The following is a 57,671-nucleotide window of genomic DNA, read 5'->3' as shown; positions in this document are numbered from 1 at the left end:
TAACCGACAAGCTTAGGTCGTAGCACTTTTTGCTTTATACCTTCTAACTTGTTCTCTGTGGTATAACTGATAAGTCCTTTCTCGTAACCCATACGATCCATGGTTTGGTCGCAGGCATCGATACAAGCGCCGCAGTTAATACACTCATATTGCAGACCGTTACGAATGTCGATTCCGGTAGGACATACCTGCACACACAAGTCACAGTCGATACAATCGCCAAGCCCTAACTCTTTAGGGTCATCTTTGCGTGAGCGCGGACCACGGGTTTCACCACGTTTAGTATCGTAACCCACAATAAAAGTATTCTTATCGAACATGGCCGCTTGGAAACGCGCATAAGGGCACATGTGGATACACATGATTTCACGCATCCAACCCGCATTGCCGTATGTGGCAAGTGTAAAGAACACGACCCAGAAGTAGATACCGCCAGAAGCATTAAGCGTAAAGACGTCAACATAGACTTCACGGCTCGGCACGAAATAGGACACAAAGGTCATCGCCGTCATCAGTGAGAGCAATAGCCAAGCCGTATGTTTTGCCGTTTTACGCCAGAGTTTGTCAAAGCTCCATGGCATTTGATCTAACTTAATGCGTTTATTGCGCGCACCTTCAAGTTTTTCCTCGAACCAGATGAACATAAAGGTCCATACTGTTTGGGGGCAAGTGTATCCACACCAAACACGGCCAAGATAGGTAGTCACAAAAAACAGCGCAAAGGCAGCGATCATAAACAACGCTGCGAGCAAGGTGAGATCCTGCGGCCAAATCGTTAAACCGAAGACGTGAAACTTTTGTTCGCCTAAGTTAAACCATACAGCTTGACGGTCGCCCCAAGGGATCCAAGGTAAAAGCAGGAAAAATAACATGGCAATCCAGCCCATGCGGCGACGTAAGCTACTCCACAAACCGTCGATTGCTCGGACATAAATCCGATTACGAGGGTTAAAGCGATCCGCTTTACTCGCATCTGGCTGGTGAATCTTAATTCGATTGGTTTTCGAATAGTCCTTGTTGTTAGATTCTGAGTTCATCGTTACAGCCTTTTACTGCTTTAATATTGGACGAAAACTAGCTTATTATACCCATATTCTTAATGGTTATTCACTTATGTTGGACTAAAAGATGAAAGGTTGGCTCATATTGGCGCTACTCGCGGGTGCTTTGTATTACTTATACACAGAAACAGATAAATTAGATGCTCCTATTGCAAAGACTGAGGCTATGGTCAAAAAAATAGAGAATAAAGTTGACTCTATGATGGGAACAAAGATCATAAAAATTGACCATCAATTGGCTAAGGTAAGAACCGACATCCTTGAGCGTTTATCAACATTAGAACTCGAAGCCTTTAATCAGATACCCATGACACCCGAGTCTATTGCCGACTTTAAAGCTAATTATTGCGGCACTAGGGCGCCTCAACATCCAGTGTTTAGCAAAGATAATCAGCTTTATCTCTGTGATCACCTCTAACCATCACCGACTCATAGGCAAACGGGATTTTGCTATATAGCGCTAAGCTTTAGGCTTAGATGATTGACCTTATATATGATTCCGCCTAGCCTTTGAGGCATTACAGCACAAAGGCCTATGAATCATGACCCAACAAGTATCAGACATTTTTGATCCCACCCTATGGGATGAAGTCAGTGGATTTCAATTCGACGACATCACCTACCACAGAGCTAAAGCCCACGGCACTGTTCGCATTGCCATTAACCGACCTGAGTGCCGCAACGCCTTCAGACCTAAAACTGTTGATGAGTTATTTATCGCACTCGATCATGCACGCCAATGGTCTGATGTAGGTTGTGTACTGCTAACGGGTAACGGTCCTTCGGCAAAAGATGGTGGCTGGGCGTTCTGTTCGGGTGGCGATCAACGTATTCGCGGCAAAGATGGCTATAAATATGAAGGCGCTGAAGAAGGCAAAGCCGATCAAGCCAGAATGGGCCGCTTACATATATTAGAAGTGCAACGCTTGATCCGCTTTATGCCTAAAGTGGTCATCGCCGTTGTGCCGGGTTGGGCGGTAGGTGGCGGCCATAGCTTACACGTAGTGTGCGACTTAACCTTAGCCTCAAAAGAACACGCGATATTTAAGCAGACTGATCCCGACGTAGCGAGCTTCGACTCAGGTTATGGCAGTGCGTATCTTGCCAAGATGATAGGTCAAAAACGTGCCCGCGAAATCTTCTTCTGTGGTTTTAACTACAGCGCCGATGAAGCCTTCGACATGGGGATGGTCAATAAATCCGTTCCCCATGCAGAGCTAGAAACCGAAGCATTAATGTGGGCCAAAGAGATTAACTCTAAGTCGCCTACGGCTATGCGTATGCTTAAATACGGTTTCAACATGACTGACGATGGTATGGTCGGTCAGCAATTATTCGCCGGTGAAGCGACGCGTTTAGCCTATGCGAGTGCCGAAGCGCAGGAAGGGCGCGATGCCTTCCTCGAGAAACGCGATCAAGATTTCTCCGCCTTCCCTTGGCATTACTAGTTTATTAGCAGCGCTTTAATTTACTGCTAGCAGCACAAAGCCCTCCAGAGTGCGGGCTTTATGTTTTTTACAACGGATAAATAGATAAAACCGTTTAAACTAATCTGAAAACACGGCTTTTAATTTTAATGAGAATTGTTATCATCTAAGTATTCCCGCTGGGAGCCTATTTAGAGGACAAGATCATGACTAAGACACTCACTTTTGCTGTACTACATTTTAGCGTCGCTTTTACCGTAACCTATTTATTAACTGGCAGTGTGGTCGTCGGTGGCGCAGTAGCCTTAGTAGAACCCGCGATTAACACTGTAGTGTTTTACTTCCATGACAAAGTGTGGAAACGCATTGAGGCAAAAAAGCAGCACGAGCTAGATGCCATTCCAGCATAGAAAGCTAAGCCACCAGCATTTGCGATTGCCGTAAGCTAATCGTCGTTTTGTCGTGAATCTAAATGAAAAAACCGCCAATAAAGGCGGTTTTTATTTAAATACTTATTTTTATTCTACTGTTACAGATTTTGCTAAGTTGCGTGGTTGATCCACGTCGGTACCTTTGATCAACGCAACATGGTACGACAATAGCTGTAGCGGAATAGTGTAGATCAGCGGCGCCATAAAGATATCGCAGTGTGGCACAGGGATCACTTTCATCGTGTCGTCGGACTCGAACTCGGCATCCACATCGGCAAACACATACATTAAGCCGCCACGGGCACGCACTTCTTCTACGTTCGATTTCAGTTTTTCGAGCAATTCATTGTTTGGCGCAACGACGATAACAGGCATATCGGCATCGATAAGCGCTAATGGGCCGTGTTTTAATTCGCCAGAGGCATAGGCCTCAGCATGAATGTAAGAAATCTCTTTCAGCTTTAGCGCGCCTTCCATCGCAATCGGGTATTGATCGCCACGGCCAAGGAATAACGCATGGTGTTTATCGGCAAAATCTTCCGCCAATTCAGCAATCGCAGCATCTAGCCCTAAAGCTTGTTCCACTTTAGCTGGCATAGATTGTAGGCTTTGAGTGATGTCGGCCTGCATTTGCTCAGACATACCATTGTGGCGACCGATCACCGCAGTCAACATTAACAAGCCAGCAAGCTGTACTGTGAAAGCTTTAGTGGATGCCACGCCAATCTCAGCGCCCGCTTTCATCATGTAAGCCATGTCAGATTCGCGAACCAGTGATGAACCAGGTGCATTACAAATCGTCAATGTGGCTTTGTAACCCATTTCTTTCGCTAAGCGCATGGCCGCTAAAGTATCTGCAGTTTCACCAGATTGTGAAATCGTCACCAACAGGCTATTCGGGAATAAGTGCGACTTGCGGTAACGGAACTCAGAGGCAATTTCGACGTTACACGATACGCCAGCCCAATCTTCTAACCAGTAACGCGCCGCCATGCCCGCATGGTAGCTAGTACCACAGGCGATGATTTGCACGTGTTTGATATCTTTTAAGAACTCAGCCGCGTTATCACCAAAGGCAGTATCTAATACTTGCTTGTTTGCGATACGGCCTTCGATAGTGCGCGTCAGTGCCAATGGCTGCTCGTAAATCTCTTTAAGCATATAGTGGCGATATTCGCCCTTATCACCGGCATCGTGGGTAATTTCAGATTCTTTGACTTCGCGCTCAACGGCATTACCGTTTAAGTCGAAAATGCTCACGCTGCGACGGGTTACTTCGGCCACATCACCTTCTTCTAAGAAGGCGAATGAACGAGTCACAGGTAAGAGTGCCAGTTGATCTGAGGCGACAAAGTTTTCACCTAGACCAAAACCAATCACTAAAGGACTACCAGATCGAGCAACAACCAAGCGCTCGCTATCGCGGCGGTCGATAACAACAGTGCCATAGGCGCCTTCGAGTTGTTTAACTGTGGCTTGCACGGCAGAAAGCAAATTGCTGTTAGTTTTCAGCTCATGGTGTACTAAGTGACAAATCACTTCAGTATCGGTATCTGAGCTAAATTTATAGCCTAAACCTTTTAGCATCTCGCGCAGTTTATTGTGGTTTTCGATAATGCCGTTGTGCACCACCGCGATATCACCTTCCGATAAATGCGGGTGAGCATTACGCTCACTCGGTTCACCGTGGGTCGCCCAGCGAGTGTGCGCGATACCGGTTCCGCCCGCTAATGGGTCAGTTTCAAGCGCTGCTGAAAGCTCTTGTACTTTGCCAACGCGGCGCGTTCGATTGAGTTCACCATTGTGAATAACGGCAACGCCTGCGGAGTCATATCCGCGATATTCTAAGCGGCGTAAGCCTTCTACTAGAATTTCAGCCACATCCCTTTGCGCCACAGCGCCTACGATTCCACACATAGTCTTTACCTATAAATTAAAAATGAAGTTGTTAAGCTTTTTTGCGCTCACTATTGAGCGTATGGCGCTAGCATGACTCGCACGCCCTGATCTGAAATTTTTTTTAGCGCGCTCTCGTCGATACGGGAGTCGGTAACCAGCACACTCACCTTGGCCCACGGCAACTCTAAGTTAGGGATCCGCTTGCCGATTTTGTCTGAATCCACCATAACGATCACTTCACGGGACACTTCGGCCATGACTTTGCTTAGGCCAGTTAACTCGTTAAAGGTGGTAGTGCCGCGTTCAAGATCGATACCATCGGCACCGATAAATAGTTGATCGAAGTTATATGAGCGCAATACTTGCTCGGCGACTTGGCCTTGAAAGGATTCAGAATGCGGGTCCCAAGTTCCACCTGTCATCAATAAGGTTGGCTCGTTTTCGAGTTCATGGATGGCATTAGCAAGGTGCAATGCATTGGTCATGACCACCAGCCCGCGCTTATCGTTCAGCTGTTCAATCAAGCCAGAAGTCGTAGTGCCGCTATCGATAATGATGCGATTGTGATCTTTGATCAGCTGCGCGGCGGTTTTCGCAATAGACAGTTTATTAGGCGCGATTTTGGCAGAAAATTGTTGGGTCACTTCGTCAGGAATCGCTACGGCGCCACCGTAACGGCGCAGCAGCAGGCCTGTTTTCTCAAGCGCAGCCAGATCTTTGCGAATCGTCACTTCTGAGGTTTCAAAACGTAACGACAGTTCATCAACACTCACTTCACCCAGTTCGTTCAATATGGTGATTATGCAGTGGCGACGCTGCTGTGTGTTTCGTTTGTTCATAAAACCTTTCACATAAGTTTCGATTCGAAAGCAGCATTATAGTGAAACGAAACTTTTTTGCTAGTATTCGAAACACGCTTTCGCATGATCCTGCGTAATTTTCTATCCTTCTGTAATAGTGATTTTATAAATCAGCCAATAAAAAAAGCAGCTTACCCCTAGGGATAAACTGCTTTATTAAAGATAAAACTTGAGGAAATATTAGAACTTAGCTTCGACAGCAACACTGAAGTTACGGTCTTGGCCGATAGTCACCATCTGGTTGTTACCACCATCTAAGTATTCAGTATCAAAGAGATTTCTGACGTTAGCGCGGATACCGATTTCATTGCCACTGATATTGAAGGTGTAGGCAGCCCCCATATCAAAGCGAACATAACCGTCTTTGGTGATGGTATTTTGAGTATTGGCAAAACGCTCACCTACGTATACAGCACCAAAATTAAGCGCCAATTCATCAGTCACTTGATAACGGCTCCAAATGTTAGCAGACCATTCTGGCGCATCGATAGGTGTTTTGCCATTGAGGGCATCAGCAGTCTTGTAGCCAGCATCCAGATACATCATAGAAGACGTCACAAACCAGCTGTCACTTATCTGCCCTTGAGCCCCTAATTCAAATCCCTTATGGTGCTGAGCACCATCCTGATGGGTGACCTTAGTTATATCGCCAATCGGCACGTCCAGAGTATGCACTACTTTTCGGTTATCGATTTCAATGTCGAACACAGCACCTGTAAGCAATAGGCCGTCGTTCATTAGCTCCCACTTGGCACCCAGTTCATACTGAGTTCCATACTCAGGATCAAGTTCATTGTCATAGCTCAGATCCTCTTTGTCGGTAACCTTACCCTGAGGAACGAAACTCTTGGAGTAATTGGCATAAAGACTGAGATCCTGCTGTGGCTGCCAGATCACCCCAAATTTGGGTGATACTGCATTATCATTGCCAGATTCTTCTTTTTGCTCATCAAAGCGAACGCCTGCAAGCAGCTTCCACTGGTCGTTCAAGCTGATAAGATCTTGCAGGTATACACCATAGAACTCACTATCACTGGTATATACGCCGTCCTCATCATCACGATAGTCAATATCTGGGCGTGGCACAGCAGCCCCAGGCATCACGGTTTGGCTTTTGCCTTTTTTCAACAACTGTGCATAACCATAATCCAGCTTATTGGCGCCTAGCAGCAGTTGGTGTTCCATTCCCGCGAGTTCAAACTCCCCAGTTAAATCCACGTAAGCGCTTTTGTGACTCCAATCATCAAAACGGTCGAAGGGACTTATCTGATAGCCATTAGTCATGGCTTCGGCATTGTATCTCGGCGCAGAATCAAAACGCTGACGATTGAACTGTTGGTCATTGTAACCAAATTTCAAATTCCAGTTATCACTGATTTGCCAAGCAATATCAGCACCGAGGTTAGTAATACTGTTATCGGTAAAGGCCCATGGCATGTCCCAAATTTGCTTACGTCCACCAATCAGGTTGCCATTTTTATCAAGCCAACCTCCCACATCGATGCCGGTTTTATCTTCAGTACGATCATAACGCACCGACAACAGCAAATTATCGGTTACATCATAATCTAGAGCCACAGAGCCCAGCCAACGGTCACGCTCTTGCTGCTCGGCCTGTTCGCCCGGCAGTGGCGAATAGCTGCGCCAGTATTCTGTATCTTGTTTTACGCCAACAGCGCGATATCTTAAGGTTTCAGCCTTGTTGATAGCACCACCAGCATCAAGTTGAAAGCGAGTTGAACCCTGTTCATCTGTATCAAAACCTAGTTCAAACAAATGCTCATAGGTCGGCTTTTTGGTAACCATATTTACCAAACCACCAGGCCCAGATTGACCATAAAGCATGGAAGAAGGCCCTTTAAGTACTTCGACCTGGCTTAAGATTTCAATCGGCAATACGTAGTGAGCAAAAAGCTGGTGGCCGTTAGCCAGGTAGCCTGAGCCTGAATCAAGTTCAAAACCACGTAGAGAGAAAACTTGACGGTTCCAACGCTGGGTTCCTGCAGTGATAGAGGAATCATTAACTAATACTTCCGCTAAATTGGTTGCCAGCTGTTCGTCAGTCACAAAATCGGGGATCACATTAACTGATTGTGGAGTATCCATTAAGTCGATATCACCGCGCATGGCGCCTGATGCTGTACCCACTTTATAATCGTTAAAAGTGCGGCCAGTGACATTAATGCGCTCGATATTTGCGTCGCTAGCCACCTCTGCCAACACAGGCATAGCCATTAATGCCGAACCTACGGCCAAACCTAAAACTGAATATTTAAATAACATTGCCAACACCTCAATTAGACCTTTCGTCTTAGAATTGCAGGCAATATAAATGAGAAGTGTTTTTATTTAATCTTCTTTACACGAATTTACAATTAGCTGTGATATAGATCTAAATCTGTTTAAAACCAATAAATTACGAATACCACAACAGAATTAACTCAACCTTAATTACGTGACTTTTATTGTTTTCCATCTGAATTAAACGAATCTAATTTCCAACAATCTGACTAAATATAAAAGCGGCACATGGCCGCTTTATAGATACTCAGTTGAGTTAAATAAACTTACTTTTTAATTTTGACTGGACGTTGCCAACCCGTCAGGTGCTTTTGTTTAACACGGGTAATGACTAACTCATTTTCACCCACATCGCGGGTAATGGTTGAGCCAGCGCCTAAGGTTGCGCCTTTACCAATAGTGACAGGTGCCACCAGCTGGGTGTCTGAGCCAACAAAGACATTATCTTCGATAACGGTAAGATGCTTATTCGCGCCATCATAATTACAAGTAATAGTGCCAGCGCCGATATTAACGCCATCACCTATAATAGCATCACCTAAATAGGCTAAGTGTCCAGCCTTAGAACCCACACCGATAACCGCTTTTTTCACTTCAACAAAATTGCCTATGTGCGCATCTTGCTTAAGCTCTGCGCCGGGACGTAAGCGGGCAAATGGACCAGCACTGGCAGAAACACCAAGCTTAGCGCCTTCGATGATAGAGTAAGGTTTGATCTCAGCGTTATCGGCAATCTCACAATCGATTAAAATCGCACCTGCACCAATAGTGACATTATTACCTAAGGTCACTTTGCCTTCGAATATCACGTTGATATCGATCATCACATCCATACCGACGGTGACATCACCACGGATATCGATACGGCTTGGGTCACGCAGGTTCGCTCCCGCCAACATCAGTTTTTCGGCTTCACGGGCTTGGTAAGCGCGTTCAAGTTGCGCCAGTTGCACGCGATTATTGGCGCCTTCCACTTCAATCGTAGATTGTGGCTGGGCAGTATCAATAGCAACGCCATCAGCGTGCGCCATAGCAATAATATCCGTTAGATAATATTCGCCTTGGGCATTGTTGTTGGATAAACGGCTCAACCAAGCTTTAAGTTGTTTACCTGGAACGGCCATGATGCCGGTATTGATTTCGTTGATCAGTAGCTGCTCTGCTGTAGCATCTTTCTGCTCAATAATACCAACGACTTTTCCTTGTTCTTGACCTTCACAAGGAGTACGGACAATACGGCCATAACCCATAGGATCCGCTAAATTCACCGTTAATATGGCCACGCCATTTTCAGGACGGGCAGCGAGTAAAGCTTCAAGGGTTGATTGTTGAATCAGTGGCACATCGCCGTAAAGAATGAGCACAGTATCATTGTCAGCAATATGCGGGCTCGCTTGCGCAACCGCATGACCCGTGCCTAATTGCTCAGCTTGCAATACCCAGTTAAGTTGTTGCTCACCTAAGCTGGCTTGTAGCTTGTCAGCACCATAACCGTAGACTAACTGAATCGCGTCACTACCCACTTTATGGGCGGTATCGATGACATGTTGCACCATGCTCTTGTGGGCGATGGGATGTAATACCTTAGGAAGATCAGAACGCATCCGTGTTCCCTTGCCAGCCGCTAAGATCACTACATTTAATGCCATTGCCATATCCTTGAACAAATACCCAAAAGGGTGAAAAAAATTACGGTCGATTTTGTGGCGCAATTTTAACGGAAAGCACATCGAAAAGCGAAGCGGATAGCGATAGGAATAGCTCAAAAACACGCTTACCCAAATTTCAGCCACAAAAAAGGCGACCTTATGGTCGCCTTTTTTCACAAACAATAACCTTTATCTGGCAATGTTTTTCTTGATGGTTTCAACAACACGTAATTGAGCCATAGCCTTAGCTAACTCAACCATAGCCGCGTCATAATTAAAGTCAGCGCCAGCAGTTGCCATATGGGCTTCTGCACGACGCTTAGCTTCTAATGCCGCTTGCTCATCAATATCTTTGGCACGCATAACCACATCAGCCAATACGGAGACAGAAGAAGGTTGCACTTCCAGAATACCACCTGAAAGGTAAAACACTTCTTCACTGCCGTCTTGCTTGACGATGCGCGCCATGCCAGGTTTGATATAACTCAGCAAAGGAGCATGGCCATGCATTATGCCTAACTCACCTTCAGAACCAGTCACTTGTAGACTCGCTACACGACCAGAGAAGATGTTGCTCTCTGCACTTACTATATCAAGATGTACTGTCATGGCTGCCATCCCGTTCTCCTTAAAAAACTAAGTATGACTACTTAGTTATTTCTTTTTGTTCGCTTTCTCGATGACTTCATCGATTGAGCCAACCATGTAGAACGCTTGTTCTGGCAGGTGATCAAACTCACCGCTCAAAATACCCTTAAAGCCACGGATAGTGTCTTTCAGAGAAACGTACTTACCAGGAGATCCAGTAAAGACTTCTGCTACGAAGAAAGGCTGAGACAAGAAACGCTCAATCTTACGAGCACGGAATACAGTTGTTTTGTCTTCATCAGACAATTCGTCCATACCCAGAATCGCAATAATGTCTTTCAGCTCTTTGTAACGTTGCAGTACAGTTTGTACGCCGTTAGCAACGTCATAATGCTCTTGGCCAACAACCAAAGGATCTAATTGACGTGAAGTCGAATCCAATGGGTCAACTGCTGGGTAAATACCCAGAGAAGCAATTTGACGTGACAGTACAACAGTCGCATCTAAGTGAGCGAAGGTTGTTGCTGGTGACGGATCGGTCAAGTCATCCGCAGGTACGTATACCGCTTGTACAGAGGTAATAGAACCCGTCTTAGTTGAAGTGATACGCTCTTGCAGAACGCCCATCTCTTCAGCCAATGTTGGTTGATAACCTACCGCAGAAGGCATACGACCTAACAGTGCAGATACTTCAGTACCGGCTAAGGTATAACGGTAGATGTTGTCAACGAACAACAGTACGTCACGACCTTCGTCACGGAACTTCTCTGCCATAGTCAGACCAGACAGTGCAACGCGCAAACGGTTACCTGGAGGCTCGTTCATCTGACCATAAACCATGGCCACTTTGTCGAGAACGCCAGAATCTTTCATCTCGTAGTAGAAGTCGTTACCTTCACGAGTACGTTCACCTACACCGGCGAATACAGAAAGACCCGAGTGGGCTTTAGCGATGTTGTTAATCAGTTCCATCATGTTAACTGTTTTACCAACACCCGCACCACCGAACAAACCAACTTTACCGCCCTTAGCGAATGGACAAACAAGGTCGATAACCTTGATACCCGTCTCTAATAGTTCAGTAGAGCTTGATTGATCTTCGTATGAAGGAGCTGTACGGTGAATTTCATAACGCTCTTCTTCACCGATTGGACCCGCTTCATCAATAGGCTCGCCTAATACGTTCATGATACGGCCAAGAGTGGCGGCACCAACAGGAACAGTAATAGGTGAACCTGAGTTTACTACTTCAAGCCCACGACGCAGACCGTCAGAAGAACCCATAGCGATGGTACGAACTACACCACCACCTAGCTGTTGCTGAACTTCCAGCACCAGACCATTACAGGAACCTTCACCTACGATCTTCAGAGCGTCATATACTTGAGGTACGGCATCTTGTGGAAACTCTACGTCCACAACCGCGCCAATCACTTGGACAACAGTACCTGTGCTCATGATTAATCCTCTAAAACTTGTATTCGTTACCTAACCTAAACCGCAGAGGCACCAGAAACAATTTCCGACAGTTCCTGCGTAATCGCAGCCTGACGGGCCTTGTTATAGACCAATTGCAAGTCGTTAATCAGCTCACCAGCGTTGTCAGTTGCCGACTTCATCGCCACCATACGGGCAGCTTGTTCAGAGGCAATGTTTTCAACAACACCTTGGTAAACCTGAGATTCTACATAACGAACCAATAAGGTATCCAAAAGTGCTTTTGGATCTGGCTCGTAGATATAATCCCAACGATGAGCAATTTCATCATCTTCTGATTTAGGCAAAGGTAGCAGCTGCTCGATCACAGGAGTCTGCGTCATAGTATTCACAAATTTGTTAAATACCACGTACAGACGATCCAGCTTGCCTTCGTTGTAAGCTTCTAGCATGACACCGACTGTCCCGATCAAGTCAGCGAGCTTTGGAGCATCGCCTAAACCTGAAGCGTGAGCAGACACTTGTCCACCGAAGCTTTTGAAAAACTGCACACTACGTGCGCCAATTGGGCAAAATTCAAATTCTGCACCTTGGGCTTTCCAGCTTTTCACGTCTGCGACAACCTTCTTGAAAAGGTTAACGTTCAGACCACCACAAAGGCCACGGTCGGTTGCTACAACAATGTAACCAACCCGCTTAGCCTCTCTCACCTCCAAATAGGGGTGTTTATACTCGAGAGAACCTTGCGCTACGTGACCGATCACCTTACGCATGCTTTCCGCATATGGACGGCTCGCAGCCATGCGTTCCTGCGCTCTGCGCATTTTGCTGGCTGCCACCATTTCCATGGCGGACGTGATCTTCTGAGTGTTTTTCACACTCGCGATCTTGGTTTTAATCTCTTTAGCGCCGGCCATCTCTACTCTCCAATCTGGACCTGAGGTGTCTTAAGACACCTCTATCATTGTTACCAGGTTTGGGTTGCTACGAACTTGTCGAGGCCAGCTTTTAATTCAGCTTCGATATCAGCGCTATAATCACCAGTATCATTGATAAGCTTCATTAAAGGAGCATGCTCGCTGTTCATGAACGAGAGCAGAGCGGCTTCGAAATTACCGACCTTGTTCAGCTCAACACTCTTCAGGTAACCTTTTTCAGCTGAGAAAATAGACACAGCTTGAGCGGCTACGCTCATTGGAGCATATTGCTTTTGCTTCATCAGTTCGGTAACACGCACACCATGCTCAAGTTGAGCACGTGTTGCATCGTCAAGATCAGATGCAAATTGCGAGAACGCAGCAAGCTCACGATACTGTGCTAGTGCGGTACGAATACCACCAGACAGTTTCTTGATGATCTTAGTCTGAGCCGCACCACCAACACGAGAAACAGAAATACCTGGGTTAACCGCTGGACGTAGGCCAGAGTTAAACAGATCGGTCTCAAGGAAGATCTGACCATCGGTAATAGAAATTACGTTGGTCGGTACGAATGCAGAAACGTCACCCGCTTGCGTTTCAATAATTGGCAACGCGGTTAAAGAACCGGTTTTGCCAGTTACTGCACCTTTAGTGAACTTCTCTACATAAATCGCGTTAACGCGTGATGCACGCTCTAGTAAACGTGAGTGTAGATAGAATACGTCACCTGGGTAAGCTTCACGGCCTGGTGGACGCTTGAGCAGTAACGAAATCTGACGATAAGCAACTGCTTGCTTAGACAAATCATCGTATACAATCAAAGAATCTTCACCGCGGTCACGGAAGTATTCACCCATAGAACAACCAGAATATGGCGCTAAGTATTGCAGAGCAGCAGCTTCAGAAGCAGTTGCAACAACAACGATAGTGTTAGCCAAAGCACCGTGTTCTTCTAGCTTGCGCACTACGTTAGCGATAGTAGAAGCCTTTTGGCCAATCGCAACGTACACACATTTAATGCCAGAATTTTTCTGGTTGATGATTGCGTCGATCGCCATAGCTGTTTTACCAGTTTGACGGTCGCCAATGATCAATTCACGTTGACCACGACCGATAGGGATCATGGCATCAACGGCTTTGTAACCAGTTTGAACTGGTTGATCAACAGACTGACGTTCAATAACACCTGGTGCGATAACTTCAATTGGCGAGTAACCATCGTTATCGATAGGTCCTTTTCCGTCAATTGGCTCACCTAGAGTGTTAACAACGCGGCCAAGAAGACCGCGGCCAACTGGAACTTCCAGAATACGGCCAGTCGTTTTCACTTTTACGCCTTCTGCTAAATCAGCATAAGGACCCATTACTACGGCACCGACAGAATCACGTTCAAGGTTCAACGCGATTGCAAAACGGTTACCAGGCAGTTCGATCATCTCACCTTGCATCACGTCGGCTAGGCCGTGGATGCGGATGATGCCGTCACTTACCGCAACGATAGTACCTTCGTTACGAGATTCGCTAACGACTTCGAACTGCTCGATCCGCTGCTTAATCAGATCGCTGATTTCAGTGGAATTCAGTTGCATGCTCAAACTCCCAATTACGACTGCAGCTTATCAGACAGACGCGATAATTTACCGCGGACCGAGCCATCGATGACTAGGTCTCCTGTCTTAATGATTACACCGGCGATGAGCGCGGCGTCAGTGCTGCAATTCAGCTTAACTTTGCGTGCGAGACGTTTCTCTAAAGAAATACTAATCTGCTGTTGTTGTTCAGAGCTCAGCTCAGTTGCAGAAACCACATCGGCTTCCACTTCTTTTGCCCACTCATTACGGTATTCAGTAAATAACTGAGATACAGCAGGTAGTACCTTTAAGCGACCGTTTTCAGCCATTACCTTTATCAGGTTCTGACCTTGCACATTGACTTGCTCACCACACACACTAATAAAGAGTGCTGCGAGCTTAGTGCTGGCTAAAGAGCCAGCTAACAGTGGTTGCATGGTTTCGTTTTCACTCACCAATGCGGCAAACGTAAGCATTTCTGCCCATGAATCCACTGCATCTTGTTCAATAGCAAAGTCAAAAGCTGCCTTTGCGTAAGGGCGAGCGATGGTGGTTAATTCAGCCATAACTCAACTCCCTTATCAAATTTCAGCGACTAGTTTATTAACTATGTCACTGTGGGCGGCTGGATCAATAGAACGCTCAAGGATCTTCTCAGCACCCATGATGGCAAGAGTAGCAACCTGCTTACGCAGATCCTCTTTGACGCGATTACGTTCAGCTTCAATTTCTGCTTTACCCTGAGCGATGATTTTAGCACGCTCAGCGTCTGCTTCGGTTTTGGCTTCTTCAACTATTTGAGCTTTACGCTTGTTAGCTTGCTCAATAATTTCATTAGCCGTTACCTTGGCTTCTTTTAGTTGGTCAGTCGCTTTCGCTTGTGCCAACTCCAGGTCTTTTACCGCACGATCAGCATCAGCTAGACCGTCAGCAATCCTTTTTTGGCGCTCTTCGATGGCATTCATCAAAGGGGGCCATACAAACTTCATGCAAAACCACACGAAGATGATAAAGGCGACCGTCTGACCGATTAGGGTAGCGTTGAAATTCACAACAGCCTCCTATTTAGAGTTAAGACAGAAGCGTTTTTTACAGCATTGCACCCAGTGGGTTGGTAAACAGCATGAATAATGCGATACCAACACCGATCATAGTTACGGCGTCAAGAAGACCCGCTACGATGAACATTTTAACTTGTAGCATAGGAGCCATTTCTGGTTGACGCGCAGCGCCTTCCAAGAACTTGCCGCCTAATAAGCCGAAACCGATTGCAGTACCAAGAGCACCCATACCAATCAGCAGAGCAACAGCGATAGCTGTCATGCCTAAAATCGTTTCCATCTGTATCTCCAGTATCTAAATCTGTATTAGTTGATGATTTAGTTTAAAATTTCTTCAGCAATCCTTAATGATCTTCATGCGCCATGCTTAAATAAACAATGGTCAACATCATGAAGATAAACGCTTGCAGTGTGATAACCAAAATGTGGAATATTAACCAACCCAGTTGTAGAGTCACACCTAGGGAAGATAATAACAAGTTGGTACCATACATCAGCGCAATAAGGATGAAGATCAACTCACCTGCGTACAAGTTACCAAAGAGTCGCAATGCCAATGAAATTGGCTTAGCTATCAAAGTAACTGTCTCTAATAGGAGGTTGACGGGTATCATTGCCTTATGGTTAAAGGGCTGTAGTGTCAGTTCTTTAACAAACCCAGACACACCTTTGACCTTAATGCTGTAGAAAATAATCAGCACGAACACACCAATAGCTAAGCTAAAGGTAATGTTAACGTCAGTCGTCGGAACCGCTTTTAGATAGGGAATACCCATTAAACTTGCTGCGTGAGGCAGCCAATCTACCGGGATCATATCCATGAAGTTCATCATGAATACCCATACAAAAATGGTCAGAGCTAAAGGTGCGATCAGAGCATTGCGACCATGAAAACTTTCTTTCACGCTGTTATTTACGAACTCAACGATCATCTCAACAAAACATTGCAGTTTGCCAGGAACACCGGAAGTCGCTTTTTTACCAACGCTGCGGAAAATCCACAGGAACAGAACACCAAGACCAACCGAAAAGAACAACGAATCAATGTGCCATGTCCAAAAGCCTTCACCAACACTTAAGTTGGTAAGGTGATGTTGGATATAGCCCTGCGGTGTTAACGCTTCACCAGTTGCAGCCATGATTCATCCCACTTAACTTTGCTTGAAGTATAAAGGAGCTGTCCAATGCACGATTAGCGTCAGCACATAACAAACAAAAAGCGGCATAAAAGCGACCTTAAGATTGATAAATACAAACGAAAACATTGCGATGGTTAACAGCAACTTTACCGCTTCCCCCCAGTAAAAAATCTTTATGACTTTTGCAGCTGAACTTGCTCCCGTGTGGGAGAAAGCGAGGGTTGCGAATACAAAATTAGGGAGCACAGCGATTGAACCACCTGCTAACGCAGAATAGCCAAACTGAACTCCCCACACGGCGAAAAAGAGAATTGAAGCACCCCCAGCGACCGCCGCCTGCATCATCACCAATTTATAGGCTGACCACCGGCCACGACGCGCTAAAACCTTACTCAATTCATCCTCTCCGCATTCATACTTTTTGTTTCGATGACCGGATGACAAATACCCGTATTTATGTCGATGCACAAAAAGCTTGCGAAAGTATACCTTTTCACGCCTTCATTGCAACTTTGAGATAAGGAAAAACAACACTTTTAACGTGATCTAGCGCCAAACGAGTTAAAATGTAAGATTAGCATCTGTCACAAATTTACATTAAAAACTGTTAATCTACAGACATTAATGAATTTTACTAAGAATTCCGTCTAATTCAGCCAGATTCTGATAGTTAATTACAATTTTACCTGTGCCCTTACTGCTATGAGCGATAGAAACCTTGGCACCTAATCTTTCAATTAACTGCTGCTCTAAACGACAAACATCTTGATCTTTAGTCGTAGTTTCGGCTTGTTTAGGCGGATTTAAGGTTTGATTAATTAATCGTTCAGTTTCGCGAACGGTTAATTCCTTAGCGGCCACTAATCTCGCAAGATTTGTTTGTTCTTCTCCCTCAATTGCTAACAAAGCGCGAGCATGACCCATATCGATGTCGCCATACTCGAGTAGACGTTTTACTGGCTCATTTAAGCCGTTTAAACGTAACAAGTTAGATACACTCGCTCTGGATTTTCCCACAACATCGGCAACCTGTTGGTGAGTCAGTTCAAATTCTTGCATTAAACGTTGTAATGCTATGGCTTCTTCCATGGCATTTAAATCTTCACGCTGGATGTTTTCAATCAAAGCGATAGCAACGGCGGCCTCATCGGGTACTTGTTTGACTATGCAGGGGATTTTATTCAAGCCAGCAAGTTGCGCAGCACGCCAACGACGTTCACCCGCAATGATCTCATACATGTCGTTTGCCACTTGTCTCACAACGATGGGCTGAATAATGCCTTGATTGCGGATAGAGTGCGCCAGTTCTTCCAACGCTTCGGGAGACATGTCTTTACGAGGTTGATACTTACCCGGTTGTAATAAGTCTAAATCGAGATGGATAAGCTCTTCTTTTTTATCGACAACATTAGCTTCGTCAGTGTGTTTTTTACTGGCGGCATGGCTGTTACTCAGTAGGGCATCTAACCCTTTGCCTAATCCTCTTTTCTTTAACGTCATGGTGATCCTTTACGCTTGCTTAGCCTGAGTTTGTTGTTCTGAACGACGGATCATTTCACCCGCAAGCGCGAGATACGCCTTAGCGCCGGCACTCGATTTATCGTAATACATAGCAGGCGCACCAAAACTTGGCGCCTCAGCCAGCCTCACATTACGTGGGATCACAGTACGGTATACCTTGTCACCAAAATGCTGTTTTAGCTGATCGGACACATCATTAGATAAACGATTACGCGGATCGTACATAGTGCGTAAAATGCCTTCAATGCCAAGCCCAGGGTTAACCATAGCGGCAAGCTTAGTAATGGTATCAATCAGCGCCGTTAAGCCTTCGAGGGCATAGTATTCGCACTGCATAGGCACAAGCACAGAATCGGCCGCAGACATAGCGTTCACAGTTAACATGTTCAATGAAGGAGGGCAGTCGATAAAGATATAATCATATTGATCTTTTATCGGTGCAAGCGCGTTACGCAAACGGATCTCACGCGCAAAAAACTCCATCAGTTTTATCTCTGCCGCTGTCACATCGCCATTACTGGCGATCAGATCATACTTACCCGCTGTGTTTTTAATGACGATCTCGTCGAAGGATTTTTCTTCAACCAATAATTCGTAGGCCGTATTTTCGACCTCATATTTATCGACACCACTACCCATAGTCGCATTACCTTGGGGATCGAGATCGATCAATAAGACTTTACGTTTTGTTGCTGCTAACGAAGCGGCGAGGTTAACGCAAGTAGTTGTTTTTCCTACGCCACCTTTCTGGTTAGCCACGGCAATCACTTTACCCACAATATCACCCTGTATGTAAATGCTGGTTTATTGCCCTTACCTAAAAATGATTTATTCATCACTTTTAAGCCTGTTATTCTTTGATTATTTTCAATAAATGTCTTTGTTCATCGAGTTTAGGCACCTTAAGTTCGATGACTTCTTTCACTGCAAATCCACTTGGAATATGTTGCATTTCTTCATCATTTAACTGGCCTTTAAGCGCATAAAACTGCCCATGTTCGGCGGGTAAATGATGGCACCAAGTGAGCATATCTTGGATTGAAGCAAATGCACGACTTAATACGCCGTCAAATTTTTGCTCTGGTTGATAAGCTTCTACGCGGCTTTCAACCGAACTGATGTTATGTATGCCTAGTTCAAAGGACACTTGTTTTTGAAAACGAATGCGTTTACCTAAGCTGTCCAATAACACAAATTGTTTATCGGGATTCATAATCGCTAACGGGATCCCAGGTAAACCGGGTCCAGTGCCTACATCGATAAAACGTTCACCTTGTAGATGTTTTGAAACCACTAAGCTGTCCATGATATGGCGGATCAACATGGCTTCGGGATCTCTCACCGATGTCAGGTTATAGGCTTTATTCCATTTGTTGAGCATGCCAACAAAATCAATTAGTTGTTTTTTTTGCTCGGCGGTTGCGGGCAAATTAATTTCGGCTAAATAAGCCTCTAACTGGGCAGATAACACTGAGCAACCTCAACAAAGATACGATTATGAACGCGAAGGCTATTATGAAGCCCGAAAACGATGAAGGGAAGCCTGAATGCTTCCCTTCTATGACCTAAGCAGCGATTAAGCTAGCTTTTACGCACTCTTACGTAATAAGCCACGCTTTTTAAGGTGAACCAACAAAATTGAAATAGCCGCAGGGGTAATACCAGAGATCCGTGACGCTTGGCCTATGGTTTCTGGTTTGTGGTTATTTAACTTAGCAATCACTTCGTTCGACAAGCCCGGTACTTCTTTGTAATCGAGCGTCAAAGGTAAACCGGTGTTCTCATTACGCACGGCTTTGTTGATCTCTTCCTGCTGGCGTTGAATATAACCAGAGTACTTCACTTGGATCTGAACTTGTTCAGCTGCTTGTGGATCTTCAAGTCCAGGACCAAAACCTTCAATCTGCATTAACTTGCTGTAATCCATTTCTGGACGACGTAGTAACTCTTCAAATGACGCTTCGCGCGAGATCGGCGTATTCAAGTGCGGGTTCAACGCATGGATCAAAGGCGAATTTGGATGCACCCATTGGCCACGTAGCCTTTGCAGTTCAAGTTCAATGGATTCTAACTTCTCACTAAATGCTGCCCAGCGAGCGTCGTCGACTAAACCGAGTTCGCGACCTTTTGCCGTTAAACGAATGTCGGCGTTATCTTCACGGAGTAATAAACGATATTCGGCACGGCTAGTAAACATGCGGTACGGTTCTTTGGTACCCAGAGTCGACAGATCGTCAACCAGCACCCCAAGATACGCTTCGTCACGGCGTGGACACCAAGCTTCTTTGCCTTGCACTTGCAAAGACGCATTCATGCCCGCTAATAAACCTTGAGCACCGGCTTCTTCATAACCTGTAGTACCGTTTATTTGGCCAGCGAAGAATAACCCGTTGATCGTTTTGGTTTCTAGTGAGTTTTTCAGATCCCTTGGATCGAAATAATCATATTCGATCGCATAACCTGGACGCACTATTTCGGCGTTTTCCATACCTTGGATCGAACGCACTAAATTCAACTGTACATCGAAAGGTAAACTAGTTGAGATCCCGTTAGGGTAGATCTCATTGGTATTTAAGCCTTCAGGTTCGATGAAGATCTGATGCGAAGATTTGTCCGCAAAGCGGTGGATCTTGTCTTCAATCGATGGGCAGTAACGTGGGCCTATACCCTCGATTACGCCAGAATACATTGGACTTCTGTCTAAACCACCACGAATAATTTCATGGGTTTTCTCATTGGTATGAGTGATCCAGCAAGAAATTTGCTTTGGATGGTGACTGACATCGCCCATAAACGACATCACAGGCAATGGAGAATCGCCTTTCTGTTCAGCCATTTGAGAAAAATCAATCGTGTTTGCATCGATACGTGGTGGGGTACCCGTTTTTAAACGGCCTACACGGATTGGTAATTCACGTAAACGATTAGCTAAAGCAATGGCTGGTGGATCGCCTGCACGGCCACCGCTGTAGTTCTCTAATCCTATGTGGATTTTGCCGCTTAAGAATGTACCAGTTGTTAATACAACGGCTGGAGATTCAAAAGCTAATCCCATTTGAGTCACTACGCCAACAACTTGATGATTTTCAACAATTAAGTCATCAACGGCTTGTTGGAAAATACGTAAATTAGGTTGGTTTTGTAATATGTTTTGGATCTTTTGACGATACAAGGCACGGTCAGCTTGTGCACGTGTTGCTCGTACAGCTGGGCCTTTGCTTGAATTCAAGGTTCTAAATTGGATCCCTGCATAATCGGTTGCGATCGCCATTGCACCACCTAAGGCGTCAATTTCTTTCACTAGGTGGCCTTTGCCTATGCCACCGATCGCTGGATTACATGACATTTGTCCTAACGTATCGATATTGTGCGTTAGTAATAATGTTTTTGATCCCATTCTTGCTGCAGCCAACGCGGCTTCAGTTCCGGCATGACCACCACCAACAACAATAACATCAAACCGTTCATGAAAATGCATGCCACTACCTTCAATTGCTAAGAGACTCAGTACGAGCCGAGTATTTTAGCATTTGCTTTGCGCTAGGTGAATGATCATTTTACCTTGATCGATCGAGATGATCCGGACTAATAGATCTTAAGATCTTTATATAGATCTTCTTATTATGTTTACTATTAAGATCGCATTTTTCTGTGTATAACCCAAATTAAGTATATAAATCATTAATTAGCGCGATCTTGATCCTGTGATCTGATCGCGATCTAACGCCATTAAACATGGGGATAGATCGCCTACTTATCCACAAGGCGGCTCATTAAGCAGATCGGACTGTGAATAGTACAGAGGTTGATCAGATCTAAATAATACCTTATCCACATGTTTATACTTTAAATAAGTAAATTGTGGATAAATAGGATCTAAACTGTACATAGATCTCGACCTTATCCAATAAGCGATCTTAAATATCCTGTTGCCATTGTGCTAACCATGCAAGCGCTGGGTCTTCTGGCACTGGATCAAGCTGTACATCGATCTGGATCTTATCCACAAAGGCTTTTGCATCGCAGTCTTGAATCGCTGAAATGAGTTTTTCAGGGCCTTGGCAAAAGGTGTCATAACTTGAGTCGCCAATTGCACATAAGGCAAAGTTCACTTGGCTGAGATCTGGTTTTTGTGCGGTAATTTCGTTGAAAAAGGGCTGGATATTATCTGGAAGATCACCCGCGCCGTGGGTAGATGACACGATAATCCATAGTGCATGGGTGTCGATTTCGCACAGTGTTGGAGTTAAATGTACTTGAACTTGGTGCCCTTGATCCGTTAATTGCGCCATCATTTCGTCAGCAACATACTCTGCACTGCCCAATGTTGTGCCAACTATTACTTCAATCTTTGCCATTATGATTTCTCAGTGTGTTGTTGTTTTTAAAACAAATTTCAATTAAATAGATAGCTCAATGGCTATTATTATGTTCATCATAAAGGAAATGTGGATCGGACCACAGAAGCAATACGTGATTTTTGCAGTTTTTGCATCCTTTATATAATGTTGGTTTGGCTTACATGTTACCTTTAGCTTCTTGATACAAAATTAATATATTTACCAATTTAATTTCATTTTAAATCAAATAATTATAATAGGATGTTCTATGACAACACCCGTAAATGCGCCCCAGTGGCCACGGCAAATTCCTTACATCATCGCCAGTGAAGCTTGTGAACGTTTTAGCTTTTACGGTATGCGAAATATTCTTACCCCATTCTTGATGACAGCACTTTTGTTGTCTATTCCAGAAGAACTACGTGGAACTATGGCTAAGGATGTGTTCCATTCCTTTGTCATTGGAGTGTACTTTTTCCCATTACTCGGTGGTTGGATTGCTGATCGTTTTTTCGGTAAATACAATACTATCTTATGGTTAAGCTTAATTTACTGTGTTGGTCATGCGTTTCTCGCTATTTTTGAACACAGCATTCAAGGGTTTTATACGGGATTATTTTTAATTGCGCTCGGATCGGGTGGGATTAAGCCCTTGGTTTCTTCCTTTATGGGAGATCAATTTGATCAAACCAATAAAACATTGGCGCAGAAAGCGTTTGATCTGTTTTATTTTACGATTAATTTTGGCTCCTTCTTCGCCTCGTTATCTATGCCATTACTATTGAAATATTATGGTGCTGCGGTCGCATTTGGGATCCCTGGTATCTTAATGTTTATTGCAACTGTGTTCTTCTGGTTAGGCCGCAAACGTTATGTGCATATGCCACCTGAACCAAAAAATCCCCATGGTTTTTTACCCGTTATTCGTACCGCATTGCTCACTAAAATTGCTGGTCAAGCCAACATAGGTTTAGTGTTAGCTTTAGTTGGGATAATTTCTGCAGCGTATGCTTTAGTGAATATTCCAACCTTAGGTATCGTTGCTGGTTTGTGTTGTGCGTTAGTGCTAGTGATGGGATTTGTTGGCGCAGGGGCTTCATTGCAACTCGAACGGGCTAGGGGGATCCATCCGGATATCGCCGTCGATGGGGTACGTTCAGTGCTACGGATCTTAATCTTATTTGCGTTAGTGACTCCGTTTTGGTCTTTGTTCGATCAGAAAGCGTCCACTTGGATACTGCAAGCTAATGACATGTCTAAACCGGATTGGTTTGAACCCGCCATGATGCAAGCTTTAAACCCATTATTAGTTATGTTACTTATCCCATTTAATAACTTTGTGTTATATCCGGCGATTGAGCGCATGGGTATAAAGTTAACTGCTTTGCGTAAAATGGGGGCTGGGATTGCCATCACGGGCGTGAGTTGGATAGTCGTTGGTAGCATTCAATTGGCGATGGATGGCGGCTCGGTATTATCAATATTTTGGCAGATTGTGCCCTATGCTTTGCTCACCTTTGGTGAAGTATTAGTCTCTGCCACTGGGCTAGAGTTTGCCTACAGCCAAGCGCCTAAAGCCATGAAAGGCACTATCATGAGTTTTTGGACCTTATCTGTGACCGTAGGTAACTTATGGGTGTTACTGGCGAACGTCAGTGTGAAAAGTCCGGCTGTGACTGAGCAAATTGCCCAGACGGGGATCAGCATTACCGCATTTCAGATGTTTTTCTTCGCTGGTTTTGCCATCTTGGCGGCATTGATGTTTTGATGTTTGCGCTTTATGCAAGATCCTATCAAATGCAAGATCATTACCGCCACGTAGAATCTTGAGTTAGTCGATGAGTGGAAATATTCGGTTGTAGATAAAAAATCAGCCCATATTGTATGGGCTGATTTATATGGAACTAATAAGGTTAGTTACTTCCCGATACAGAAAGAGCTGAAAATCTTGCCGAGTAGGTCGTCAGAAGTGAAGCGGCCAGTGATCTCTGATAGTGCTAATTGGCACATGCGTAGCTCTTCCGCCAGTAGTTCTCCTGCAAGGTAAACCTCTAACTGCTCTTTACCCAATCGCAGGTGTCCTGCGGCTAATTCAAGGGCTTCTAAATGACGACGACGGGCGATAAAGCCACCTTCGAGATTACTCTGATAACCCATAAGTGACTTCAAGTGTTGCTTTAATTCTTCAACACCTAAGCCTGTTTTTGCCGAGATCCGGTAGACGCTATAACCTTGTTCTTCGGTCATCATTAAGTCTTCGCCAGTAAGATCGGCTTTATTACGGATCACTGTTACACCTAAATTGGAGGGCAGGCGATCGACAAAGTCTGGCCAAATCGCATGGGGATCGACGGCTGCGGTTGTTGTGCCATCCACCATAAATAGCACGCGATCGGCGCTGTTTATTTCATTCCATGCGCGTTCAATACCAATTTGTTCTACGGTATCAGTGGTATCACGCAGGCCTGCGGTATCAATAATGTGCAGCGGCATACCATCTAAATGGATATGTTCACGTAATACGTCGCGTGTTGTGCCAGCTATTTCAGTCACAATGGCCGACTCTTTACCCGCTAACGCATTTAATAAGCTTGATTTTCCGGCATTGGGGCGACCTGCTATCACGACTTTCATTCCTTCACGAATGATAGAACCTTGTTTAGCGCTGGCTTGCACTAGGTCGAGTTTGTCGATGATTTTATAGAGAGCATTGGCAATCTTGCCGTCACTTAAAAAGTCGACTTCTTCATCGGGGAAATCAATTGCGGCTTCAACGTATAAACGCAGGTTAGTGACTTGGTCCACCAGCTCATGGACTTCCTTAGAAAACTCACCTTGTAGCGATTGTAGTGCGCTTTTAGCGGCTTGCTCACTGGTAGCGTCGATAAGGTCGGCAATGGCTTCGGCTTGGGTTAAGTCGAGTTTATCGTTCATAAAGGCTTGTTCGCTGAACTCGCCTGGTTTTGCGATACTAATGCCACCGACTTCCATTACCCGTTTGATCAGCATATCGAGGACGATTTGGCCGCCGTGGCCTTGAAGTTCCAGTACATCTTCGCCAGTAAAGGAATTAGGTCCTTTAAAGAATAGCGCTATGCCTTGGTCTATCACTTGGCCCGATGCACTTTTAAAATCGCAATAATCGGCATATCGGGTTTTAGGAAGATGACCTAATACGGCCATAGCGACATCACTGGCTTTGTCGCCTGAAATTCGAATGATGCCTACGCCGCCACGTCCGGGCGCGGTGGCTTGAGCCACAATAGTGTCAGTTGTCATGGAAATACCCACCAAACTAATATCTACTAAATTATGTAAAGGAAAAGGCGGCCAATTAAGCCGCCTTTTAGTGTCATGCGTTCACATTAATCTGTAACGATGCGCTAGAGTCTTGGAAATCTTAGGCTTATTTTAAGCCTTTTTTCTCAAGACCTGCATAAATAATCTTCTGCTGCGTGATAGCAACTATGTTACCCACTAACCAGTACAGTACTAGACCTGCTGGGAACCAGAGGAAGAATACGGTAAAGATTACTGGCATCCACTGCATCATTTTCACTTGCATAGGGTCCATAGTCGGTGCAATAGGCTGCATCTTCTGCATCACAAACATAGATACGCCCATCAATAATGGCAGTATGTAGTAAGGATCTTGTACCGATAAATCGTGGATCCACAACATAAATGGTGCGTGACGTAATTCGAAGCTTTCTAACAATACCCAGTACAAGGCAATGAAGATTGGCATCTGTAAAATAATAGGTAAACAGCCACCCATAGGGTTAACTTTTTCTTTCTTATACAGTTCCATCATGGCCTGACCCATCTTTTGACGGTCATCACCAAAGCGTTCTTTCAAGTCAGTCAGTTTAGGTTGCAGGTTACGCATTTTCGCCATTGAGGTGTACTGCGCTTTTGTTAGCGGGAACAGTAAACCACGAACGGTTAAGGTGATCAGAATAATCGCCACACCCCAGTTACCGACAAATGATTGATAGAACATCAATAACCAGTGGATTGGTACGGCTAACCACCATAGGAAGCCGTAATCGACCACTAGGTTTAAGGTATCAGAGATGGCTGACAGTGCTTTTTGATCCTTAGGACCGACATAGAACTGTGAGCTAATTTCTTGGGTCGCACCAGGTGCAATATCATATACCGCACCGCGGAAACCAATATTGGCTAAACCGCCCGCACTGACACTAGAGAAAATAGTGTTGCTGTCGGTAGCCGGTGGGATCCACGCCGAAACGAAGTAATGTTGTAGCATGGCAGCCCAACCACCCAACGTTGCTTGGTTCAGGTTGCTTTTCGCCATGTCATCAAATTTGTATTTCTCATAACGCACATCTTGCGTAGAGAATGCGCCGCCACGATAGGTAGGCATCATCATGCTGCTTTCAGACGGTTTAATCGTTTGTTTAATTTGACCGTACATTTGAACTTGCAGTGGAGCAGCTGAAGTATTGTTGATTTTATAGTCAACATCTACGTTGAACTTACCGCGATGGAATACAAACACTTTAGTGTATGTCACGCCATTATCGCCGACATAAGTTAACGGCACTTCTAAAGTGTCTTGACCTTCGGCTAAGGTATATTCAGTCGCTGCAGTGCTAAATGTGGCACGGCCTTTTGCGCTGCTGTCGATACCATCGCGACCTATAAGGCCGCTCTGGGCGATATAAGTGAAATCTTTCGTTTGCTCAAGCAACACGAAGGGTTGATCTTTATCCTGTTCCATCTTGTGCGAAACTAACGCAGCAAAAACGATGTCACCACCGATTGGATTAATTTGAACATCCAATTGGTCTGTTTTCACAGTAATCAGTTTGCTGGTTGCTGTCACTGCTGCAGGAACACCTGTATCAGCTTCTGGAACATCGGCACTGTGTGAGCTTGCCGCGTTCGCCACTAAGGACGATTCGGTTGCAACGGGTTTAGGAGCTTTGTCTGCTTGCCACTGTTGCCACAGCAAAAAGCTGACAAACAGTAGTCCTATGAGCAATATATTGCGTTGAGATTCCATAGCCTATTTATTACACCTGTCATTTTTAGGGGGGACGGGATCACTACCGCCGGGATGTAAAGGGTGACATTTTAATATGCGTTTCAATGCAAACCAACAACCTTTCGCGGTTCCATGCACTTTTATTGCTTCAATAGCATAGTGAGAGCAGGTGGGATTGAAACGGCATCGAGGGCCCAGTATAGGGCTTATGAATACTTGATAGCCACGAATTAACGTGGTCGCTAGCCATTGTAGCGGCGACTGAGTTTGCGCCATAGCTTTTCTATCAATTTGTTGATTTCAGCGTTTTCCATTTCCATCACGCCATTTCTGACAAGCACAACAATATCAAGATGAGGAATGTCGTGTTGATTTAAGCGAAAACTATCTCTGATCACGCGCTTAATACGGTTACGTTGATTGGCGCGTTTTACATAGCGTTTGGCAACAGTAAGGCCCATACGCGGATGTTGTTCCGTGTTAGGAATAGCGAGCAAGGTAATTTCAGCAGAAGATGCTTTGATGGGATTGGAAAATACAGATTTAAATTGCGCGGGAGTTAACAAACGTAACTCCCGCGAAAAGGTATAGCTAGTCAACTAGTTACCTACTTATTAAGCAGATAAACGAGCGCGACCTTTCGCACGACGACGTGCAAGCACCTTACGGCCGCCTACAGTAGCCATACGAGCGCGGAAGCCGTGAGAACGCTTGCGCTTCAGGTTGCTAGGTTGAAAAGTACGTTTACTCATGATGGCAATCCGTCTTTGTTAATTAGTGAACATATCCTTATCTCTAGGATAGAGGTAAGGGCAAAAAAGAGGCCGAATTGTAATCACAATACTTAGTCACGTCAACAACGAAAGTAAGTAAGTGCTTTATTTCTGCCAGCGTATCCTTAGATCAACCCCCTGAATACACCATAAGATGTGGATAACTCTGTGTACGGACACTACATATAGTAGTGCAGGGGATCTTCGAGCCGATCGAAGGGGCGCCATTATAGATCAATGTGGATCGCTTAATAAAGCAGGATTTGCGGATAGTGTTGAATAAAAGGATCGTTTTGGATCTTTGATGATCGAGGATATCCACATAGAATGATCTCGCTGGGGATAAATATTTTTTAAGGATAGCGATCCTTGAGATCTCGCTATAGAATACACCTCTTTTTTGATGATCTTTTGGGGATAACTAAGTGGCTGTTTCACTTTGGCAACAATGTATCGGACGACTGCAAGATGAGCTTTCTGCTCAGCAGTTCAGTATGTGGATCAGACCGTTACAAGCCGAAATGGATGGAGATACTCTGGTGCTGTATGCGCCCAACCGCTTCGTGCTTGATTGGGTCAGAGATAAGTACATCAATATCATTAATCAGTTCTTTACTGAGCAGATGGGCAGCGATGCACCTAAATTGCGCTTCGATATTGGTAGTCGTCCTTCGGCGAAAAAGCCAAGTGTTCCAGCACCTATAGCGCCAACTCGTGTAGCTAATACCCAAACTAAAGCGACGGTAGGCACGACGTTTAACGTCCAAGCCGAGCCGATGGCGAACGCGAATCACCGCAGTAACATCAATCCAAGCTACCAGTTTGATAACTTCGTAGAAGGTAAGTCGAACCAATTAGGTAAGGCTGCGGCGTTGCAAGTGGCTGAAAATCCAGGTGGTGCTTATAACCCATTATTCTTATATGGCGGAACAGGTCTAGGTAAGACTCACTTGTTGCACGCTGTCGGTAACGGGATCATTAAAAATAATCCGAATGCCAAAGTGGTTTATATGCATTCCGAGCGTTTTGTTCAAGACATGGTGAAAGCGCTACAAAACAATGCGATCGAAGAATTTAAACGTTACTACCGTAGCGTCGATGCCTTGTTTATCGATGATATTCAATTTTTTGCTAATAAAGACAGATCCCAAGAAGAATTTTTTCATACCTTCAACGCCTTGCTTGAGGGGAATCATCAAATTATTTTGACTTCAGATCGTTATCCAAAAGAGATCGACGGTGTTGAAGACAGATTGAAATCGCGTTTTGGTTGGGGTTTAACTGTGGCTATTGAGCCACCAGAGTTAGAAACCCGCGTGGCGATTTTGATGCGTAAAGCCCAAGAGAGCGGCATTAACTTGCCCGATGAAGTGGCCTTCTTTATTGCTAAACGTTTACGTTCAAACGTGCGTGAGCTAGAAGGGGCGTTAAACCGCGTTATCGCCAACGCGAACTTCACGGGTCGACCAATTACCATTGATTTTGTTCGTGAAGCCTTACGTGACCTCTTGGCACTTCAAGAAAAATTAGTCACTATAGACAATATTCAGAAAACCGTAGCTGAATACTACAAGATCAAGATGGCTGATATGTTGTCTAAGCGCCGTTCACGCAGTGTCGCGCGGCCTAGACAAGTGGCAATGGCGTTATCCAAAGAATTAACTAACCAAAGCTTGCCGGAAATTGGTGATGCTTTTGGTGGTAGAGATCACACCACAGTGTTGCATGCCTGTCGTAAGATTGCTCAGCTACGGGAAGAGAGCCACGACATTAAAGAAGATTATGCTAATTTAATTAGAACCTTATCTTCTTAAAACAAGGAATTTGGACACTATGAAATTCTCCATTGATAGGGATGCCCTATTAAAGCCGTTGCAATTGGTGTGTGGTGCGGTAGAAAGACGCCATAATTTGCCCATTTTGTCTAACCTCCTTGTAGAAGTAAGTGGTCACTCACTTAAGCTGACTGGTACAGATTTAGAAGTTGAACTGGTGGGCCAAGCTGTGGTTCACGGTGATATTGAAGAAGGTCGTACTACGGTTCCGGCTAAAAAGCTGCTCGATATTGTTAAATCTTTGCCAGAACAAAGCGAACTGAAAGTCGAACAACAAGATAATAAATGGTTGCTGCGTTCAGGTCGTAGCCGTTTTTCCTTAGCGACCTTGCCCGCAGAAGAATATCCTAACGTTGAAGCCTTCCAAGCTGAGATTGAATTTAGTTTGAAGCAGGGCGTATTGAAGTCGATTATCGACTCAACGCAATTTTCGATGGCTAACCAAGATGTGCGTTATTACCTCAACGGTTTATTGTTTGAAACTGAAGGTAATGTGTTGCGCGCTATTGCGACCGACGGCCACCGTTTAGCGTTAAGCCACCGCACGATTGAAGCACAATTACCTGAAAAACAAGTCATTGTTCCGCGCAAAGGCGTAATGGAAATGGCGCGTTTATTAGAGTCGGACGATCTCGATATTGCGATTGCCATTGGTGATAATGCCATTCGTGCCACTACGGCTAACACTGTATTTACCAGTAAATTAGTTGATGGCCGCTTCCCAGATTATCGCCGTGTATTGCCAAAGGGCGGTGATAAAATAGTGATTGCGAGTCGTAATCACCTGAAGCAAGCGCTGACCCGTGCATCGATTTTATCGAACGAAAAATTCCGTGGTGTGCGTATTCAACTCGAAAATGGTTTGCTCAAGATCACCGCTAACAATCCTGAACAGGAGGAGGCTGAAGAGATCATCGATGTGGAATATAACAACCAAGCCTTAGAAATTGGTTTTAACGTCAGTTATTTGCTCGACGTGCTCAACAACCTAAAGTCCGATGATGTGCGTATTACGCTCATTGATGGTAACTCCAGCGCCTTAATCGAAAACCATTTGGAAGAAGATTCCATGTATGTGGTTATGCCGATGCGCTTATAAACCATCGACTTTTACGTTACCCGTGTCTGTAGCTCAGTCTCCGATAGCTATGCCGCTTAACCGCGGCACAGTGTTTAATACGCAGCATTGGCCATTCCTTCACTCATTTACCGATAGCCTTAGCCTGTGGCAGCGATTGAGTTGCCTGTTAAGTGTTATGAATCCTTGCCTTCGCCGTTTACGCGGCTTAATGAGTAATGCATGAGCCTAACCCGTCTCAATATCGAAGCGTTTCGCAACATTCAGTCCGCACAGTTAATCCCTGCACCTGGGATTAACTTGATTTATGGCCAAAATGGCAGTGGCAAAACCAGTATTCTTGAGGCGATATATTTCCTCGGTATGGGGCGTTCGTTTCGCAGCCATTTATCCCAGCGAGTGATTAATAACGACGACGATAAGTTAACCCTGTTTGCGACCTTAAATTTAGCGCGTGGTGACAGTAAAATCGGTTTACGCCGATTTCGCAGTGGTGAGACTGAAGTAAGAATCGATGGTGAAAAAGTCAAACGTCTGTCGACTTTAGCCGAAACCTTACCTATCCAAGTGATCACGCCTGAAAGCTTTTCGCTGCTGTTTGAAGGCCCAAAATCACGTCGACAATTTATCGATTGGGGCGCATTTCATGCTGACCCACAGTTTTATGGCGCTTGGACGAATGTTCGTCGTGTTCTTAAACAAAGAAATCAATTGCTTAGGAATGGTTCAGCTTATAGCCATATTCAATTTTGGGACCAAGAGTTTGTGCGTTATGCCGAGCAGGTTACTGAAATACGAAACCATTATGTAGACTCGTTAAATGAGCTACTTAAGGGTATAATCGGGGAGTTTTTACCGAGTGTAGATGTGAAGGTTTCATTTACCCGCGGCTGGGATAGTAAAACGGATTTTGCAGAACTACTCGAAAACCAATATTCCAGAGATTTGGCCACAGGTCATACCGTCAGCGGTCCCCATAAAGCTGACCTTAGACTTCGTGTAGGCACTTTGCCGGCGCAGGATGCCCTGTCCCGTGGTCAATTGAAATTATTAGTCTGTGCACTGCGTATTGCACAGGGAAAGTTGCTCAAACAACAAATAGATAAACACAGTATTTATCTTGTGGATGATCTTCCATCCGAGTTGGATGCACAGCATAGGCAGCTATTGCTAAAGCAGTTAGTGGATACAGGTGCACAAGTGTTTGTCACTGCCATTGAGCCTGCAGCAATAGTCGATTCGTTACACACACCTCCCAGTAGGATGTTTCATGTGGAACAGGGACGTGTAACGGTAATTGAATAACCATTGAGAGAATAATATGTCAGAGAATAGTTACGATTCTTCGAGTATTAAGGTCCTTAAGGGCCTTGATGCAGTACGTAAGAGACCTGGGATGTATATTGGTGACACCGACGACGGTACGGGTCTACATCATATGGTGTTCGAAGTAGTCGATAACTCTATCGATGAAGCCTTAGCCGGCCACTGCAGCGATATTACCATTACTATCCATGTCGATGGTTCGGTTTCTGTTAAAGATGACGGCCGTGGTATTCCGGTTTCTATCCATGAGGAAGAAGGCGTATCGGCTGCTGAAGTTATTATGACGGTATTGCATGCCGGCGGTAAGTTCGACGATAACTCTTATAAAGTGTCTGGCGGTCTCCACGGTGTGGGGGTCTCGGTTGTAAACGCTTTATCTAAAAAGCTGCAAATGACTATTCGCCGTGCGGGCAAAGTGTACGAGCAGTTTTATACCCACGGTGTGCCTGATGCGCCAATCAAAGAGATTGGTGATGCGACTAAAACCGGTACTGAAATCCGTTTTTGGCCAAGTGAAGATACCTTCAGCGATGTTGAATTTCACTTTGAAATTCTGGCAAAGCGTGTGCGTGAACTGTCTTTCCTTAACTCAGGCGTGGGTATTCGTCTGGTTGATGAACGCGACAATAAAAATGAATTTTTCAAATACGAAGGCGGTATTAGCGCATTCGTAGATTATTTGAACCGTAATAAAACGCCAGTCAACAAAGATGTATTCCACTTTATGCAAGAGCGTGAAGATGGCATTACCGTTGAAGTGGCTATGCAGTGGAATGACGGTTATCAGGAAAATATTTTCTGTTTTACCAACAACATTCCCCAGCGTGATGGTGGTACTCACTTAGTGGGTTTCCGTAGTGCGTTGACGCGTAACCTCAACAGCTACATGGAAAACGAAGGCTATAACAAGAAAGGCAAAACCAGCGCGACAGGCGATGACGCCCGTGAAGGTTTGACCGCCGTTATCTCTGTTAAAGTGCCAGATCCTAAGTTCAGCTCGCAAACCAAAGACAAACTGGTTTCTAGTGAAGTGAAAACTGCGGTTGAACAAACCATGGGTGAGAAGCTGAACGATTATCTGCTGGAAAACCCAGCCGATGCTAAGTTGATTGTCGGTAAAATTGTCGATGCGGCCCGTGCCCGTGAAGCGGCGCGTAAAGCCCGTGAAATGACCCGTCGTAAAGGCGCGCTCGATTTAGGTGGTTTGCCAGGTAAGCTGGCCGATTGCCAAGAGAAGGACCCTGGTCTTTCCGAAATTTACATAGTGGAAGGTGACTCTGCTGGCGGTAGCGCTAAGCAGGGACGTAACCGTAAGAACCAAGCGATTCTGCCACTGAAAGGTAAAATTCTAAACGTTGAGAAGGCCCGCTTCGATAAGATGTTGTCTTCTCAAGAAGTGGCCACACTGATCACCGCTCTTGGCTGTGGTATTGGTCGTGACGAATACAATCCAGATAAGACGCGTTATCACAACATCATCATCATGACGGATGCTGACGTCGACGGCTCGCACATTCGTACCTTGCTGTTGACCTTCTTCTTCCGTCAAATGCCTGAATTGATTGAACGTGGTTATGTGTATATTGCTCAGCCACCACTATTTAAAGTGAAAAAGGGCAAGCAAGAACAGTATTTGAAAGACGAGCCTGCATTGACTCAATATCTTACGACTCAAGCATTGGATGGCACTATTGTGTACCCAACGCAAGGTGCGATTGGTATGTCAGGCGAGCCGTTAGAGCGTTTAGTGACTCAGTATCGTGAAGTGGAAGCCATTGTTGCCCGTTTAGAGCAACGCTACCCAACGCACATTACTAACCGTATGCTTTACCACCCAATGATCACCAACGAGATGTTGGCCGATGAAGGCAAGATGAAAGAGTGGATCGATGCCTTTATCCATGAGCTGGTGGAAATGGAAAGCAGCGGCGTACTGTATTCTGCTGAGCCGATTCTCGATCCTGAACGTAAAGTGTATTTGCCTAAGATCACTATTCGTAAACACGGTATCGATACTAACTATCTGTTTACTTATGACTTCTTCCAATCAAGTGACTATCAACGCATCGGTAAGTTAGGTGCGGCGTTAGATGGCATGATTGAAGAAGGCGGTTATGTGCAACGCGGTGAACGTGTGAAAGAAGTCGGCAGCTTCCTTGAAGCGCTAGATTGGACGATTTCTGAAGCCAAACGCGGCTTATACATTCAACGTTATAAAGGATTGGGTGAGATGAACCCTGAGCAATTGTGGGAAACTACAATGGATCCTGAATCACGCCGTATGTTGCAAGTCACGATTGATGATGCCGTGGGTGCCGATCAGTTGTTCACTTGTTTGATGGGTGATCAAGTTGAACCTCGTCGTGAGTTCATCGAAGCGAACGCATTGAACGTGGCTAACTTAGACGTTTAATGCGCGTTAAGTGATTAGCAGTACGTAAATGATTAAGGGAAAGCCAAGGCTTTCCCTTTTTTATTTCTATGATTTATCCCTTTATCGTTCAATACCCGCTTCATCCGCTGCAACAATTTCAGTCTCAGCTTTAGCCGCACTCATCCACGCCTGCATTTCCGGACAGCTGATCACATGCTGCATATAGGCACGGCTTGCCTGCGAGACTTCAACACCGTAGGTGATAAAGCGCATGACCACAGGGGCAAACATCATGTCGGCAATCGACCACTCGCCAAATAACCAAGTACCTTCGGCATTTGATGGGGCAAACTCGGCCATTTGTGCTGACCAAATCGCATCAATGCGCTCAATGTCTTTGCGGACTGCATCAGTGAGCTCAACATAACGGCTCGCGCGTATGTTCATTGGTAGAGCGTTACGCACGGCATTAAAGCCAGAATGCATTTCACTGGCTATCGATCTAGCCTTGGCTTTTTGTTTAGGATCTTGCGGCCATGCGCTACCGGCAAGATAGGTGTCGTTGAGGTATTCACAAATTGAGAGTGAATCCCATACCGTGATATCGCCATCGACTAATGTCGGTACTTTTAACGTCGGCGAAATGGCTTTGAGTTGCTGATAAAAGCTGTCGGTATCGAGTTGCAGTAATATTTCGTTGAACTGCACGCCAGATTTCGCGGCCATTAACCAAGCCCGTAGTGACCAGCTAGAGTAGTTTTTATTGCCAATATAAAGATCCATTGTTTGTCCTTGAGTGAAATGCCGAGTGTTTCTGCAAAGCTACTATATGGGCTCATTTCACCTATGACTAATGAATATTTTACCTATTCTATATCTGCTAATACGCGTCATTTCTCTTGAGCTTTCGAATCACTTTTATTGAATTTAAATCACTAACCGCATTGAGATAATTTAACCATATCTTAATTACTTTGCTCAATGGATTCTGTCGAGATAAAGACTAATTGGCGAGATAAATGGATGTGGCAGCGAGTGATTTACCCCGTAAGTACACTGATTTTTATGCTATCAGCGGTGGCAAACGCCGATGAAGCTAATAAGTTATTGAATATGTGTAAGGCCTGCCATGGCGAATCCGGTGTGAGTCGTTTTGAGCATATCCCTAATATCGGATGGCAAAACTCGGATTACCTGTTGAAGCAACTGCGAGCCTTTAAGGCGGAAAATCGCCAAGATCCCACTATGACTAAAGTCGCTCAATTGTTGAGTGAGGCTGATATGCAGCTGATGGCGGATTACTTTTACCTCGGAAAGGATAAATAACATGGATCTTAATCGTCGGGTTTTTATTAAAGGGGCGGTAGCGACGTCTGTGTTATCTGCCTTACCCGTTAAGTGGGTATTTGCTGATCAGCTTCCCGCAGCCGTCACTCCTCTGGATATATCAGCATTAACTTGGACTAAGGCTGAGGATTTACCGAGTTACTTCAACGTGCTAAACACTCATCCACTGAATGCGTTTCCGCCGGAGCATAAACTCGCTCCTGCCGTGACGCCTGCTGATGCCTCATTTATCCGCTGGAATGGCATAGTGCCTGATTTTAAGGCGCTAGATGCTAAGACTTGGACTTTTAATGTGGATGGCGAATCTGTTATTACTCCAAAAACCTACACAATCGATGAACTTAAGCGCCGTTTTAAGCATTACACATTACAGTTACTGATTGAGTGTGGTGGCAATAGTCGTTCAGGCTTCTTTCCTAGCACGAAAGGCAATCAATGGAATAATGCCGGCGTATTTTGCTCCGAGTGGACGGGTGTGTTAGTGAGTGACGTGCTTAAGGATTGCGGTATTAAAGCCGATGCTGTTTATACGGGGCATCACGGTGTTGATCGGCATTTGAGCGGTAAAGGTGAGGCGATTTCACGCGGTGTGCCAATAAAGGCGGCGCTCGAAGAGCTGGGACTCATTGCATGGTCGATGAACGGCGAGGACATTCCTTATCTACATGGATATCCCTTGCGTATTGTGTTTGGTGGACGGCCGGGCTCCGTTTCGCAAAAAGCCGCTACGGGGATCAGTGTGCGCAATAAAGTGCATGATGGACATAAAATGGCTGCGCCAGCGTATCAACTCCCTAAATATCCGATAGCGCCAGGTGAGTCCGTTGATGATAAAGACTATAAAATCATAGAAGAAATGATAGTGAAGTCCTTGATTACCGATCCTCAATCGGGAACAGAATTAGCCGTGGGCCAGAAGATAGCCATCGCAGGCCACGCTTGGGCGGGATTGCGGGAAGTCGTTAAAGTGGAAGTGAGTTATGACTATGGCACCCGCTGGTATACCGCTGAGTTAGAAAAACCTAAAAACGTAGCGGCATGGCAGCAGTGGAAGATTGAATTGCAATTACCGTCGCAGGGCTATTATGAAATCTGGGCCAAAGCGACCGATAGTGAAGGTGATAGTCAGCCAGTCGTACAACCGCAATGGAATCCTAAGGGATATATGTTTAACGGCTGCCACCGTATTGCCGTGAGGGTGGTGTGATGAAATCGCATATCAATCAATTGATAGTGTGCGGGTTGCTTTTCACTGGGGCGACGTTCGCTGCAGAGTATCCCGTGGACCCTCAATCGGGCCTCATTATGGCACCCGGTTGGGAGTTGGTTAATTATCAATGCAATGCCTGTCACACCAGCATGATTGTTACCCAAAATCGCGGTGATAAAGCGTTTTGGAAAGAAACCTTGCAATGGATGGTGGATACTCAAGGCTTATGGGACTTGTCGGATACTTGGGAGCCGACATTGAGCTATCTCAGTACTTATTATGGCCAAGCTGAAATGGATATGACTATCTTTAGGCGTCTGCCCATTGAATCAAGCCAGTTGCCTCCGCCTGTTAAGCCTGCCTTTAAGGAATCTCAATGAAAGCGTTTATCGTCAGTTTGCTTGTCTTGTGCGGCTTATCCACAGCGGTTTATGCAGAAGGTTATCAAGCAGATATTGAACGTGGTCAGCTGCTGGCTACGGCTCAATGTGAGTCATGCCATGGCAATGTGGTGATCACCATGGCTAAACAATTCCCAAACTTGAAGGGACAGAAAATAGCTTATCTCAATAAACAGCTTGTTGATTTTAAAACTGGTTTGCGAGTCGATCCTTTGATGCAGGCGCAAGTCAGCGCGTTAAGCTCTGAGCAATTGCAAGATGTGGCGCTGTTTTATAGCCAGCAAGTTACACCAAACTTAAGTGCGAATTAGCATTATTGTGGGGGGACTATTTGAATGAAGTCGAATGCGGCTTGCTAGGAATGCGGGATGAGTTTTTTGGCCGCTATGATTAAGCTACTCGTTAACCTAGACTGCGTTGTAAGCGATAGAAGTAGTCATGCCATTCCGCTTGTGCCGTTGCCGCTTGTTCATCGTCAACTAATTCGAATTTAACTGTTTGTCCTGGGCGAGTTTGCGCGAGTTTCCACAGATCGGCTTCAATAATCACGGCGATTTGAGGATGACTGCTGGTGGTTTGCGCATCGGCAAGGAGCACGAGTGGTTGCCCTGAAGCGGACACTTGAACCACTCCGGGCGTGACTGTGTGTGATTGTACTGGGAATGGCTTTGCCAAGGTCAAAGTATCACCTTTGAGTATGGCACTCGCACGATCACTTTCAGCAGAAAGTTGCCACTGTGTTTGCCAGAATGTTTGCTGAGATTTCAACGAGAAGGCTTGAGTGTGCTTGGTCGCGAGTGCGCGAATATGCCCATCCCAACTTTTTTGAATTGCACCAACTTGTCTTCTGAGTGGGTGAGCTAAACCTAAGCTCAGGCGATCGCCAGCTTCTAATGCGCGGCCATGAAATCCACCGATACCTGAGGTTAAATCGGTAGCGGCAGAATCCATCACTAGCGGTACTTTAACGCCACCATCAACGGCAATATAAGCACGCATGCCTTTATTTCCCCCTCTAAGGCTGAGTTTTTGTCCTGCCTTAATGGAGTAACGCCAGCCGCAAACTATGGGCTTATTGTCTATACGAGCATCGAAATCGGCACCCGTTAAGGCAATCCAAGCGTCGCGTTTAAACAAAAAAATCGATTGGCCGAAGGTTAATTCCAATACGGGTGTATTGTCTGGGTTTGATAATAGGCGGTTTGCTAAACACAGGGCAGGTCTATCTAAGGCGCCAGCTTGGGTTACACCTAAATGTCGGTATCCCATGCGTCCGAGATCTTGAACTGTAGTGAGTGCACCTGCTTTTATTACCTCGATCATCAAATGTTCCGTCGTTAGCTGGCAAGTATGTCGTGAATGGCTTAAAGGGAGACTAAATACGTATCACTTTATGAAGGCTGGGCATATTGTCAGTTAAATGATGCTGAAATGTAAGTTTTTTGAGGTTTCAAGTTGTAACCAAGATTGTCCTAATAGAGGCTACAATCATGGGATTGCTGGCGTCAGAAATTAATTGAATATGTTACACTTAAGCGAGCCATTAGCATGTCTATAACGTGTTTATGTATCGCTTAAGCTTGATCAAAATGGATTTGAGATGGGCAATATTTAACTGACTTTTTAACAATTATCTATAATGACAGGTTGATGCTTCTTGATTAAATCACTTTTTAATAAGCTCTTTAATATTCGTGATTCGGCGACGGTAGAGAGACCCAAAAGTTTTTCAACGACGGACTTAGGTAAGTCGTTTGAACCTGCGCGAAAGCCAGCTAAACCTCTCGAAGATATTAGCGTGGTATCTGTTGATTTATCTGCTCTCTTTTATAGTTTGTTATTTCCGACACGGGTTAAGGACACTGGCGGCGTAGCCAATAATCTTGAACGTCGAGTCATGGCGGAGATAGAGCAGGCTTTGGCATCACCACAAGTGATCGCCGAGAAAGTGTTAAAGCTACCGTCAAAAGTATTGGAATTAGATCGTAAACTGGCAGATCCACAATTTGATATTAAGGACCTATTAGCGCTCATCGAGCAAGATCCTTTACTGAGTATTGAGGTGCTTAAGTTATGTAATTCCCCTGCATTTAAACGTAGCGATAGGGATATCACCAGTTTGCAGCAGGCTTTGGTACAGCTTGGTCGTGAACAGTTGAGAAAGTTTGTTACCACTTGTCTAGTGCGTGAAATGTTGGATATCAAGCCAATCTATTTCCGTCGTTTTGGGGCTGAAATTTGGCGCCATTCGATGCAGGTTGCTTTTCTTGCCAGTGAGTTAAGCGATGAAGATCAAGATACGGCTTTTTTATTGGGTTTATTACACGATGTCGGCAAGCTGGCCATTTTTAAAATGCTTCTCGATGCATTTGTACAGGCAGAGCCGGGAGAACAGCCTAATTCTGGTTTATTTAGACAAGTGATGACGACGAAATCGTTAACCTTGAGTTCATTGCTTGCTAAGCATTGGCAGTTACCCAATACCTTTGAAACAGAATTAGACAAGCTTGCCAGTGTGAACTCGCGCCCGCAAGCTGGGCTAGCTGCTGTGGTATGGCGGGCGAATGTGATCAGCGAGATTTCTATGCTGCATCAAGCAGGGCAATTGTCCCCTGAGATTCTGGCGAATTTACTGCAGCAAGTTAACTTAGATCAAACACAATTTGATGGCTTACATCAAAAACTACTGCAGTTTTGATTAGGCCATGTAATACGTTTGATATAAGAAATCAGGGCAATAAAAAACGCGCTATTGAGCGCGTTTTTTATAAAGCGATAATTTAAAAACGTTAGTATCGTTATTGCAGTAGTGATATATCCGCGACGTGCAGGAACTGCTCGCGTAGATTATTCAACAATGCTAAACGATTGTTTTTTAAAGCTTCATCATCCGCCATTACCATCACATCTTCGAAGAACTGATCCACGCTTTCACGTAGGCCAGCTAACAAGGTTAAGGCTTGTTGGTAATCGGCATTGGCAAACAAAGGCGCCAACTTCGGCTGTAGCTCGTTCAACTTGGCCGCTAATGCTTGCTCTGCGGCTTCAGTTAACAGACTCGCATTGATCGCTGTCGGTAAAGCACCTTCAACCTTAGCCAGAATGTTGGATACACGCTTGTTCGCTGCCGCAAGGGCGCTAGAAGCTTCTAGGCTTCTAAAGTGTGATACCGCATTGATACGGCTATCAAAATCAGCAGGGCGTGTTGGGCGACGTGCTAGCACGGCTAAGATCACATCAACACCAATACCTTTATCTTGATACCAAGCACGGAAACGAGCCATTAAGAATTCAAGCACTTCCTCTGCTGCGTTTGCGTTGCTTAAGTTAGTACCGTGGAGTTCCTGAGCCTTAGCAATCAGCGTTACTAAATCCAGTGGCAGTTTGTTCTCAACGATAATACGTAGCACGCCAATCGCCGCGCGGCGTAGGGCAAAGGGATCGGCTGCGCCTTTTGGCGCTTGGCCAATACCAAAGATACCGACTAAAGTATCGAGCTTATCTGCTAATGCGACAGCGCAAGATACGCCAGCACTAGGCACTGTATCGCCAGAGAACTTAGGCTTGTATTGCTCTTCCATCGCAACCGCAACGGCTTCGGCTTCACCATCGAGGCGGGCGTAATGCATGCCCATAGTGCCTTGAGTGTCGGTAAACTCCATCACCATATTGGTCATCAAATCGGTTTTAGATAACAAACCTGCACGGGCTGCATCAACCGCATTCGCGCCAGTTTGCGCGGCAATAAAGGCGGCGAGGGCAGAGATACGAGTGACTTTGTCTTTTAATGTACCAAGCTGTTGTTGGAACAGGACGGTTTCTAAGCTAGGTAAACGTGATTCCAGCGTGTGCTTCTTATCGGTATTAAAGAAGAACTCAGCATCAGCCAAACGTGGACGAACGACTTTCTCGTTACCAGAGATAATTTGCGCGGGATCTTTTGATTCTATGTTGGCGACAAAGATGAAGTTTGGCAGTAACTTGCCCGCGTCATCAAAGACTGGGAAGTATTTTTGATCGCCCTTCATGGTGTAGACCAAAGCTTCAGACGGTACGCTTAAGAATTTTTCTTCGAAGCTGGCGGTCAATACCACTGGCCATTCAACTAACGAGGCGACTTCTTCAAGTAGGCTATCTTCGATGTCGGCTGTGCCACCAATCTTAGCGGCGGCTTTTTCGGCATCGGCTTTGATTAATGCTTTACGGCTTTCGTAATCGGCGATGACTTTGCCTTTTTCTTTTAGGTCGGCAAGGTAGTGATCAGCGTGTGCTAATTCAAACTGCTTGAGCCCCATAAAGCGGTGACCGCGAACAGTGCGCGCCGATTTGATACCCAGCAATTCACCTTCAATCAACTCACTGCCTAACAACATAGTTGCTGTGTGCACAGGGCGAATAAATTGGGTTTTATTATTGCCCCAACGCATTGGCTTAGGGATGGGCAATTTATCGAGTGCACGTTGAGCCATGGCAGCGATCAAACTTTTGGTTTCGACGCCTTCAACTTTAGCGTTATGGACTAACCATTCGCCTTTATCTGTAACTAAACGTTCGGCTTGTTCAACAGTAATACCATTACCACGTGCCCAACCTTCGGCGGCTTTAGTCGGTTTGCCTTCAGCATCGAATGCTGAACTCACTGCTGGGCCGCGTTTTTCAACGACTTTGTCAGCTTGTGCAAGGGCAAGTTCAGTGACGTTAATTGCCAGACGACGTGGCGCTGCGTACCAAACGGCTGAGCTGAACGCTAAATCGGCTTTGGTGAGTTCTTCAGTAAAGTTAGCTAAAAAGGATTCAGCCAGTTTACGCAGTGACTTAGGTGGTAATTCTTCCGTGCCTAACTCTATGAGTAAGTTTTCAAAATTCATGTTTTTACCTCTACTTACACATTGGGAAGCCAAGCGCTTCGCGTGCCTGATAATAAGATTCAGCGACCGCTTTCGCCATAGTACGAACGCGTAAGATGTAGCGTTGGCGCTCAGTAACTGAAATGGCATGGCGGGCATCGAGCAGGTTGAAGGCGTGTGAGGCTTTCATCACTTGCTCGTAGGCGGGCAGAGGTAAAGGTTTTTCCAGTGACAATAAATGCTGACACATTTTTTCGCACTGATCGAACAGGGTGAACATAAAGTCCACATCGGCGTGCTCGAAGTTATAGGTCGATTGCTCGACTTCGTTTTGATGAAACACATCGCCATAGGTGATTAGGCCTAGTGGACCATCGGTCCAAACGAGATCATAAACACTATCAACACCTTGGATATACATAGCCAGACGTTCTAGGCCATAGGTGATTTCACCTGTGACTGGGCTGCATTCGATGCCGCCAACCTGTTGGAAGTAAGTAAACTGAGTTACTTCCATACCGTTAAGCCAGACTTCCCAGCCTAAGCCCCAAGCACCTAGTGTTGGTGATTCCCAGTTATCTTCCACAAAGCGGATATCGTGGATTTGAGTATCGATACCCAACGCTTGCAGTGAGCCTAAATACAGCTCTTGAATATTGTCAGGTGAAGGCTTCAACACGACTTGGAATTGGTAGTAGTGCTGCAGACGGTTAGGGTTTTCACCGTAACGACCGTCCGTAGGGCGGCGCGATGGCTGCACATAGGCACTGCTCATAGGTTCTGGCCCTAAAGAACGCAGGAAAGTTTGTGGGTGGAATGTTCCCGCGCCGACTTCCATATCTAGAGGTTGAACGATTGCACAGCCTTGCTGTGCCCAATATTCCTGCAGGGTGAGAATGAAACCCTGAAATGTTTTTACGTCGTGTTTTGTCGTCATGTCTACTTGTCTACTGCCGTCAGCCTGAATAGAAAATGGGTTCGATTATACCTTGTAGATATCTGCTTATGTAGGTTATTTTTTACCTTCTTAATTAAAACAATAAGGTTATATACCATGGAAGAGATCCGTTGTGGCTGGGTAAGTGATGATCCCTTGTATCGTGAGTATCATGACAAAGTGTGGGGGCGGCCAGTTTATGATCCCAAGGAGTTGTTTGCTAAGTTGTGTTTAGATGGTCAACAGGCCGGATTATCTTGGATTACTATCCTGAAGAAGCAACAAAACTATGAACAGGCCTTTGCTAATTTTGAACCAGAAGTGATTGCTGGCTTTGATGAGGCGAAAGTGGAGGAACTTATGTTGAATCCCGGCATAGTGCGTAATCGCTTGAAGGTGAACTCTATCATCAAGAATGCCAAAGGATATTTGGCCTATACTGCCGATGGAAAGGATTTCTCTGCCTTCTTATGGAGCTTTGTAGGTGGTAAGCCCATAGTGAATCAGTTTACAGCCATGTCACAGGTTCCTGCACAAACGCCAGAATCTGAAGCCATGTCAAAAGCCTTAAAGAAACTCGGATTTAATTTCGTCGGCCCAACAATTTGTTATGCCTTTATGCAGGCAGTGGGTATGGTGAATGATCACCTGGTCGAGTGTGTTGCCTATCAGGCCTGTGTTGATTCCTGTACCGTTCAGCATAACCACTATTAACATTAATCGCAGAGCTTGCCGATATTGAAGTAGGGTTGGGGCTTGTGGTAATTGAAGCCTAGAGATAAAAAAGCATGTTCCACGTGGAACATGCTTTTTTATTTTATGAGTGATATCTGGTTAAACCAAATAATTAAAACAGGAAAGCGACTCTCCCATTCTAGCCTTGAGGATAGAGTTTAGATTTTCTCAAAGAAAAATGGCTTACGTTTTTCCTTATCCCCATTAAGCTCATTCATCGTCTCAGCATTAAAAAGCTTGCCGTTGACCATAGTATGAGTGACTTTATCTGTGACGCGTATATCAGCCAATGGATCACCATCAATAACGATTAAGTCTGCGAGCTTACCTTCTTTGATAGAACCGAGTTGCTGTTCCATGCCAAAGGTCGTCGCTGGATTAATGGTGGCCGTTTTCAAAACTTCCATATTGCTCATGCCGCCTTGGGCGAACATCCACATTTCCCAATGTGCCGCTAAACCTTCACGTTGACCGTGAGCGCCTATATTAGGATGAACACCTAACTTATTGAGCTCGTTAGCGACTTTTGCAACATTGAAATGATTGTAGTGGCCATCTGGTGCATGCGGGCGTCGCATGGATCTCGCCTGCAAGATATCGGCGGGGACATACATAGACAGACGTGGATGCGCCCACACATCGGTTTTATCGTACCAGTAGTTTTCGCCTGAAATACCGCCATAGGCAACCACTAAGGTTGGCGTGTAACCGACTTTAGTTTGGCTCCAGAATTGTTTGATATCGTTATAAATCGCCGCGACAGGCAAAGAGTGCTCAACCGTTGTATGGCCATCGGCAACCATGGTTAGGTTATGCTGCAGTAAACTACCACCTTCAGGAACAACCATCATTTCAAGTTCACGAGCGGCGGCAATGACTTGTTGCCTCTGATTACGACGTGGTTGGTTGTAGCTTTTTACGCTAAAGGCCCCGACTTTTTTCAGACGCTCAAGGTGGAATTTGGCATCATCCAGCGAGTCTATGTGTGATGTGTAGCCAGGTGCATTCGCTCCATATAGTATGGTGCCGGTGGAGAATATGCGTGGACCGACGATTTTGCCGGCTTTTTGTTGTTCGGAAGCGGCAAAAATCTCTGTCGTGTCATTCGAGGGATCGTGAATCGTGGTGACACCTAAGGAAAGGCCAGAATATAGCGCCCAGTTCTGTTGTGGCACAATTTCATCATCAGCTTGCGGTCCATGGGCGTGGGCATCGAATAGCCCTGGCATGATGGATTTGCCTTTGATGTCGATGATCTGCGCATCCTTAGGAATCGCGATATTGGCATTACCTACGGCGACAATATGATTGTCTTTAACTATGACCACGCCATCATCTATGACTTGGTCGTCTTCCATCGTAATCACTTTGCCGCCGACGAAGGCGATTGTTCCACGTGGAACATCTGCTTTTTCGGTAAAGCCCAAATTGATAATACTTGGCTGAGTCTTTTCATCTTTATTGAGATATTGAGTATCAACCTTGGCTTGATAAAGTTCTGGGCCAAGCGTCCAATACAGTTGGTTGCTTTTACTGTTCCAACTGATACTTTCACCGGCACGGACACTCAATTGACTTACGGGTAAATTGTTGGCATTGGGGCCAATCTCAACGGTTTCACCGTGTTTAGCAAAAGGTGTCACCCAAACCTTAAAGCGTTCGGCAAAGGCGAGTTGTTCACCATCGGGTGAAACCCTAAATTCTGTCGCATGCTTACTGCTGTAATGAACTCGCTTATCGAAGCCATCTAAGTTGATAGATGATAACTGTGGTGTTTCATCTTCGCTGCTATTCATAAAAAAGACGCGATCGGTATTGGCACCAAATTGAGCTTGGTAGCCATCGGCACTGATCTTGCTATTTTGTTTGCCTTTGATATCGACTTTATAGAGTCCTGGTTCTTGCGACCAAGTTCTAGGTGTGAGATTGCCACCTTGGGTTTTACGATACACCACGAGTTCACCATCGGGTGAAAAGGTGGGCTCAACGTATTTCCCTGGCTCAGATGTTAGCTGCTTAGATTTGCCACCTTTGGCGCTAATGACTTGCACTGTTCCTTGGTCTTGGTCATTCCAAGTGGTGAACACAATATTTTTGCCATCGCGGGACCATTGGGGAAACAGTTCTTCAATCCCATTACTGAGTTCGGTTAAGCGCGACATTTTTCCATCGGGCAATGATTTTAACCAAATCTTCCCCAGTGCTTCGAAGGCGACTTTACTGCCATCGGGAGAAACCTGTGCCATACGCAGCATTTTTACATCGAAAACGTCTTTATCAATGTCTTGCTTAAAGCGTACTGAGGGTTGTACTGCTAACTCAGTTTTTACGCTAAAGGGGATATCTGTGAGTGTTTTGCTAGCAATATTCAGGCGGTTAATCTTTCCTTTAGCCCAGAAGAAAATATCCTTGTTATCTTGAGTCCACGCCATAGTCGGGTAGACGCCGTGGATTGCCCAAGTCTCTTGCATATCACGGTCTAGTTCGCCAAATAATTTAGTGGTTTCACCTGACTTGAGGTCGAGTAGGTAGAGTGATGAGTTAAAGTCATCACGCTTTATATAGGCGAGTTTAGTGCCATCAGGACTCGATGTTGGTCTAATCGCGCCACCAGTTCCTTCTATCAAGATTTCAATATCACCGGTTTGGGTATCATAACGTTTGATTTTGTAGATACCGTTAACTGAGTCCTTTGAGTAATGGAATGTTTTGCCTGGCGTATCATCTTGGCTGAAGTAGATATAGCGACCATCGGGTGAATACGCGGGTTCGCCTAAATCTTTTTGATCATTTGGTCGTTCAGTTAGTTTAACGCCTTCGCCGCCCGCTACGTGGTATAGCCATACTTCGCCCGCACCTAAACTACGGCTGGCGGTAAAATGCTTACGGGCAACAAGATACTGGGAGTCTGGGCTCCAAGCGGGACTGTTTAGCAGCCTGAATGTTTCTTGAGTAACAGTTCGTGGATTACTGCCATCGGCATCCATGATCCAAATGTTGTCGCCGCCATCGGCATCCGAGGTAAAGGCAATATGTTTACCATCTGGGCTATAGACGGGCTGCATCTGCCAAGCAATACCTTGGGCTAATGGCTTAGCTTCACCGCCTGATACTGGGATTTGATAAATGTCGCCGAGTAAGTCGAATACAATATGCTTGCCATCTGGACTAACACTCAGGTTCATCCAAGTGCCTTCATTCACATCAATTTTGACTTGCTCTAAGGGTGCATTCGCTGGAGCGTTAACATTCCATTCGGCCTCCTTAGTTTCTACTGCGTTAACGGCGAGGGTATTCATCCCTAGAGCGAGGGCGATATAAAGCGGGGTCAGTTTAGATTTCAACATGTCACTTCCTGTTATCGTTCTTATGGACTGCTTGAGTGGTATTAATTTTAAGATGAACTTTTGTTAATACTTAGTCTAGTTATCGCATAAATAGGAAAGAAGGAAAACGTAAATACTGTTTCAATTGATGACCGAGGGAATGGAAAAGTAACGGCGATATAGATAAGAAAGCGGGCATAGCAGAAAAAGAACCAAGTCACTTGGTTCTTTTTACTGAGGAGTATGGATATTTTGCTAAGAGTGGCTGAATAGCTGGGAATAAAATTAGCTTGGAATAAGCAGAGTGATCTCATCGCCTAAGTGGATCATGGCATCATTCAATACTCGGCAGGTTACACCACCTCGCCAATCTGGCGTGAGCGCGGCTTCTAAACCGACATGCGCTATTTCCATCTTTTTACAGGGGTCGGTCTCACCTGTGATTTCAAGTCGCAACTCACCGATCTGTAAATGTTTACCCACATCGGCACTGCTGAATACGAGATCATCAACCAGAAGATTTGCTCTACGTGTCGTCCAAGGTAAATCTGCCTCGATGCTATGACAGGCCTGTTGCCACTGAAGTTTAGAAAGCACAGTGACTTGGCGTTTGCCTGGACGACCAAACACATCTTTCTCTACGCCACTGAGTTGGGTGACATTGGCACAGAGAACTTCATTCATTGGGCCGCGCTTTACAGTTTTATAGGCAATCGCCAGCAGTTTTGGCATAGTTTCTCACATCCTTTGTTCATGATTAAGTCGTTAACGGATACGACTTAAAGTCCTTTTTTGATCAAATATTGATATGGCGTTTGTGTGGTTTCACTGGCAATTAAGGTGTGATCCATAAATTCACAAAAGCTTGGAATATCGCGCGTTGTAGCAGGATCATCGGCAATGATCAGCAGAGTCTCGCCAGCAGCCATTTGTCTTACCGTTTTACGCACCATCATTACAGGCTCTGGGCAGCGTAAACCAAGAGCATCGAGTCTATGCTGTGCGGTTGAGAAAGCGTCGTTCATATTACCTCTACTGAACGGTTAAGCAGAATTATCTAATGTTACTCCAGCCCCCATGATAAACCAAGTTGGTGGTTTCAATTTGTGATGTGGTTTCATCTATGTTCTATCAATAGAATGTTAGATATTTAATGTTCCACGTGGAACATTAATGGCGAATGTGGGTTTCAACGTTACTCGACGGCTTTATCAATGCTGCGAGATTGAGTGATTGGATGGACTTCTGCGGTACTATTCTCTGATACTAAGTCATTTGCCGCCGCCATAGTTTGCTGCTGTTTGGACGCACGTTTATAGCTATACATTCGCTGATCGGCTTTATGAATTAAGCTGTTGGCTTCTTCATACTCATATGGGCCAGTATTAATAATGCCAAAGCTTAAGGAAATATTGTTTAAACTGAGTTTTATTTGTTGATTGAAGCGAGTGATGAAATTATCTCGGGCTTGTTCTTCACGGCAGTTAGGCATGATGATACAGAACTCGTCTCCACCATAACGAAAGCAATAATCTTCGGCACGAGTAGTGGCTTTAATTGCTTTGGCGACGGCGCACAGTACTTCATCACCCGATCTGTGGCCTTGGGTATCATTAAATAATTTAAAATCATCTACATCTAAGTAGATGACACATACGGGCTCGGCGCGTCTTTGGGCTGCTCTGAGTATGCGAGTTGCGGTTTCTTGCAAGTGCCTTACATTGAGCAAACCTGTTAAGGGATCGGTTTGCGACAGTTCTTCTAACTGCTGGGTTCGCTCTTTGACTTTGCTTTCCATGCTTTGGGCATATTTTTCGGCTTTATCCTTAGCGTTCTCAATCTCGGAGACTAAGCTGCGAATATATGTATCGAAGACTAGCGTGACATCAAATAGCACTAGTTTATCAATTGCGGCTCGAATACGTTCGCCATGATGTACATCTTCTACTGAGCTGTTGATCACTGCATAGATCAACTCCTTGAGTGTGTGCACCGCAGACAGGTAAAGTTTGGGTTTAACACCAATACGTTTATGCACTAAACCAATCCGCAGGCGATTGTTTACGTATTCAAGGTCATAAACACCATTAAATAAATCGAGTACATATCTTCTCTGTGGTACGCAAGCGGGCAAGGGTGTCTGAGTCTCCGATCAGCAGCGCAATTTCTGATACGCTGGTTTGTAACCCGTAAAAGTCATCGACGATTTTATCTATGTTTTCTTCAATGATGGGCTTAAAGGATTGCAGGGCCTTTACGTCCGCCGCAGTAAAAGAGAAGAGCGCCTTACGAGACTCGATCTCCAGCTCAGTGATCCGCATTTGTTCGAAAAGGGTCTGTTCCGTTTGTAGCATCAGGCATTCCTCTGGTAAAACAACGAATTGCATCCTTGCACTACACTGCCTAGATTTGGCTGATGATTACTTGTCTGTGGTTGACACAATAGCCAGTGATGCCCTTGTAGTTAAGTTGATAACGGACTGATTTTCAAATGAACAGCAGAAGAAATGAGAAATATTAATATTTACGCTGGCAGAATATTTGGCATAAAAAAGCCGGAACGAGTTCCGGCTTTGACCATTATTAGAGTAATGAATTAAACGCGTTCGAACACGGTTGCGATACCTTGGCCTAAACCAATACACATGGTCGCTAAACCTAAGGTTGCGTCTTTGTCTTCCATCAGGTTGATCAACGTCGTAGAGATACGTGCGCCTGAACAGCCCAGTGGGTGACCGAGTGCAATCGCGCCGCCGTTGAGGTTGATTTTGTCATCAACCACATCTGCTAAACCTAAATCTTTCACGCAAGGTAAAGACTGAGCTGCGAATGCTTCGTTAAGTTCAATCACATCTAAATCGGCAACGGTAATACCGGCGCGAGCCAGTGCTTTTTGCGTGGCTGGCACTGGGCCGTAACCCATAATCGCCGCATCACAACCTGCAACCGCCATAGAGCGAATACGGGCACGAATTGGCAAGCCAAGTGCGCGTGCTTTAGATTCTTCCATGATTAACATGGCTGAAGCGCCATCAGACAGTGCAGAAGAAGTACCCGCAGTGACAGTACCGTTAACTGGATCAAATACCGGACGCAGTGCTGCTAGAGATTCCATGGTGGTTTCTGGGCGGATCACTTCGTCTTGCAGTACCTTAATTAAGGCACCGTTAGCATCGTGACCTTCAATACCATAGATTTCCTTGGCAAAGCGGCCTTCAACTGTTGCTGCATAGGCACGTTGGTGTGAACGTACAGCAAACGCATCTTGCTGTTCACGGCTAATACCGTGCAATTTGCCAAGCATTTCAGCGGTTAAACCCATCATGCCAGAGGCTTTGGCCACGTTGTTAGCCAAACCTGGGTGGAAATCCACGCCGTGATTCATTGGCACGTGGCCCATGTGTTCTACGCCACCGATAATAAAGGTGTCGCCCATGCCCGTCATAATCGCACGCGCCGCTTGATGGATAGCATCCATTGACGAACCACATAGGCGGTTAACCGTCACAGCGCCTGCTGTCTTTGGAATGCCCGCTAATAGCGAAGCGTTACGGGCAATATTGAAGCCTTGCTCTAGGGTTTGTTGCACACAACCCCAAATCACGTCTTCAATCAGGTTTGGGTCGAGTTGCGGGTTACGCAGCAACAGCCCTTTCATCAATTCGGCAGACAGAGTTTCTGCACGCACATTACGAAAAACGCCAGCCTTTGAGCGGCCCATCGGAGTACGGATGCAGTCTACGATAACAGCTTGTTTCATGATTAAATTCCTTTCCCGCTAATTAGGCTTGGTAGTAGCTACCGTTATTGGCTGCTAATGTGCGCATCGCATCTGTGACTTGATACAGACCGCCCAAGTGAGCATATTTGTCTGCTAAGGCCACAAAATTTGCGACACCCATGGTATCCAAGTAACGGAACACGCCGCCTCTGAATGGTGGGAAACCTAAGCCATAAACTAGGCCCATATCCGCTTCGGCAGGCGATGCGACAATGCCTTCTTCTAAACAGCGCACGGTTTCGATGATCATAGGGATCATAGTACGGGCAATAATGTCATCGGCTTCAAAAGCTTTTAACTCGCCAAAGGCATCTTTCAACAGGCTGTAGCTGGTTGGATCGATATCTTTCTTCGGTTTGCCACGGCTATCGACTGAATAGACATAGAAACCTTTGCCATTTTTCTGGCCAAGACGTTTGTTCTCAAACATCACATCAATCGCGTCAGTACCAGATTTACCCATGCGATCAGGGAAACCATCAGCCATAACGGCTTGGGCGTGATGACCTGTGTCCAAACCGACAACGTCGAGCAGGTAAGCGGGACCCATTGGCCAACCGAATTGTTTTTCCATCACTTTGTCGATTGCGGCAAAGTCGCCACCTTCTGCAAGTAAGCCGTTAAAGCCGGCAAAGTAAGGGAAGAGTACGCGGTTTACGAAGAAGCCAGGGCAATCATTAACCACGATTGGGGTTTTGCCCATTTTGCTGGCATAAGCCACAACAGAGGCGATGGTTTCTTCAGAGCTGTGCTCGCCACGGATAACTTCGACCAACGGCATTTTGTGCACTGGATTGAAGAAATGCATCCCGCAGAAACGTTCAGGTTTCTTCATGCTCTTAGCGAGCAAGTTGATTGAAATTGTTGAAGTGTTTGACGCGATAATTGCATCTTCACTTACATAGCCTTCAACTTCGGCTAAAACCTGTGCTTTGATTTTTGGATGTTCAACAACGGCTTCAACGACAACATCACTGTGTTTAATCGCGGCATAATCTAATGAAGGCGTGATATTGTTCAGCACTTTGGCCATTTTTTCTGGCGTTGAACGGCCACGGGCGACTTGGGCAGACAGCAGTTTGGCGGCTTCATTGAGGCCTAAATCTAAGGCAGGCTGAGCGATGTCTTTCATCACAATTGGTGTGCCTTTGCTGGCGCTTTGGTAAGCGATGCCGCCGCCCATAATGCCTGCGCCTAATACGGCCGCGTTGTTGACTTCTTTCGCTAACTTGCCGGCTTTCTTCGCTTTACCTTTAACAAATTGATTATTAAGGAAAATACCGATAAGTGCCTTAGCAACGTCGGTTTTAGCCAGCTTGATAAAGGCTTGATGTTCGATTTGTAATGCTTCAGCACGACCTTTAGTCGATGCTTGCTCAATTACGCTTACAGCAGCCATTGGTGCAGGGTAGTGTTTACCCGCAACCGCAAACACCATGCCTTTGGCTGTGGTGAATGACATCATAGCTTCAAGTTTTGGCAGTGTTAGCGCAGACAGTTTACGGTTACGACGTGCTTGCCAATCCAGCTTTTCAGCAACAGCATCTTTGAGCATTTGAATCGCAGCAGCTTCTAACGCTTGTGGTGCAACCACGGCATCAACAGCGCCGACTTTCAGTGCATCTTCAGCGCGTTGGTCCTTACCGGTCGTGATCCACTCAAGTGCGTTATCTGCACCAATCACACGTGGCAGACGAACTGTGCCGCCAAAACCTGGGATGATGCCGAGTTTAGTTTCGGGTAAACCGATTTTGGCTGTGGTGTCTGCGATACGGAAATCGGTTGCCAGAATGGTTTCACAGCCGCCACCTAAGGCAAAGCCTTTGATTGCTGATGCGGTTGGGAAAGGCAAGTCTTCGAGTTTGTTGAAGACTGCGTTGGCTTGTTCAACCCAAGAGAGCAATACGACGTCATCTTGTGCGAACAGGCCTAAAAATTCGGTAATGTCGGCGCCCACAATAAAGGTATCTTTACTTGAGGTCAGCACTAACGCTTTGATATTGGAATCTTGCTTGATGCTGTCTAATGCCGCATCGAGCGAGGCGAGGGTTTCTCTGTCGAATTTGTTCACCGAACCGGGTGCGTTAAAGCACAGCTTGGCAATATTATCCTCGAGTAACTCAACCTGAATTGTAGGACTTTGGTAGATCATTGCTTGCTTCCTTTTGGCTTAAAAGTGATACCCACCATTATGTGTTGGTGCTAGTACGACTTTCTATCTCACAGCAGCTTCGGCCATCATTTGACCAGTTGTGTGCCAGTGTGCTTCGAAATTCGATAAATTACAACACCCAATTTAAACGACTGTTTAATTTCTTGTCGGCTAGAGTGATTTTTCACCTTTGTGATACACTGCACAGAGTGTAGAACACCTAGAATGCGTTAAATCACTTTGCGGATAAATAGGTCTTTGTGGCTGTTTACCTTAGACGTTTAAACGTTGCAGCCATGCTAGGGTTGAACATAACTCTTAAAGATAATCATGACGTTATCGCTTTAATGTTCTTTGTTCAGCGGCCATGTATTTTAGATTGAGTGACAGTTTAGTGTTTTGATTGAATCTGTTGTTCATGATCAGATTAAGAATATGTGAGCAAATTCGGCTCATATTATTAACTTTTATTCATTGCAGGAGATGACAAATGGATCAGTTGGCTCATCACTATCGTGCCCATATTGCCGAGTTAAACCGTCGAGTCGCAGAGATTTTGTCTCGAGAAGCCTTGTCTGGTTTAGTGATTCATTCGGGTCAGCCGCATCGGATGTTTTTGGATGATATCAATTATCCCTTTAAGGCAAACCCGCACTTCAAGGCATGGTTGCCTGTGTTGGATAATCCGAATTGTTGGTTAGTGGTCAACGGCCGTGATAAGCCGCAGCTGATTTTTTATCGTCCTGTGGATTTTTGGCACAAAGTGTCTGATGTGCCTGATATGTTTTGGACTGAGTATTTCGATATTAAGCTGCTGACCAAGGCTGATAAGGTCGCTGAGTTTTTACCGACAGATATCGCCAATTGGGCCTATTTAGGTGAGCATTTAGATGTGGCCGAAGTGCTGGGTTTTACCAGTCGTAATCCCGATGCTGTGATGAGTTATCTGCATTACCACAGAACCACTAAAACCGAATATGAGTTGGAATGTATGCGCCGCGCTAATCAAATTGCGGTGCAGGGACATTTGGCGGCTAAAAATGCCTTTTATAATGGTGCGAGCGAGTTCGAAATCCAGCAGCACTATTTATCTGCCGTAGGCCAGAGCGAGAATGAAGTGCCCTATGGCAATATCATCGCCCTTAACCAAAATGCGGCGATTTTGCATTACACCGCACTTGAACACCAAAGCCCTGCGAAACGTTTGTCATTTCTTATCGATGCCGGCGCGAGTTACTTTGGCTATGCCTCTGATATCACCAGAACCTACGCATTCGAGAAGAATCGTTTCGATGAATTGATCACTGCGATGAACAAGGCACAGCTAGAGCTTATCGACATGATGCGTCCGGGCGTGCGTTATCCCGATTTACACTTGGCCACCCACGCTAAAGTCGCACAAATGCTATTGGATTTTGATTTAGCCACAGGTGATACCCAAGGTTTGGTCGATCAAGGCATAACCAGTGCTTTCTTTCCCCATGGCTTAGGTCACATGTTAGGCCTACAAGTGCATGATGTTGGCGGCTTCTCCCACGATGAACGCGGAACTCATATTGCGGCGCCAGAGGCTCATCCATTCCTACGTTGCACCCGCATTTTAGCGCCAAACCAAGTGCTGACTATGGAGCCTGGGTTATACATTATCGATACTCTGCTCAATGAGCTTAAACAAGATAGTCGTGGCCAACAGATCAATTGGCAAACGGTGGATGAGTTAAGGCCTTTTGGCGGTATTCGTATCGAAGATAACGTCATAGTGCATCAAGATAGAAATGAGAACATGACCCGTGAACTCGGCTTGGCTGATTGATATAGGGTAAAGATTAGGGCGGATGTGTGCTCGAAAGTTATAGTGTTCCCTGTGAAGATATCGTGATTGAAGAAGAGATAAAGCATAGCCGCTTTATCTCTTTTCTGTTTCATTGCGATAGCTTTGATAAATTTAAGTTAGTACTCACTGACATAAAGCGTGATTATCCCGGCGCCAGCCATTATTGCTCAGCTTTTGTGGCGGGCGCACCGGATGATAGCGTCTTGATTGGTTCGAGTGATGACGGTGAACCCGCCGGCAGTGCTGGTCGCCCCATGTTAGCTGTGTTGCAAGGGGCAAATATCGGCGAAGTGGGTGCTGTTGTGGTGCGTTATTATGGCGGCACTAAACTGGGTGTCGGTGGACTCGTTCGGGCTTATACGTCGGGCTTACGGCAAGGTTTGGTTCAATTACCGACGCGACTTAAACAGTTACGTTATCCCGCCAAGTTGCATTGTGATTATGCGCAGCTACGCGATGTGGAGCATCTATTACAACAAATGGATGCCGTGATTATCGATAAGCAATTTGCCGCAGCGGTCGATATTGTGTTTGAGATAGGCCGGCAGCAACAGGCATGGCTGTGTGAGTCGCTGGCGACGCTCAGTCAGGGAAGTTTGAGGCCTGAGTTTGAGCTGTGATGCCTGCGTAAATTATGCCAAAATAGCCCTAATGCTGAAAATACCTTTGCAGCCAATGGAATGATTGAACTCGCTTAATGCAATATAAAACCATAATAAGAATCATAGGCCTGCTGATTGGTTTATTTTCAATCACTATGCTGCCACCAGCACTGATCGCTGTTTGGTATAACGATGGCGGCGGCACGGCGTTTATGCAGGCATTTTTTGTCAGCCTATTTATTGGTTTCTGGCTCTGGTATCCCAATCGCCACTGTAAAGAAGAATTGCGTACCCGAGAGGGTTTCCTGATTGTGGTCCTATTCTGGACCGTGCTGGGTTCTATCGGTGCCTTACCGTTTATCTTCTCGAGCCAACCCGACCTCAGTTGGACTGATAGTTTCTTCGAATCTTTTTCTGCGTTAACCACCACCGGAGCCACTGTCATTGTCGGGCTCGATTTCCTACCTAAGGCCATTTTGTTTTACCGACATATGCTGCAATGGCTCGGCGGTATGGGGATTATTGTGCTAGCAGTGGCGATTTTACCTGTACTTGGCGTCGGGGGAATGCAGCTCTATCGCGCTGAAATTCCGGGCCCCGTCAAAGACAGTAAGATGACCCCGCGGATAGCCGAAACTGCTAAGGCACTGTGGTATATCTATTTATTGCTAACCATTTCCTGTGCGACCGCCTATTGGCTGGCGGGCATGAGTGTGTTCGATGCGGTTTGTCATTCATTTTCTACTATCGCTATTGGCGGTTTTTCGACCCACGATGCCAGCATGGGGTATTTCGATAGCTCAGTGATTAACCTTATTTGCGTGTTCTTTTTAATCGTTTCAGCAGTGAACTTTAGCGTGCATTTTGCGGCATTTTCGCGCCGAGGGATTAACGTTAAAGTCTATTTTAAAGATGCCGAATTTAAGATGCTGGTGGCGATTCAACTCATTCTCACCGCGATTTGTTTCCTCACGCTTTATCATTCGGGCATTTATGATTCGCCGGAAGAAACCTTAGATCATGCCTTATTTCAGGCGGTTTCCGTGGCCACTACCGCAGGGTTTGGTACTGAAAGCTTCCACATGTGGCCGCTGTTTTTACCTATTCTATTGATATTTTCAAGCTTTATCGGTGGCTGTGGCGGATCGACTGCGGGTGGGATTAAGGTGATTCGGGTCATTTTGCTGCTGTTACAGGGCTCGCGCGAATTAAAGCGACTGGTTCATCCTAAGGCGATGTTCTCTATCCGTATTGGTTCTAAAGCCTTGCCTGATCGCGTTGTTGATGCCGTGTGGGGGTTCTTCTCTGCCTATGCGCTGGTGTTTGTGATCTGTATGCTTGCACTCATGGCGATGGGATTAGATGATATTACCGCCTTTAGTGCTACCGCAGCTTGCTTAAACAACCTAGGTCCAGGCTTAGGTGCAGTAGCCAGTAACTACGCCAGTATTGGCGATGGCGCCAAATGGGTATTGGTCGTGGCTATGCTGTTTGGTCGCCTCGAAGTATTTACCTTACTGATTTTGTTTACGCCAACTTTTTGGAAGAATTGATCATGCAGACGTTAATAATTTATTCGACAATTGATGGCCAAACATTGGCAATTTGCCAAAAAATGAAGACGATTGCTGAGCAAGCGGGAGAGCAGGTTTCGCTGGTCACATTAGCGCAAGCAGAAGCGCTGAGCTTGGCGGATTTCGATAAAGTGCTGATTGGCGCCAGTATTCGTTATGGTAAACATAGACCTGAACTTTACCAGTTTGTGAACCGCCACCATGCAGTGCTCGATACTAAGATTAATGGCTTTTTTACCGTCAATGTCGTGGCGCGCAAACCCTTAAAGAATACGCCTGAAACCAATCCTTATATGCAAAAGTTCCTGCAATTATCACTA

50 protein-coding genes and 2 pseudogenes (2 of these 52 cut by a window edge) are annotated in these 57,671 nt (G+C 45.4%); 18 read left to right on the top strand and 34 right to left on the bottom strand.

Annotated elements, in window-relative coordinates; translation table 11 throughout:
* Positions 1–1,037, bottom strand: partial view of a cytochrome c oxidase accessory protein CcoG gene (ccoG, locus tag AYJ58_RS02965; RefSeq protein WP_106648804.1) — the 5' portion only. 391 nt of this gene lie to the left of the window's left edge; the window shows 1,037 of its 1,428 coding nt (coding positions 1–1,037); it begins with the start codon at positions 1,035–1,037; the stop codon falls past the left edge of the window.
* Positions 1,038–1,128: 91 nt separating this feature from the next.
* On the opposite strand from ccoG, the gene AYJ58_RS02960 reads away from it, so the two are divergent.
* The 3 genes from AYJ58_RS02960 to AYJ58_RS02950 all read left to right on the top strand — a co-directional run bounded on the left by AYJ58_RS02960 (position 1,129) and on the right by AYJ58_RS02950 (position 2,898).
* Entirely contained in the window at positions 1,129–1,479 is a 351-nt protein-coding gene (locus AYJ58_RS02960) for a hypothetical protein (RefSeq protein WP_106648802.1), read from the top strand.
* Positions 1,480–1,603: 124 nt separating this feature from the next.
* Positions 1,604–2,509: a 1,4-dihydroxy-2-naphthoyl-CoA synthase gene (locus AYJ58_RS02955; RefSeq protein WP_006084758.1), complete on the top strand. Its 906-nt coding sequence runs from the start codon at positions 1,604–1,606 to the stop codon at positions 2,507–2,509.
* A 185-nt stretch (positions 2,510–2,694) separates the two neighbouring features.
* A complete protein-coding gene (locus AYJ58_RS02950) occupies positions 2,695–2,898 on the top strand; it encodes a DUF2061 domain-containing protein (protein ID WP_105250772.1) in 204 nt (67 codons plus the stop codon).
* A gap of 108 nt (positions 2,899–3,006) precedes the next feature.
* Here the strand turns inward: AYJ58_RS02950 and glmS are convergent, their stop codons facing one another.
* The 18 genes from glmS to mioC form a co-directional block, all read right to left on the bottom strand.
* Positions 3,007–4,836, bottom strand: a complete 1,830-nt coding sequence (glmS, locus tag AYJ58_RS02945; protein ID WP_012588967.1) for a glutamine--fructose-6-phosphate transaminase (isomerizing) — start codon at positions 4,834–4,836, stop codon at positions 3,007–3,009.
* Between the two features lie 50 nt (positions 4,837–4,886).
* A complete protein-coding gene (locus AYJ58_RS02940; protein ID WP_106648800.1) occupies positions 4,887–5,657 on the bottom strand; it encodes a DeoR/GlpR family DNA-binding transcription regulator in 771 nt (256 codons plus the stop codon).
* Positions 5,658–5,858: 201 nt separating this feature from the next.
* Positions 5,859–7,961: a TonB-dependent siderophore receptor gene (locus AYJ58_RS02935; protein WP_106648798.1), complete on the bottom strand. Its 2,103-nt coding sequence runs from the start codon at positions 7,959–7,961 to the stop codon at positions 5,859–5,861.
* A 284-nt stretch (positions 7,962–8,245) separates the two neighbouring features.
* Entirely contained in the window at positions 8,246–9,628 is a 1,383-nt protein-coding gene (gene glmU, locus AYJ58_RS02930) for a bifunctional UDP-N-acetylglucosamine diphosphorylase/glucosamine-1-phosphate N-acetyltransferase GlmU (protein ID WP_106651732.1), read from the bottom strand.
* Between the two features lie 189 nt (positions 9,629–9,817).
* The gene (locus AYJ58_RS02925; protein WP_063883851.1) at positions 9,818–10,246 is read right to left on the bottom strand and encodes a F0F1 ATP synthase subunit epsilon; all 429 of its coding nucleotides are present in this window, start codon (positions 10,244–10,246) and stop codon (positions 9,818–9,820) included.
* 36 nt (positions 10,247–10,282) lie between these two features.
* A complete protein-coding gene (gene atpD / locus AYJ58_RS02920) occupies positions 10,283–11,674 on the bottom strand; it encodes a F0F1 ATP synthase subunit beta (protein ID WP_106648796.1) in 1,392 nt (463 codons plus the stop codon).
* A gap of 35 nt (positions 11,675–11,709) precedes the next feature.
* Complete coding sequence (gene atpG / locus AYJ58_RS02915; protein WP_106648794.1) at positions 11,710–12,570, bottom strand: F0F1 ATP synthase subunit gamma; 861 nt, start codon at positions 12,568–12,570, stop codon at positions 11,710–11,712.
* Between the two features lie 50 nt (positions 12,571–12,620).
* On the bottom strand, positions 12,621–14,162 hold the full coding sequence (atpA, locus tag AYJ58_RS02910) for a F0F1 ATP synthase subunit alpha (protein WP_006083843.1): 1,542 nt from the start codon (positions 14,160–14,162) through the stop codon (positions 12,621–12,623).
* A gap of 14 nt (positions 14,163–14,176) precedes the next feature.
* Positions 14,177–14,710: a F0F1 ATP synthase subunit delta gene (gene atpH, locus AYJ58_RS02905; RefSeq protein ID WP_006083842.1), complete on the bottom strand. Its 534-nt coding sequence runs from the start codon at positions 14,708–14,710 to the stop codon at positions 14,177–14,179.
* A gap of 15 nt (positions 14,711–14,725) precedes the next feature.
* The gene (gene atpF / locus AYJ58_RS02900) at positions 14,726–15,196 is read right to left on the bottom strand and encodes a F0F1 ATP synthase subunit B (RefSeq protein WP_006083841.1); all 471 of its coding nucleotides are present in this window, start codon (positions 15,194–15,196) and stop codon (positions 14,726–14,728) included.
* Positions 15,197–15,233: 37 nt separating this feature from the next.
* Positions 15,234–15,485 (bottom strand): F0F1 ATP synthase subunit C, encoded by a 252-nt coding sequence (gene atpE / locus AYJ58_RS02895; RefSeq protein ID WP_006083840.1) that lies wholly within the window; start codon positions 15,483–15,485, stop codon positions 15,234–15,236.
* Positions 15,486–15,549: 64 nt separating this feature from the next.
* Complete coding sequence (gene atpB / locus AYJ58_RS02890) at positions 15,550–16,344, bottom strand: F0F1 ATP synthase subunit A (RefSeq protein WP_106648792.1); 795 nt, start codon at positions 16,342–16,344, stop codon at positions 15,550–15,552.
* Between the two features lie 12 nt (positions 16,345–16,356).
* On the bottom strand, positions 16,357–16,740 hold the full coding sequence (locus AYJ58_RS02885; protein ID WP_106651731.1) for an ATP synthase subunit I: 384 nt from the start codon (positions 16,738–16,740) through the stop codon (positions 16,357–16,359).
* A gap of 225 nt (positions 16,741–16,965) precedes the next feature.
* Positions 16,966–17,844 carry a ParB/RepB/Spo0J family partition protein gene (locus tag AYJ58_RS02880; RefSeq protein WP_106648790.1) on the bottom strand — a complete coding sequence of 293 codons (879 nt, stop codon included), beginning with the start codon at positions 17,842–17,844 and terminating at the stop codon, positions 16,966–16,968.
* 9 nt (positions 17,845–17,853) lie between these two features.
* Positions 17,854–18,642 carry a ParA family protein gene (locus AYJ58_RS02875; RefSeq protein WP_012090674.1) on the bottom strand — a complete coding sequence of 263 codons (789 nt, stop codon included), beginning with the start codon at positions 18,640–18,642 and terminating at the stop codon, positions 17,854–17,856.
* Between the two features lie 73 nt (positions 18,643–18,715).
* The gene (gene rsmG / locus AYJ58_RS02870) at positions 18,716–19,336 is read right to left on the bottom strand and encodes a 16S rRNA (guanine(527)-N(7))-methyltransferase RsmG (protein ID WP_006083835.1); all 621 of its coding nucleotides are present in this window, start codon (positions 19,334–19,336) and stop codon (positions 18,716–18,718) included.
* A 117-nt stretch (positions 19,337–19,453) separates the two neighbouring features.
* The gene (gene mnmG, locus AYJ58_RS02865) at positions 19,454–21,343 is read right to left on the bottom strand and encodes a tRNA uridine-5-carboxymethylaminomethyl(34) synthesis enzyme MnmG (RefSeq protein WP_106648788.1); all 1,890 of its coding nucleotides are present in this window, start codon (positions 21,341–21,343) and stop codon (positions 19,454–19,456) included.
* 439 nt (positions 21,344–21,782) lie between these two features.
* Complete coding sequence (gene mioC, locus AYJ58_RS02860; RefSeq protein ID WP_106648786.1) at positions 21,783–22,223, bottom strand: FMN-binding protein MioC; 441 nt, start codon at positions 22,221–22,223, stop codon at positions 21,783–21,785.
* A gap of 250 nt (positions 22,224–22,473) precedes the next feature.
* On the opposite strand from mioC, the pseudogene AYJ58_RS02855 reads away from it, so the two are divergent.
* Positions 22,474–24,035: pseudogene (locus AYJ58_RS02855) on the top strand (POT-type proton-dependent oligopeptide transporter).
* Between the two features lie 87 nt (positions 24,036–24,122).
* Here AYJ58_RS02855 and mnmE read toward each other — a convergent pair.
* The 5 genes from mnmE to rpmH form a co-directional block, all read right to left on the bottom strand.
* On the bottom strand, positions 24,123–25,484 hold the full coding sequence (gene mnmE, locus AYJ58_RS02850; protein WP_106648784.1) for a tRNA uridine-5-carboxymethylaminomethyl(34) synthesis GTPase MnmE: 1,362 nt from the start codon (positions 25,482–25,484) through the stop codon (positions 24,123–24,125).
* 127 nt (positions 25,485–25,611) lie between these two features.
* Positions 25,612–27,237, bottom strand: coding sequence for a membrane protein insertase YidC (gene yidC / locus AYJ58_RS02845; RefSeq protein ID WP_106648782.1), 1,626 nt, complete (start codon positions 27,235–27,237; stop codon positions 25,612–25,614).
* Positions 27,238–27,240: 3 nt separating this feature from the next.
* On the bottom strand, positions 27,241–27,495 hold the full coding sequence (gene yidD, locus AYJ58_RS02840) for a membrane protein insertion efficiency factor YidD (RefSeq protein ID WP_006083829.1): 255 nt from the start codon (positions 27,493–27,495) through the stop codon (positions 27,241–27,243).
* On the bottom strand, positions 27,462–27,818 hold the full coding sequence (gene rnpA, locus AYJ58_RS02835; RefSeq protein WP_105250802.1) for a ribonuclease P protein component: 357 nt from the start codon (positions 27,816–27,818) through the stop codon (positions 27,462–27,464). Before rnpA ends, yidD begins: the two co-directional genes overlap by 34 nt.
* A gap of 15 nt (positions 27,819–27,833) precedes the next feature.
* Positions 27,834–27,971, bottom strand: a complete 138-nt coding sequence (gene rpmH / locus AYJ58_RS02830; RefSeq protein WP_006083827.1) for a 50S ribosomal protein L34 — start codon at positions 27,969–27,971, stop codon at positions 27,834–27,836.
* 446 nt (positions 27,972–28,417) lie between these two features.
* On the opposite strand from rpmH, the gene dnaA reads away from it, so the two are divergent.
* The 4 genes from dnaA (at position 28,418) to gyrB (ending at position 34,644) form a co-directional block, all read left to right on the top strand.
* The gene (gene dnaA / locus AYJ58_RS02825; protein ID WP_006083826.1) at positions 28,418–29,806 is read left to right on the top strand and encodes a chromosomal replication initiator protein DnaA; all 1,389 of its coding nucleotides are present in this window, start codon (positions 28,418–28,420) and stop codon (positions 29,804–29,806) included.
* 19 nt (positions 29,807–29,825) lie between these two features.
* Positions 29,826–30,926, top strand: coding sequence for a DNA polymerase III subunit beta (gene dnaN / locus AYJ58_RS02820; RefSeq protein WP_106648780.1), 1,101 nt, complete (start codon positions 29,826–29,828; stop codon positions 30,924–30,926).
* A 201-nt stretch (positions 30,927–31,127) separates the two neighbouring features.
* Positions 31,128–32,210: a DNA replication/repair protein RecF gene (gene recF / locus AYJ58_RS02815; RefSeq protein ID WP_106648778.1), complete on the top strand. Its 1,083-nt coding sequence runs from the start codon at positions 31,128–31,130 to the stop codon at positions 32,208–32,210.
* Between the two features lie 16 nt (positions 32,211–32,226).
* Complete coding sequence (gene gyrB, locus AYJ58_RS02810; protein WP_006084772.1) at positions 32,227–34,644, top strand: DNA topoisomerase (ATP-hydrolyzing) subunit B; 2,418 nt, start codon at positions 32,227–32,229, stop codon at positions 34,642–34,644.
* An 81-nt stretch (positions 34,645–34,725) separates the two neighbouring features.
* On the opposite strand, the gene AYJ58_RS02805 is transcribed toward gyrB, so the two are convergent.
* Positions 34,726–35,388, bottom strand: a complete 663-nt coding sequence (locus AYJ58_RS02805) for a glutathione S-transferase family protein (RefSeq protein ID WP_106648776.1) — start codon at positions 35,386–35,388, stop codon at positions 34,726–34,728.
* A 240-nt stretch (positions 35,389–35,628) separates the two neighbouring features.
* Here AYJ58_RS02805 and AYJ58_RS02800 point away from each other — a divergent pair, with 240 nt between their 5' ends.
* Genes AYJ58_RS02800 through AYJ58_RS02785 form a run of 4 tightly spaced genes read left to right on the top strand, consistent with a single transcriptional unit; the run spans position 35,629 to position 37,874 of the window.
* On the top strand, positions 35,629–35,931 hold the full coding sequence (locus tag AYJ58_RS02800) for a c-type cytochrome (protein WP_106648774.1): 303 nt from the start codon (positions 35,629–35,631) through the stop codon (positions 35,929–35,931).
* Between the two features lies 1 nt (position 35,932).
* The gene (locus AYJ58_RS02795; RefSeq protein ID WP_106648772.1) at positions 35,933–37,159 is read left to right on the top strand and encodes a sulfite oxidase; all 1,227 of its coding nucleotides are present in this window, start codon (positions 35,933–35,935) and stop codon (positions 37,157–37,159) included.
* A complete protein-coding gene (locus AYJ58_RS02790) occupies positions 37,159–37,542 on the top strand; it encodes a cytochrome C (RefSeq protein WP_106648770.1) in 384 nt (127 codons plus the stop codon). Before AYJ58_RS02795 ends, AYJ58_RS02790 begins: the two co-directional genes overlap by 1 nt.
* Positions 37,539–37,874, top strand: coding sequence for a c-type cytochrome (locus AYJ58_RS02785; protein ID WP_106648768.1), 336 nt, complete (start codon positions 37,539–37,541; stop codon positions 37,872–37,874). The genes AYJ58_RS02790 and AYJ58_RS02785 overlap by 4 nt, the downstream gene beginning before the upstream one ends.
* A 91-nt stretch (positions 37,875–37,965) precedes the next feature.
* Here AYJ58_RS02785 and AYJ58_RS02780 read toward each other — a convergent pair whose 3' ends face one another.
* A complete protein-coding gene (locus AYJ58_RS02780) occupies positions 37,966–38,886 on the bottom strand; it encodes a biotin-dependent carboxyltransferase family protein (RefSeq protein WP_106648766.1) in 921 nt (306 codons plus the stop codon).
* Between the two features lie 334 nt (positions 38,887–39,220).
* Between AYJ58_RS02780 and AYJ58_RS02775 the strand changes: the two genes are divergently transcribed.
* A complete protein-coding gene (locus tag AYJ58_RS02775) occupies positions 39,221–40,261 on the top strand; it encodes an HDOD domain-containing protein (RefSeq protein WP_106648765.1) in 1,041 nt (346 codons plus the stop codon).
* A 100-nt stretch (positions 40,262–40,361) separates the two neighbouring features.
* On the opposite strand, the gene glyS is transcribed toward AYJ58_RS02775, so the two are convergent.
* Positions 40,362–42,431: a glycine--tRNA ligase subunit beta gene (gene glyS / locus AYJ58_RS02770; RefSeq protein WP_106648763.1), complete on the bottom strand. Its 2,070-nt coding sequence runs from the start codon at positions 42,429–42,431 to the stop codon at positions 40,362–40,364.
* A 10-nt stretch (positions 42,432–42,441) separates the two neighbouring features.
* Positions 42,442–43,347, bottom strand: a complete 906-nt coding sequence (glyQ, locus tag AYJ58_RS02765; RefSeq protein WP_006084781.1) for a glycine--tRNA ligase subunit alpha — start codon at positions 43,345–43,347, stop codon at positions 42,442–42,444.
* 117 nt (positions 43,348–43,464) lie between these two features.
* Here glyQ and AYJ58_RS02760 point away from each other — a divergent pair, with 117 nt between their 5' ends.
* Positions 43,465–44,061, top strand: a complete 597-nt coding sequence (locus AYJ58_RS02760; protein ID WP_106648761.1) for a DNA-3-methyladenine glycosylase I — start codon at positions 43,465–43,467, stop codon at positions 44,059–44,061.
* Between the two features lie 179 nt (positions 44,062–44,240).
* Here the strand turns inward: AYJ58_RS02760 and AYJ58_RS02755 are convergent, their stop codons facing one another.
* The 6 genes and pseudogenes from AYJ58_RS02755 to fadB form a co-directional block, all read right to left on the bottom strand.
* Entirely contained in the window at positions 44,241–47,429 is a 3,189-nt protein-coding gene (locus tag AYJ58_RS02755; RefSeq protein ID WP_106648760.1) for an amidohydrolase family protein, read from the bottom strand.
* A gap of 264 nt (positions 47,430–47,693) precedes the next feature.
* On the bottom strand, positions 47,694–48,140 hold the full coding sequence (locus AYJ58_RS02750; protein ID WP_106648758.1) for an MOSC domain-containing protein: 447 nt from the start codon (positions 48,138–48,140) through the stop codon (positions 47,694–47,696).
* A 47-nt stretch (positions 48,141–48,187) separates the two neighbouring features.
* The gene (tusA, locus tag AYJ58_RS02745; protein ID WP_006083810.1) at positions 48,188–48,433 is read right to left on the bottom strand and encodes a sulfurtransferase TusA; all 246 of its coding nucleotides are present in this window, start codon (positions 48,431–48,433) and stop codon (positions 48,188–48,190) included.
* Between the two features lie 170 nt (positions 48,434–48,603).
* A pseudogene (locus tag AYJ58_RS22180) lies at positions 48,604–49,762 on the bottom strand (diguanylate cyclase domain-containing protein).
* Between the two features lie 242 nt (positions 49,763–50,004).
* A complete protein-coding gene (fadA, locus tag AYJ58_RS02735) occupies positions 50,005–51,168 on the bottom strand; it encodes an acetyl-CoA C-acyltransferase FadA (protein ID WP_106648757.1) in 1,164 nt (387 codons plus the stop codon).
* A 22-nt stretch (positions 51,169–51,190) separates the two neighbouring features.
* Positions 51,191–53,341 (bottom strand): fatty acid oxidation complex subunit alpha FadB, encoded by a 2,151-nt coding sequence (gene fadB, locus AYJ58_RS02730; RefSeq protein WP_106648755.1) that lies wholly within the window; start codon positions 53,339–53,341, stop codon positions 51,191–51,193.
* A 490-nt stretch (positions 53,342–53,831) separates the two neighbouring features.
* Between fadB and pepQ the strand changes: the two genes are divergently transcribed.
* The 4 genes from pepQ to hemG form a co-directional block, all read left to right on the top strand.
* Positions 53,832–55,154: a Xaa-Pro dipeptidase gene (pepQ, locus tag AYJ58_RS02725; protein ID WP_106648753.1), complete on the top strand. Its 1,323-nt coding sequence runs from the start codon at positions 53,832–53,834 to the stop codon at positions 55,152–55,154.
* 26 nt (positions 55,155–55,180) lie between these two features.
* Complete coding sequence (locus tag AYJ58_RS02720) at positions 55,181–55,795, top strand: YigZ family protein (protein WP_106648751.1); 615 nt, start codon at positions 55,181–55,183, stop codon at positions 55,793–55,795.
* A gap of 77 nt (positions 55,796–55,872) precedes the next feature.
* On the top strand, positions 55,873–57,330 hold the full coding sequence (locus AYJ58_RS02715) for a TrkH family potassium uptake protein (protein ID WP_106648749.1): 1,458 nt from the start codon (positions 55,873–55,875) through the stop codon (positions 57,328–57,330).
* A gap of 2 nt (positions 57,331–57,332) precedes the next feature.
* On the top strand, positions 57,333–57,671 hold the 5' portion of the coding sequence (gene hemG / locus AYJ58_RS02710) for a menaquinone-dependent protoporphyrinogen IX dehydrogenase (protein ID WP_106648747.1). It continues 186 nt past the right edge of the window; 339 of the gene's 525 nt are visible here — the first part of the coding sequence; its start codon is at positions 57,333–57,335; its stop codon lies beyond the right edge, outside the window.

Origin of the sequence: Shewanella sp. Pdp11, assembly GCF_002838165.1 — a bacterium.
GTDB classification, from domain to species: domain Bacteria; phylum Pseudomonadota; class Gammaproteobacteria; order Enterobacterales; family Shewanellaceae; genus Shewanella; species Shewanella hafniensis.
This window is presented reverse-complemented; position numbering and strand designations above follow the sequence as displayed.

What these genes read in the sequence shown, in the direction of transcription:
- glyQ (WP_006084781.1), bottom strand. Translation starts at nt 43,347, where the DNA reads ATGACGACAAAACACGACGTAAAAACATTTCAGGGTTTCATTCTCACC.
- AYJ58_RS02960 (WP_106648802.1), top strand. Translation starts at nt 1,129, where the DNA reads ATGAAAGGTTGGCTCATATTGGCGCTACTCGCGGGTGCTTTGTATTAC.
- dnaN (WP_106648780.1), top strand. Translation starts at nt 29,826, where the DNA reads ATGAAATTCTCCATTGATAGGGATGCCCTATTAAAGCCGTTGCAATTG.
- atpA (WP_006083843.1), bottom strand. Translation starts at nt 14,162, where the DNA reads ATGCAACTGAATTCCACTGAAATCAGCGATCTGATTAAGCAGCGGATC.
- yidC (WP_106648782.1), bottom strand. Translation starts at nt 27,237, where the DNA reads ATGGAATCTCAACGCAATATATTGCTCATAGGACTACTGTTTGTCAGC.
- mnmG (WP_106648788.1), bottom strand. Translation starts at nt 21,343, where the DNA reads ATGCATTTTCATGAACGGTTTGATGTTATTGTTGTTGGTGGTGGTCAT.
- tusA (WP_006083810.1), bottom strand. Translation starts at nt 48,433, where the DNA reads ATGAACGACGCTTTCTCAACCGCACAGCATAGACTCGATGCTCTTGGT.
- AYJ58_RS02785 (WP_106648768.1), top strand. Translation starts at nt 37,539, where the DNA reads ATGAAAGCGTTTATCGTCAGTTTGCTTGTCTTGTGCGGCTTATCCACA.
- AYJ58_RS02795 (WP_106648772.1), top strand. Translation starts at nt 35,933, where the DNA reads ATGGATCTTAATCGTCGGGTTTTTATTAAAGGGGCGGTAGCGACGTCT.
- recF (WP_106648778.1), top strand. Translation starts at nt 31,128, where the DNA reads ATGAGCCTAACCCGTCTCAATATCGAAGCGTTTCGCAACATTCAGTCC.
- atpE (WP_006083840.1), bottom strand. Translation starts at nt 15,485, where the DNA reads ATGGAAACGATTTTAGGCATGACAGCTATCGCTGTTGCTCTGCTGATT.
- fadB (WP_106648755.1), bottom strand. Translation starts at nt 53,341, where the DNA reads ATGATCTACCAAAGTCCTACAATTCAGGTTGAGTTACTCGAGGATAAT.
- AYJ58_RS02780 (WP_106648766.1), bottom strand. Translation starts at nt 38,886, where the DNA reads ATGATCGAGGTAATAAAAGCAGGTGCACTCACTACAGTTCAAGATCTC.
- yidD (WP_006083829.1), bottom strand. Translation starts at nt 27,495, where the DNA reads ATGGCGCAAACTCAGTCGCCGCTACAATGGCTAGCGACCACGTTAATT.
- fadA (WP_106648757.1), bottom strand. Translation starts at nt 51,168, where the DNA reads ATGAAACAAGCTGTTATCGTAGACTGCATCCGTACTCCGATGGGCCGC.
- atpG (WP_106648794.1), bottom strand. Translation starts at nt 12,570, where the DNA reads ATGGCCGGCGCTAAAGAGATTAAAACCAAGATCGCGAGTGTGAAAAAC.
- AYJ58_RS02750 (WP_106648758.1), bottom strand. Translation starts at nt 48,140, where the DNA reads ATGCCAAAACTGCTGGCGATTGCCTATAAAACTGTAAAGCGCGGCCCA.
- AYJ58_RS02805 (WP_106648776.1), bottom strand. Translation starts at nt 35,388, where the DNA reads ATGGATCTTTATATTGGCAATAAAAACTACTCTAGCTGGTCACTACGG.
- AYJ58_RS02940 (WP_106648800.1), bottom strand. Translation starts at nt 5,657, where the DNA reads ATGAACAAACGAAACACACAGCAGCGTCGCCACTGCATAATCACCATA.
- atpH (WP_006083842.1), bottom strand. Translation starts at nt 14,710, where the DNA reads ATGGCTGAATTAACCACCATCGCTCGCCCTTACGCAAAGGCAGCTTTT.
- AYJ58_RS02715 (WP_106648749.1), top strand. Translation starts at nt 55,873, where the DNA reads ATGCAATATAAAACCATAATAAGAATCATAGGCCTGCTGATTGGTTTA.
- atpD (WP_106648796.1), bottom strand. Translation starts at nt 11,674, where the DNA reads ATGAGCACAGGTACTGTTGTCCAAGTGATTGGCGCGGTTGTGGACGTA.
- glmU (WP_106651732.1), bottom strand. Translation starts at nt 9,628, where the DNA reads ATGGCATTAAATGTAGTGATCTTAGCGGCTGGCAAGGGAACACGGATG.
- mnmE (WP_106648784.1), bottom strand. Translation starts at nt 25,484, where the DNA reads ATGACAACTGACACTATTGTGGCTCAAGCCACCGCGCCCGGACGTGGC.
- AYJ58_RS02760 (WP_106648761.1), top strand. Translation starts at nt 43,465, where the DNA reads ATGGAAGAGATCCGTTGTGGCTGGGTAAGTGATGATCCCTTGTATCGT.
- gyrB (WP_006084772.1), top strand. Translation starts at nt 32,227, where the DNA reads ATGTCAGAGAATAGTTACGATTCTTCGAGTATTAAGGTCCTTAAGGGC.
- AYJ58_RS02955 (WP_006084758.1), top strand. Translation starts at nt 1,604, where the DNA reads ATGACCCAACAAGTATCAGACATTTTTGATCCCACCCTATGGGATGAA.
- AYJ58_RS02755 (WP_106648760.1), bottom strand. Translation starts at nt 47,429, where the DNA reads ATGTTGAAATCTAAACTGACCCCGCTTTATATCGCCCTCGCTCTAGGG.
- glmS (WP_012588967.1), bottom strand. Translation starts at nt 4,836, where the DNA reads ATGTGTGGAATCGTAGGCGCTGTGGCGCAAAGGGATGTGGCTGAAATT.
- rpmH (WP_006083827.1), bottom strand. Translation starts at nt 27,971, where the DNA reads ATGAGTAAACGTACTTTTCAACCTAGCAACCTGAAGCGCAAGCGTTCT.
- AYJ58_RS02925 (WP_063883851.1), bottom strand. Translation starts at nt 10,246, where the DNA reads ATGGCAGCCATGACAGTACATCTTGATATAGTAAGTGCAGAGAGCAAC.
- atpB (WP_106648792.1), bottom strand. Translation starts at nt 16,344, where the DNA reads ATGGCTGCAACTGGTGAAGCGTTAACACCGCAGGGCTATATCCAACAT.
- AYJ58_RS02800 (WP_106648774.1), top strand. Translation starts at nt 35,629, where the DNA reads ATGTGGCAGCGAGTGATTTACCCCGTAAGTACACTGATTTTTATGCTA.
- AYJ58_RS02880 (WP_106648790.1), bottom strand. Translation starts at nt 17,844, where the DNA reads ATGACGTTAAAGAAAAGAGGATTAGGCAAAGGGTTAGATGCCCTACTG.
- AYJ58_RS02950 (WP_105250772.1), top strand. Translation starts at nt 2,695, where the DNA reads ATGACTAAGACACTCACTTTTGCTGTACTACATTTTAGCGTCGCTTTT.
- mioC (WP_106648786.1), bottom strand. Translation starts at nt 22,223, where the DNA reads ATGGCAAAGATTGAAGTAATAGTTGGCACAACATTGGGCAGTGCAGAG.
- AYJ58_RS02790 (WP_106648770.1), top strand. Translation starts at nt 37,159, where the DNA reads ATGAAATCGCATATCAATCAATTGATAGTGTGCGGGTTGCTTTTCACT.
- AYJ58_RS02935 (WP_106648798.1), bottom strand. Translation starts at nt 7,961, where the DNA reads ATGTTATTTAAATATTCAGTTTTAGGTTTGGCCGTAGGTTCGGCATTA.
- glyS (WP_106648763.1), bottom strand. Translation starts at nt 42,431, where the DNA reads ATGAATTTTGAAAACTTACTCATAGAGTTAGGCACGGAAGAATTACCA.
- pepQ (WP_106648753.1), top strand. Translation starts at nt 53,832, where the DNA reads ATGGATCAGTTGGCTCATCACTATCGTGCCCATATTGCCGAGTTAAAC.